This is a genomic window from Schlegelella aquatica (genome assembly GCF_026013905.1).
Taxonomy (GTDB): Bacteria; Pseudomonadota; Gammaproteobacteria; order Burkholderiales; family Burkholderiaceae_C; genus Caldimonas; species Caldimonas aquatica.
The window spans coordinates 847,136-902,976 of the sequence record NZ_CP110257.1 but is presented as its reverse complement, the minus strand read 5'-3'; the positions used below and the strand labels follow the sequence as shown (position 1 = coordinate 902,976).

At 68.6% G+C, this 55,841-nt stretch carries 56 protein-coding genes (2 of these 56 running past the window's edge); 31 read left to right on the top strand and 25 right to left on the bottom strand.

Translation table 11 applies throughout. The features are described 5' to 3' along the window. The 13 genes from OMP39_RS04110 to flgB all read right to left on the bottom strand — a co-directional run. Positions 1-2,229, bottom strand: partial view of a PAS domain S-box protein gene (locus tag OMP39_RS04110; RefSeq protein WP_264893526.1) — the 5' portion only. 1,392 nt of this gene lie to the left of the window's left edge; the window shows 2,229 of its 3,621 coding nt (coding positions 1-2,229); the start codon lies at positions 2,227-2,229; its stop codon lies beyond the left edge, outside the window. Positions 2,230-2,361: 132 nt separating this feature from the next. Then, positions 2,362-3,558, bottom strand: a complete 1,197-nt coding sequence (locus OMP39_RS04105) for an EAL and HDOD domain-containing protein (RefSeq protein ID WP_264893525.1) — start codon at positions 3,556-3,558, stop codon at positions 2,362-2,364. A gap of 131 nt (positions 3,559-3,689) precedes the next feature. Next, a complete protein-coding gene (flgL, locus tag OMP39_RS04100) occupies positions 3,690-4,604 on the bottom strand; it encodes a flagellar hook-associated protein FlgL (RefSeq protein ID WP_264893524.1) in 915 nt (304 codons plus the stop codon). A 33-nt stretch (positions 4,605-4,637) separates the two neighbouring features. Continuing rightward, the gene (gene flgK / locus OMP39_RS04095) at positions 4,638-6,257 is read right to left on the bottom strand and encodes a flagellar hook-associated protein FlgK (RefSeq protein ID WP_264893523.1); all 1,620 of its coding nucleotides are present in this window, start codon (positions 6,255-6,257) and stop codon (positions 4,638-4,640) included. A gap of 12 nt (positions 6,258-6,269) precedes the next feature. After that, complete coding sequence (flgJ, locus tag OMP39_RS04090; RefSeq protein WP_264893522.1) at positions 6,270-7,130, bottom strand: flagellar assembly peptidoglycan hydrolase FlgJ; 861 nt, start codon at positions 7,128-7,130, stop codon at positions 6,270-6,272. Beyond that, on the bottom strand, positions 7,130-8,263 hold the full coding sequence (locus OMP39_RS04085; RefSeq protein ID WP_264893521.1) for a flagellar basal body P-ring protein FlgI: 1,134 nt from the start codon (positions 8,261-8,263) through the stop codon (positions 7,130-7,132). The genes flgJ and OMP39_RS04085 overlap by 1 nt, the downstream gene beginning before the upstream one ends. A 103-nt stretch (positions 8,264-8,366) precedes the next feature. Next, positions 8,367-9,032 carry a flagellar basal body L-ring protein FlgH gene (locus OMP39_RS04080; RefSeq protein WP_264893520.1) on the bottom strand — a complete coding sequence of 222 codons (666 nt, stop codon included), beginning with the start codon at positions 9,030-9,032 and terminating at the stop codon, positions 8,367-8,369. Between the two features lie 14 nt (positions 9,033-9,046). After that, positions 9,047-9,829, bottom strand: coding sequence for a flagellar basal-body rod protein FlgG (gene flgG / locus OMP39_RS04075; protein ID WP_264893519.1), 783 nt, complete (start codon positions 9,827-9,829; stop codon positions 9,047-9,049). A gap of 20 nt (positions 9,830-9,849) precedes the next feature. Then, on the bottom strand, positions 9,850-10,584 hold the full coding sequence (gene flgF, locus OMP39_RS04070) for a flagellar basal-body rod protein FlgF (protein WP_264893518.1): 735 nt from the start codon (positions 10,582-10,584) through the stop codon (positions 9,850-9,852). A 46-nt stretch (positions 10,585-10,630) separates the two neighbouring features. After that, positions 10,631-11,983 (bottom strand): flagellar hook protein FlgE, encoded by a 1,353-nt coding sequence (flgE, locus tag OMP39_RS04065; protein ID WP_264893517.1) that lies wholly within the window; start codon positions 11,981-11,983, stop codon positions 10,631-10,633. Between the two features lie 34 nt (positions 11,984-12,017). Then, positions 12,018-12,677 carry a flagellar hook assembly protein FlgD gene (locus tag OMP39_RS04060; RefSeq protein WP_264893516.1) on the bottom strand — a complete coding sequence of 220 codons (660 nt, stop codon included), beginning with the start codon at positions 12,675-12,677 and terminating at the stop codon, positions 12,018-12,020. Between the two features lie 25 nt (positions 12,678-12,702). Next, the gene (gene flgC, locus OMP39_RS04055; protein ID WP_264893515.1) at positions 12,703-13,107 is read right to left on the bottom strand and encodes a flagellar basal body rod protein FlgC; all 405 of its coding nucleotides are present in this window, start codon (positions 13,105-13,107) and stop codon (positions 12,703-12,705) included. Positions 13,108-13,117: 10 nt separating this feature from the next. Beyond that, positions 13,118-13,537 (bottom strand): flagellar basal body rod protein FlgB, encoded by a 420-nt coding sequence (gene flgB, locus OMP39_RS04050; RefSeq protein ID WP_264893514.1) that lies wholly within the window; start codon positions 13,535-13,537, stop codon positions 13,118-13,120. A 169-nt stretch (positions 13,538-13,706) separates the two neighbouring features. Between flgB and flgA the strand changes: the two genes are divergently transcribed. From flgA to OMP39_RS04030, 4 genes are all read left to right on the top strand, one after another. Beyond that, a complete protein-coding gene (flgA, locus tag OMP39_RS04045) occupies positions 13,707-14,429 on the top strand; it encodes a flagellar basal body P-ring formation chaperone FlgA (RefSeq protein WP_264893513.1) in 723 nt (240 codons plus the stop codon). Positions 14,430-14,541: 112 nt separating this feature from the next. Then, positions 14,542-14,862: a flagellar biosynthesis anti-sigma factor FlgM gene (gene flgM / locus OMP39_RS04040; RefSeq protein ID WP_264893512.1), complete on the top strand. Its 321-nt coding sequence runs from the start codon at positions 14,542-14,544 to the stop codon at positions 14,860-14,862. Between the two features lie 37 nt (positions 14,863-14,899). Continuing rightward, positions 14,900-15,286 (top strand): hypothetical protein, encoded by a 387-nt coding sequence (locus OMP39_RS04035; protein ID WP_264893511.1) that lies wholly within the window; start codon positions 14,900-14,902, stop codon positions 15,284-15,286. Positions 15,287-15,464: 178 nt separating this feature from the next. Next, a complete protein-coding gene (locus OMP39_RS04030; RefSeq protein ID WP_264893510.1) occupies positions 15,465-16,559 on the top strand; it encodes an AI-2E family transporter in 1,095 nt (364 codons plus the stop codon). Here OMP39_RS04030 and OMP39_RS04025 read toward each other — a convergent pair. The 9 genes from OMP39_RS04025 to OMP39_RS03985 form a co-directional block, all read right to left on the bottom strand. Then, positions 16,547-17,896, bottom strand: a complete 1,350-nt coding sequence (locus OMP39_RS04025; protein ID WP_264893509.1) for a methyl-accepting chemotaxis protein — start codon at positions 17,894-17,896, stop codon at positions 16,547-16,549. The two genes, OMP39_RS04030 and OMP39_RS04025, sit on opposite strands and share 13 nt — an antisense overlap. 46 nt (positions 17,897-17,942) lie before the next feature. Next, a complete protein-coding gene (locus OMP39_RS04020; protein ID WP_264893508.1) occupies positions 17,943-18,653 on the bottom strand; it encodes an RNA polymerase sigma factor FliA in 711 nt (236 codons plus the stop codon). Between the two features lie 19 nt (positions 18,654-18,672). After that, positions 18,673-19,488 (bottom strand): hypothetical protein, encoded by an 816-nt coding sequence (locus tag OMP39_RS04015; RefSeq protein ID WP_264893507.1) that lies wholly within the window; start codon positions 19,486-19,488, stop codon positions 18,673-18,675. Further along, positions 19,481-21,043: a flagellar biosynthesis GTPase FlhF gene (gene flhF / locus OMP39_RS04010; protein ID WP_264893506.1), complete on the bottom strand. Its 1,563-nt coding sequence runs from the start codon at positions 21,041-21,043 to the stop codon at positions 19,481-19,483. Before flhF ends, OMP39_RS04015 begins: the two co-directional genes overlap by 8 nt. Beyond that, the gene (flhA, locus tag OMP39_RS04005) at positions 21,040-23,127 is read right to left on the bottom strand and encodes a flagellar biosynthesis protein FlhA (RefSeq protein WP_264893505.1); all 2,088 of its coding nucleotides are present in this window, start codon (positions 23,125-23,127) and stop codon (positions 21,040-21,042) included. The genes flhF and flhA overlap by 4 nt, the downstream gene beginning before the upstream one ends. Beyond that, positions 23,124-24,293: a flagellar biosynthesis protein FlhB gene (flhB, locus tag OMP39_RS04000; protein ID WP_264893504.1), complete on the bottom strand. Its 1,170-nt coding sequence runs from the start codon at positions 24,291-24,293 to the stop codon at positions 23,124-23,126. The genes flhA and flhB overlap by 4 nt, the downstream gene beginning before the upstream one ends. 125 nt (positions 24,294-24,418) lie before the next feature. Further along, positions 24,419-26,650, bottom strand: a complete 2,232-nt coding sequence (locus OMP39_RS03995) for an FkbM family methyltransferase (RefSeq protein WP_264893503.1) — start codon at positions 26,648-26,650, stop codon at positions 24,419-24,421. A 9-nt stretch (positions 26,651-26,659) separates the two neighbouring features. Further along, positions 26,660-27,406: a glycosyltransferase family 2 protein gene (locus OMP39_RS03990; protein ID WP_264893502.1), complete on the bottom strand. Its 747-nt coding sequence runs from the start codon at positions 27,404-27,406 to the stop codon at positions 26,660-26,662. Between the two features lie 48 nt (positions 27,407-27,454). After that, entirely contained in the window at positions 27,455-29,365 is a 1,911-nt protein-coding gene (locus tag OMP39_RS03985) for an O-linked N-acetylglucosamine transferase, SPINDLY family protein (RefSeq protein WP_264893501.1), read from the bottom strand. Positions 29,366-29,742: 377 nt separating this feature from the next. On the opposite strand from OMP39_RS03985, the gene OMP39_RS03980 reads away from it, so the two are divergent. The 10 genes from OMP39_RS03980 (at position 29,743) to OMP39_RS03935 (ending at position 38,043) form a co-directional block, all read left to right on the top strand. Next, positions 29,743-30,606: a flagellin N-terminal helical domain-containing protein gene (locus OMP39_RS03980; protein WP_264893500.1), complete on the top strand. Its 864-nt coding sequence runs from the start codon at positions 29,743-29,745 to the stop codon at positions 30,604-30,606. Between the two features lie 239 nt (positions 30,607-30,845). Next, on the top strand, positions 30,846-31,712 hold the full coding sequence (locus OMP39_RS03975) for a flagellin N-terminal helical domain-containing protein (RefSeq protein ID WP_264893499.1): 867 nt from the start codon (positions 30,846-30,848) through the stop codon (positions 31,710-31,712). 101 nt (positions 31,713-31,813) lie between these two features. Then, positions 31,814-33,262 (top strand): flagellar filament capping protein FliD, encoded by a 1,449-nt coding sequence (gene fliD / locus OMP39_RS03970; RefSeq protein ID WP_264893498.1) that lies wholly within the window; start codon positions 31,814-31,816, stop codon positions 33,260-33,262. 205 nt (positions 33,263-33,467) lie between these two features. Beyond that, a complete protein-coding gene (fliS, locus tag OMP39_RS03965) occupies positions 33,468-33,878 on the top strand; it encodes a flagellar export chaperone FliS (protein WP_264893497.1) in 411 nt (136 codons plus the stop codon). 8 nt (positions 33,879-33,886) lie between these two features. Beyond that, on the top strand, positions 33,887-34,234 hold the full coding sequence (locus OMP39_RS03960) for a flagellar protein FliT (RefSeq protein ID WP_264893496.1): 348 nt from the start codon (positions 33,887-33,889) through the stop codon (positions 34,232-34,234). Between the two features lie 40 nt (positions 34,235-34,274). After that, a complete protein-coding gene (locus OMP39_RS03955) occupies positions 34,275-35,039 on the top strand; it encodes a flagellar brake protein (RefSeq protein ID WP_264893495.1) in 765 nt (254 codons plus the stop codon). 105 nt (positions 35,040-35,144) lie between these two features. After that, positions 35,145-36,008: a flagellar motor stator protein MotA gene (motA, locus tag OMP39_RS03950; protein ID WP_264893494.1), complete on the top strand. Its 864-nt coding sequence runs from the start codon at positions 35,145-35,147 to the stop codon at positions 36,006-36,008. An 18-nt stretch (positions 36,009-36,026) separates the two neighbouring features. Then, a complete protein-coding gene (gene motB, locus OMP39_RS03945; protein ID WP_264893493.1) occupies positions 36,027-36,980 on the top strand; it encodes a flagellar motor protein MotB in 954 nt (317 codons plus the stop codon). A 35-nt stretch (positions 36,981-37,015) separates the two neighbouring features. Continuing rightward, positions 37,016-37,408 (top strand): chemotaxis response regulator CheY, encoded by a 393-nt coding sequence (gene cheY / locus OMP39_RS03940; RefSeq protein ID WP_264893492.1) that lies wholly within the window; start codon positions 37,016-37,018, stop codon positions 37,406-37,408. Positions 37,409-37,419: 11 nt separating this feature from the next. Then, positions 37,420-38,043: a protein phosphatase CheZ gene (locus tag OMP39_RS03935; protein WP_264893491.1), complete on the top strand. Its 624-nt coding sequence runs from the start codon at positions 37,420-37,422 to the stop codon at positions 38,041-38,043. Positions 38,044-38,130: 87 nt separating this feature from the next. Here the strand turns inward: OMP39_RS03935 and fliE are convergent, their stop codons facing one another. Then, positions 38,131-38,460, bottom strand: coding sequence for a flagellar hook-basal body complex protein FliE (gene fliE, locus OMP39_RS03930; RefSeq protein WP_264893490.1), 330 nt, complete (start codon positions 38,458-38,460; stop codon positions 38,131-38,133). 179 nt (positions 38,461-38,639) lie between these two features. Between fliE and fliF the strand changes: the two genes are divergently transcribed. The 13 genes from fliF (at position 38,640) to fliR (ending at position 49,758) form a co-directional block, all read left to right on the top strand. Further along, positions 38,640-40,352 carry a flagellar basal-body MS-ring/collar protein FliF gene (gene fliF, locus OMP39_RS03925; protein ID WP_264893489.1) on the top strand — a complete coding sequence of 571 codons (1,713 nt, stop codon included), beginning with the start codon at positions 38,640-38,642 and terminating at the stop codon, positions 40,350-40,352. A 45-nt stretch (positions 40,353-40,397) separates the two neighbouring features. Further along, entirely contained in the window at positions 40,398-41,393 is a 996-nt protein-coding gene (fliG, locus tag OMP39_RS03920; RefSeq protein WP_264893488.1) for a flagellar motor switch protein FliG, read from the top strand. After that, the gene (locus tag OMP39_RS03915) at positions 41,377-42,099 is read left to right on the top strand and encodes a FliH/SctL family protein (RefSeq protein ID WP_264893487.1); all 723 of its coding nucleotides are present in this window, start codon (positions 41,377-41,379) and stop codon (positions 42,097-42,099) included. The genes fliG and OMP39_RS03915 overlap by 17 nt, the downstream gene beginning before the upstream one ends. Further along, a complete protein-coding gene (gene fliI / locus OMP39_RS03910) occupies positions 42,096-43,499 on the top strand; it encodes a flagellar protein export ATPase FliI (RefSeq protein ID WP_264893486.1) in 1,404 nt (467 codons plus the stop codon). The genes OMP39_RS03915 and fliI overlap by 4 nt, the downstream gene beginning before the upstream one ends. Before the next feature lie 23 nt (positions 43,500-43,522). Next, positions 43,523-44,014: a flagellar export protein FliJ gene (gene fliJ, locus OMP39_RS03905; protein ID WP_264893485.1), complete on the top strand. Its 492-nt coding sequence runs from the start codon at positions 43,523-43,525 to the stop codon at positions 44,012-44,014. A gap of 27 nt (positions 44,015-44,041) precedes the next feature. Then, positions 44,042-45,238, top strand: a complete 1,197-nt coding sequence (locus tag OMP39_RS03900; RefSeq protein WP_264893484.1) for a flagellar hook-length control protein FliK — start codon at positions 44,042-44,044, stop codon at positions 45,236-45,238. A gap of 120 nt (positions 45,239-45,358) precedes the next feature. Beyond that, positions 45,359-45,955, top strand: coding sequence for a flagellar basal body-associated FliL family protein (locus tag OMP39_RS03895; RefSeq protein ID WP_264893483.1), 597 nt, complete (start codon positions 45,359-45,361; stop codon positions 45,953-45,955). Positions 45,956-45,978: 23 nt separating this feature from the next. Continuing rightward, entirely contained in the window at positions 45,979-46,983 is a 1,005-nt protein-coding gene (gene fliM / locus OMP39_RS03890; RefSeq protein WP_264893482.1) for a flagellar motor switch protein FliM, read from the top strand. Next, on the top strand, positions 46,973-47,422 hold the full coding sequence (gene fliN / locus OMP39_RS03885) for a flagellar motor switch protein FliN (protein ID WP_264893481.1): 450 nt from the start codon (positions 46,973-46,975) through the stop codon (positions 47,420-47,422). The genes fliM and fliN overlap by 11 nt, the downstream gene beginning before the upstream one ends. A 139-nt stretch (positions 47,423-47,561) precedes the next feature. Next, the gene (locus OMP39_RS03880; RefSeq protein ID WP_264893480.1) at positions 47,562-47,906 is read left to right on the top strand and encodes a FliO/MopB family protein; all 345 of its coding nucleotides are present in this window, start codon (positions 47,562-47,564) and stop codon (positions 47,904-47,906) included. Between the two features lies 1 nt (position 47,907). After that, a complete protein-coding gene (fliP, locus tag OMP39_RS03875) occupies positions 47,908-48,687 on the top strand; it encodes a flagellar type III secretion system pore protein FliP (RefSeq protein WP_264893479.1) in 780 nt (259 codons plus the stop codon). A gap of 19 nt (positions 48,688-48,706) precedes the next feature. Beyond that, entirely contained in the window at positions 48,707-48,976 is a 270-nt protein-coding gene (gene fliQ / locus OMP39_RS03870; protein WP_264893478.1) for a flagellar biosynthesis protein FliQ, read from the top strand. Positions 48,977-48,996: 20 nt separating this feature from the next. Beyond that, positions 48,997-49,758, top strand: a complete 762-nt coding sequence (gene fliR / locus OMP39_RS03865) for a flagellar biosynthetic protein FliR (protein ID WP_264893477.1) — start codon at positions 48,997-48,999, stop codon at positions 49,756-49,758. Positions 49,759-49,925: 167 nt separating this feature from the next. Here fliR and OMP39_RS03860 read toward each other — a convergent pair whose 3' ends face one another. Then, the gene (locus OMP39_RS03860; RefSeq protein ID WP_264893476.1) at positions 49,926-50,555 is read right to left on the bottom strand and encodes a response regulator; all 630 of its coding nucleotides are present in this window, start codon (positions 50,553-50,555) and stop codon (positions 49,926-49,928) included. Then, entirely contained in the window at positions 50,552-51,715 is a 1,164-nt protein-coding gene (locus OMP39_RS03855) for a hybrid sensor histidine kinase/response regulator (protein ID WP_264893475.1), read from the bottom strand. The genes OMP39_RS03860 and OMP39_RS03855 overlap by 4 nt, the downstream gene beginning before the upstream one ends. 146 nt (positions 51,716-51,861) lie before the next feature. Between OMP39_RS03855 and OMP39_RS03850 the strand changes: the two genes are divergently transcribed. The 4 genes from OMP39_RS03850 to OMP39_RS03835 all read left to right on the top strand — a co-directional run. Next, a complete protein-coding gene (locus tag OMP39_RS03850) occupies positions 51,862-52,314 on the top strand; it encodes a hypothetical protein (RefSeq protein ID WP_264893474.1) in 453 nt (150 codons plus the stop codon). 63 nt (positions 52,315-52,377) lie between these two features. Continuing rightward, on the top strand, positions 52,378-52,740 hold the full coding sequence (locus OMP39_RS03845; RefSeq protein ID WP_264893473.1) for a response regulator: 363 nt from the start codon (positions 52,378-52,380) through the stop codon (positions 52,738-52,740). Positions 52,741-52,768: 28 nt separating this feature from the next. Then, positions 52,769-54,910, top strand: a complete 2,142-nt coding sequence (locus tag OMP39_RS03840; RefSeq protein WP_264893472.1) for a chemotaxis protein CheA — start codon at positions 52,769-52,771, stop codon at positions 54,908-54,910. A 145-nt stretch (positions 54,911-55,055) separates the two neighbouring features. Further along, positions 55,056-55,841, top strand: partial view of a methyl-accepting chemotaxis protein gene (locus OMP39_RS03835; RefSeq protein ID WP_264894433.1) — the 5' portion only. The gene runs 753 nt beyond the window's last position; 786 of the gene's 1,539 nt are visible here — the first part of the coding sequence; its start codon is at positions 55,056-55,058; its stop codon lies beyond the right edge, outside the window.

Sequence of the window (55,841 nt, the reverse complement as noted above, 5' to 3'; positions counted from 1 at the left end):
GCGACGCGCATCGACATTGACATAGGAGGCGATCACGCCGCCATTGACGTCGTCGTCGTGCACGAGGCGCTTGTGCACCTGCACCCAGCACAGCGTGCCGTCCTTGCGACGCAGCAGGCGCTCGCCCGTCCAGCGGGCCTGCATGCCGGCGCCGCCTTCCACGAGCGGCCGGGGCTCGTCCTGGCTCTCGACGAAGAGGCTGTTCTCCTCCAGGCCGACGAGCTCGTCGGCCCTGTAGCCGGTGAGCAGTGTGAAGCCCTCGTTGGCCCGCTGGACCTTGCCGTGCAGCAGGAACACGATGCCGATGTCCGAGAGGCTGAACATCAGTTCGCGGTCGCGGGCGACGGCTTCGAGCTCGGCCTGCTGGAGCTTGAGCCGGGTGACGTCGGACAGCACCACGATGGATTCGACTTCCGGGCCGGCGCTGTCCATCCGGCGCATCGTGAGCTGCAACCAGCGCACCGGCTCGTCCGGCCGGCGCAGTGCCACTTCGGTCTCGAACTGCCCCTGCTCGGCCACCGCCGCCAGCGCTTCGCCCACCCACCCGGCCGCGCCGTCCACCGCCTCGAGCAGTTCGCACAACGGGCGGTCGAGGGCGCTGTCGCCTTCGTCGAGGCCGAGCAGGCGCTCGAACTGCCGGTTGCAGCGCAGCAGCACGGCTCCACGGAAGTAGCCGATGCCGGCCGTCGTGCTTTCGAGGATGGTGGTGAGTTCGCGCAGGATGCGCTCGCTGCGCTGCTGGGTGAGGTGCTGCTCGGTGACGTCGAGCGTGACGATGGAGGTGCCCCGGCGGCCCGAGTGCAGGCGCCGCGGCTCCACCCGCGTGTGGAGCCAGCGCAGCCCGAGCTCGGGATGCTGGATCGCATACCGCGCGTCGGCGCGCTCGCCCTGGCGCAGCGCCTGCTGCACGCGGTCGAACTCGGGCAGCGTGTCGGGGCGCACCAGGTCGCGGCTGATGGCGCGCAGTTCGCTGGACAACAGCTCCTGCCCCTGCGCGGGCCGCCGTGCCGGCGGAAACTGGAACCGGCCGGTGTAGACGTCGAAGGTCGCGAGCCCGGCCTGCGTCGTTTCGGCCAGCGCACCGAGCTGGGATTGAGCGACGTCGAGCGCGTCCTCGGCGGTGCGGTCCTCGATCACCACCATGTAGCGCCGATGACCTTGTCGTTCCTCCAGGCACCGGACCACCGCATAGAGCGAGCGCTCCCCCTCGGCGTGCTCGACCCAACCGTGGCGATGGACCGGCTGGCTGTCGGGATGCAGCGCGGCCAGCGGCCCGCCCGCGTACCATCCCAGCAGCTCCTGCAGGCTCGGGTGGGCCTGCGTCAAGAAGAACGGCACGACGCCGATGAGCTGCTGCAGCGCCGGATTGGAGCGGACCACGAGCCCGTCCTCGTCGAACAGCATCATGCCCACCGGCGAGAGCTCGAACCACTGGTCGAGCTCGTGCACCGAGCGCTCGGCGCGCTCCCTGGCCAGGTGCTCGGCGGTGCAGTCGTACAGCACCGAGAAGCTCAGCCGCCGCCCTTCGGCGTCGCTCACGCGCCGGTGGGCCGCGCGAAACCAGCGCACCTCTCCGTTCGCCGCCACCAGCCTTCGCTCGACCGTGCTCGCCACATCGGGGCGGTCGACCTCCAGGTCGAGTTGCCGCCGTTCGCTGTCGAGGCGGTCCCGGTCCTCGGGGTGGATGAGCGCCAGAGCATCCAGCCCGCTGAGGTACTCCTGCCGGTAGCCGGTGTACTGCAGGAACGCGTCGTTGACCTCGACGAAGCGGTGGTCCTCGTCCTGCAGCGTGGCGGGGAACGGCGAGTCCCAGAACATCGCGCGCAACTCGCGCAAGGCCACGTCGTCCCCCTGCGCGTGACGCCGCGCCGCAGCCCTCGGAGCCTGCTCGAATCGCAGCAGCCACCGTTCGGAGGACTCGCCCGTCATCACCAGCCGCGCGGGACGGCCGCCGGGCAGCATCACACGCGGGCCGGTCTGCGCTGCCGCCCCCGGGGGATGGCGCAACTGGGCCAAGATCCATTGAACCGCCGCGAACCCCAGCACCGACACCCAGCCGGAGACCATGCCGCCGGCAGGCAGCGGCAGCAACGCCTGCGCCTGGGGGTTGGCCGCCTCGATGGCGCCGTTGGTACGCAACACCACGGCAGGGCCCAGCGGCGCGCGCAGGGCATCGCGCCCGTCGGGAGACGATGCCGATTCGTCCACTTCGCTGCCGTTCGAGCTCATGCACTCCTCATCCAACGGCGGTCATCGGCCGCCGCGCGTCTGCACCCCTTCACCCCGCCCGGGCGCCCGTCGTGCACGCGCCCCGACGCCGGGATTCTGCCGCCGGGGTGCGCCGGCGCGCCCGTACGGCCGTCATTCCAGCTGGGATGCCAGCGTGAGCGTTGCCAGGACCGCGCGGTTGACCTCGGCCAGTCCCACCAGCAACTGCTCGGCCAGCTCGTTGATCACCGGCGCGGTTTCGCTTTCGACGGCACGGGCCAGTTCGAGGTAGGGGCTGTAGGGCCCGACGCCCTCGGCCAACGCCTGGTACACCCGCTCTGGCACCGGGATCGTCTTCAGCAGGTCGTCGAACGGCCGGTGGAAGAGCTTGTCGAGCAGCGAGAAGACGCCGCAGATGAACACCTCGCCGCGCATCTCGTCGTCCCCGGCCGGCGCGACCATCTGCTCCATGAAGATGCCGCGTCGCACCGAGGCGTACATCACGGGCCTGAGGTTCGGGTCCTTGCTGGCGGTGGCGAGCAGCAGGGCGAGCCAGCGCTTGAGCCGCTTGTACCCCAGCAGCATGATGGCGTGGCGGAACGAGCTGATCTCGACCGACAGGCCGAAGGCCGGCGAGTTGATGTAGCGCATGAGCTGGAAGGCCAGCGTCGGGTCGCGCTTGAGCACCGCCTCGAGCTTGTCGACGTCGTCGCCGTCGTCGACGCGGCGGATCAGTTCGACGAGCACCCCCATGTCGGGCGCGCCTTTCTTGACGCCGGAGTCCGCGGTCACGTCGTCGATCGGCCAGCCCAGGATGGCCACCGCTCCGCGGCCGAAGCTGTTCTCCATCTCGGCCACGGTGCGCACGCCGCTCTGGATGAAGCCCACCGATCGCGTGACGCCCGGCTCGCCGGGGCCCGTCGTCTCGTTCTTGCGGCGGTCCTCGGCGAGATCGATGATCGAGTACTTGAAGCACGAGAGCAGCTCTCGGGGCAGCAGCATGGTCGGACGCCCATGCAGCAGCAGCGTGTTGCCGTTCGAGTGCAGCTCCTGGATCGCGGCCGTGTTCTGCGGGTCACAGGCGATGAACGAGGGAATCTCGATCATCACGTTGGAAACCGGCTTGGCGCGCAGCAGATCGTTGAGCAGGGTCTCGCTCATGACGTTCAGCGAGACGCGGGTGCCCGCGTGGGGCCACACCTCGGAGATGGCTGCCAGCAGTTGGTCGGCCTGCAGCGGCTGCCCCGACCGCAGGGCCGACACGGTCAGCCGCGTGGCGGCGAAGGACCGCTGGCGGTCCACCATGGGAGAGTAGCTGAGCGCGATGTTGCGCAGGACGTCTTGATCCATCGGCGAATGGCTGGTGTTCTTTGTCGTGTGCGACGCCAGGCGGCACAGCCCCTCCGTCATGCCCTGGTGGCGCCCGACGAGCCCCCCTCATGGGCCCGACGCGGGCGAGCGGGGCCCGGACCTCGCCGCCTTCAGCGCAGGTAGTCGAACAAGGACAGCCGCTGCACCTGCGCGTACGTCTTCAAGGCCGCATCGTAGCCGGTTTGCTTGTTCTGGAAGTCCGAGATGGCGGCCACCATGTCCAAATCTTCCGCATTCGAGCGGTCTGTCTTGGCGTTGAGATCCAGCGCGTCGAGGCGCGCCACGATGGCGTCGATGCGGTTCAGGGTGTCGCCCACCTGGGCGCGAGCGGCCTGCAGACGCTCCATGCCGGCGTCGATGCCGCCGAGCGCCGTCTGCACGGCGCTCGACACGGCCGCGGACGTCATGCCGCCCGTCCTCAGCTGGACGATGAAGTCGTCCAAGGTCTTGAAGATCGGAACCTCTAGCCCCGGCGTCGCATCCCAGGCGTAGGCGCCGTCCACCGCGACGGGCAGGATTTCCTGGTTGTCCACGCCGACGGAACCGGGGGCGGCCCAGAACTCCACCCGCCCCGCGCCGTTAGGCACGAAAGGATCGCCCGTGACTCCGGCGCCCCCGAACAACGGATTGCCAGCTGCGTCCGTGCGATTGGCGATCCCGAGGAGCTGATCCCTGTACTGCTGGATCTGCTGCGCGAGGATGGCGCGCTCCTTGTCGCCGTAGGCGCCGTTGCCGGCCGCTACCGCGGCATCGCGGATGGCCTGCAGGATGTCGTTGGCGCCGCCCAGCGCGCTTTCCGCCAGCGTCATCGCATTCAGACTGGCCTGGGCCGCCCGCTTGGTCGCCTCCACGCGCGCCTCCACCGCGAGCGCGCGCTCGACCCGGCGCGCCGCGACCGGGTCGTCGCTGGGCAGGAGCACCCGTTTGCCGGACGTCAGCCGATTCTGGGACTCCGACAGGTCTTCTTGCCGGCGTTGCAGGTTGGCGATCGCCTGCTGGTAGGAAAAGGCGGTGGCGACACGCATGGTTCATTCCTCATTCGTCAACGAAGTTCCGCCTCACCGCGCCGCCGTTTGCAGCAGCGTGTCGAAGACGGACTGTGCGACCTGCAACACCTTGGCCGCGGCCTGATAGGCCTGCTGGAACTGGATCAGCCGGGCAGCTTCTTCGTCGAGGTTGACGCCTTCGACGTTGTTGCGCCGCACCTCGGCGTCCTTGGCGATCGAAGACGACATCTCGCTGGCGGCCTCCGCGCCCATGACGCGCACCCCGACCGACGCCGTCACGCCGGCATAGGCGTCGGCCAGCGTCATGCCCCGCACCATGCGTTCGTCGCGCAACGCCAACATGGCCTTGGCGTTGCCGTTCGACTCGGTGGCGCTCGTGGCCGCCAGTCTCATCGGATCGTTCAGTACCACGTCCATGCTCGCGGCCACCAGGCGTGAGGGCTCGAGGAGGAACCGGTCCCCCTCCTGGGCGGTGCCGGAGAAGGACAGCTGCAGACCGTGATCCGAGAGAAGCTGCGCGGCAGACAAGGCCGTGAAAGAACCGTCCGGCAACTCGCGCACTTGCCAGGCGCCGCTTCGGAACGTCAGCTCGAGATCCTTCGCCGACAGTAGGGTCGCGTCCTGGATGACGACCCCGACCGCGGCCGTTCCGGTATTCGTCGAGGCGGGAAGCGCTCGCGGCGCGCCGGTCGCGAAGATGGGCGGGCCGGGCGCGACCGGGGGCGGCGTCGTGCCGGCGGCGTGCTGCGCGTTCACCCGGGCGGCGATCACCCCGGCCAGGCGGCCCACTTCGTTGATGGCCACCGGCAGGTCTTCTCTCTGGAACCTCAGCAGCCCCGCGATCGACCCTCCCCCCAGGACGCGGTCGTCCAAGCGTCGATCCACCCCGCCCTCGTGGACGCCCAGCACGACGCGCGAGGAATCGTAGGTATCGGGCAAGGCCCGCAACTCCAATGCGTTGCTGCCGAGGAGGAGCTTCTGCCCGCCGCCGATGAACAGGCCCACCGTGCCGTCGCTCGCCGGGATCTGGGTCACCCCGATGTAGTGGTTCAGCTCGTTGATGAGTTGCTCGCGCTGATCGAGCAGGTCGTTCGGCTCATGGCCGAAGCCCTTGACGCGCGCGATCTGCTGGTTCAGGTCGGCAATGCGCTGGACGAGCTGATTGGCCGCATCCACCGAGGTCTTGATGTCCTCGGTGACGCCGGTCTGGATGCTGTCGAGCTGGGCGGCCACGGAGCGCACCTGCGACGTCAGCGCCTGCGCGCGCGACAGCACCACCTGGCGTGCCGACGGGTCGTTGGGATCGCTGGCCACGTCGACGAAGGCGTTCAGGAACGCCGATACGCGTGCACCGAGCCCGTTCTCGCCCAGGTCGAACACGCGCTCGACCCGCTGCAACTGCTCGAGCCGCGCGGCATCGTGCGCGGCCAGCGCCTGGCTGAGCGTCACTTCGCGGCTGAGGAAGGCATCGTGCGCGCGCGACACCGTCGTGATGTTCACGCCTTTGCCGAAGAAGCCCGCGCCGGTGAACTGCCCCCCGGCTGTCTCGAGTTCGACCGTTTGCCTCGAATAGCCCGGAGTGTTGGCGTTCGAGATGTTCGCCGCGGTGGTGTTGAGTTGCGCCTGCGCGGCGAACATGGCACGCGTTCCGAGGCTGATGATGCCGGGCATGTCGTGCTCCCGTCAGGTGGTCGCGCGCTGCAGTTGCAGCGTGGTGTTGATGATGCGCGTGAGCTTGGCCGCGTACTGCGGGTCGGTCGCGTAGCCCGCCTGCTGCAAGCCCTGCGCGAACCCACGCGCCGTCTTGGCGTTCTCGATCACCTTGGCGTAGCGCTCGTTGTTTTTCAGCAGGCGCGCGTAGTCGCGAAACGCCTCCTCGGCGCTGGCATAGGCCCGGAACTTCGCCCGCACCTTGCGCGGTTGACCGCCGAGGTACTCGGTCGTCGTGACCTCGGCCACGTCGCCCTTCCAGGACGCACCGGCCTTGATGCCGAACACATTGAAGGAGGGGCTGCCGTCGGCGCGGCGGATGTCGCGCCGGCCCCAGCCCGACTCGTGGGCGGCCTGGGCGAGGATGAACTCGGCAGGAATGCCCGTGTCGCGGCTGGCCGCCTGGGCCGCATCCCAGTGCTGGCGCAGGAACTGCGCCTGCTTGCCGCCGCCCTTGGGCGCGGCGATGTCCTGCGGCAGCTTCTTGAAGGCCGGGGGCAACCGCAGGGTGAGGTCCTCCGGCGTCATCGCCTCGGCGCCGCCCATGTGGCGCGACAGCTGCCTGGCGATCAGATCGGCGAGGCCGCCCGGCCGCCCGCTCATCGCCGTCGCATACTGCGAGTCGAGCATCTCAGTCGCCAGGTCGGAGCCCTCGTTGTCGAACAGGTCCGATTTGAGCGAGGCGCTGCGCATGCTCTTCATGAGCTGCTGCATGAAGACGGCCTCGAACTGCTTGGCCGCCTCCTTGACCGCTGCCTTCGGGTCCTGGGCAGCCGCCGAGCGCAAGGCCTCGAGCGAGCGGGCGTCGGTGGCGAGGCCGATGGGCGCGGACATCAGATCACCTCCAGCTCGGCTTGCAGCGCCCCGGCGGCCTTCATGGCCTGCAGGATCGCGAGCAGGTCCTGCGGCGTGGCACCCAGTGCGTTGAGCGCCTTGACCACGTCGGTGAGCTGGGTGCCCGCCGGCATCTGGATGAGGGCGCCGCCGTCCTGACGGATCTGGATGTCGGACTTCTCCGTCACCACCGTCTGGCCGCCCGACAGGGGCCCAGGCTGGCTCACGACGGGGGTGGAGCTGATGCTCACCGAGAGGTTGCCGTGCGCGACGGCGCACGGCCCGAGCGTGACCGACTGGTTCATCACGATGGAGCCGGTGCGGGCGTTGAGCACCACCTTCGCGGCCGGCGTCGCGATGTCGATCGGCAGGTTCTCGATGTCGGCCAGGAAGGCGACGCGCTCGCCCGGCGCGGCCGGGGCCCGCACCCTCACGGCGCGGCCGTCCAGCGCCTCGGCGACCCCGGCTCCCTTGGCGCGGTTGATGGCCTGCGCCACTTGGCGCGCGGTGTTGAAGTCGGCCGCGTTGAGGTCGAGCTGGATGTACTCGGACTGCGCCAGCGGGGTGGGCACGCCGCGCTCGACGGTGGCCCCCGCGGGGATGCGTCCGGCGCTCAAGTGATTGATCTGCACCTTGCTACCGCCTTGCGAGGCGCCCGCCCCGCCGACCACGACATTGCCTTGCGCGAGGGCGTAGATCTGCCCGTCCGCGCCCTTGAGCGGGGTGGCGATGAGCGTGCCGCCGCGCAGCGACTTGGCGTTGCCCATCGACGAGACGTTCACGTCGATGGCCTGACCGGGTTGCGCGAAGGGGGGCAGCTGGGCCGTCACCATCACCGCCGCCACGTTGCGCAGCTGCATGTTCGTGCCGGGCGGGATGCTCACGCCCATCTGCTGCAGCATCGCCGCGATGCTCTGGGTGGTGAAGGGGGTCTGCGTGGTCTGGTCACCCGTGCCATCCAGACCGACGACGAGGCCATAGCCGACCAACTGGTTGGCGCGCACGCCCTGGACGGCAGCCACTTCCTTGATGCGCAGCGCATTCGCCGGCAAGGGCCACCACAGCGCCGCGCTGGCGAGCAACGCCGCCAAGGCGACGGCGGCGCGCAACAGACGTTCGGTCGTGATCTTCATCGGCCCACTCTCTTTCCCTGATGCGGGCCCTGCACCCGATGGTTTCAGAGCCGCGTGAGCGCCGAGACTGCACGACGCTCCTGGGAACGATTGTTGGCCCCGCTCACATCGGAAGAACATTCAAAAAGAACCGGGCCAACCACCCAATTCCCTGGGCTTCGGCCTGCTGCCCCTGCCCCTTGTACTGCAGGCGCACGTCGGCGATCTGGCTGGAGGCGACGATATTGCCGGGTTGGATGGAGCGAGGATCGACGCGGCCCGAGAAGCGCATCACCTCGACGTTCTTGTTGAGGCCGATCTGCTTCTCGCCGGCGATCACGAGGTGCCCGTTGGGCAGCACCTCGATGACGGTGGCGGTGATGGTGCCGGTGAAGTTGTTGGTGCTCTCGGTCCCGCCCTTGCCGGAGAAGGTGTTGGACGAGGAACCGGAGACGCTGGCGCGATCGAACGAGTTGCTGCTCAGAAACGGCAGTGCCTTCACCCCGGCCTCGACCTTGCCCGTGCGATCCACCGTGGTGGTGGACTTCTGGCTGGCCTGGACACGCTCGACGATGTTGACCGTCAGCGTGTCGCCCGGCAGGCGCGCGCGATGGTCCTCGAAGAGCGGGCGATAGGCCGCTGCCTGGAAGATCGCGCCATTGGAGACCTGGGGCTGCGGCTGGGGCTGCGGGTACATCGACGTGGGCCCCGCCACCTCGACCTTGGGGTCCATCGTCGAGCAGCCCGTCAGGGCCGCGCTGAGCGCCACGAGCAGCGTCATCGGCTTCATCGCGGTCCCTTTCGTCACAGCTGCGCCAGACGTTGCAGCATCTGGTCGGACGTCTGGATGGCCTTGGAGTTGAGCTCGTAGGCCCGCTGCGTCTGGATCATCGCCACCAACTCCTCGACCACGTTGACGTTGGACGTCTCCAGGTAGCCTTGTTGCAGCGTGCCCAGGCCGTCGCTGCCCGGGGCGTTGGTCGTCGGCGTGCCGGAGGCGGCGGTCTCGACGAAGAGGTTCTGCCCCCGCGGCTCCAGGCCGCCCGGGTTGACGAAGCTGGCCAACTGTAGGTTGCCGAGCACGACGGGCTGGGCCGAGCCCTGCACGGTCGCGCTCACGGTGCCGTCGGGCGCCACGGTCAGGCTCTGGGTGTTGGGCGGCACGGTCAGGCCGGGCGCCACGAGGTAGCCGTTGTTGGTGACGAGCTGGCCGTTGGCGTCGGTCTTGAAGGAGCCGTCGCGGGTGTAGGCCACGGTGCCGTCAGGCATCTGGATCTGGAAGAACCCGTTGCCGTTGATCGCCACGTCGAGCGAGTTGCCCGTCTGCTGCAGGTTGCCTTGCGTGAACGCTCGCTGCGTGGCGACCGAGCGCACGCCCAGGCCGACCTGCAAGCCGGTGGGCAGCGTGCTCTGTTCGCTGGACGCCGCGCCGCTTTGACGCAGGTTCTGGTACATCAAGTCCTCGAACTGCGCGCTGGCTCGCTTGTAGCCAGTGGTGGCCACGTTGGCGAGGTTGTGCGAGACGTGGTCCAGTTGCACCTGCTGGGCTTCCATGCCCGTTTTGGAGATCCACAGGGAGCGCATCATCGCGATGCTCCTTTCTTGCGTTAAGCGCCGTTGGGCGCCAGCAGCTTGCCGGCCGTCTGTTCGTTGCGTTCGGCCGTCTGCAAGAGCTTCATCTGCGCCTCGAACTGGCGCGCGGCGGCGATCATCTGCACCATCGTCTCGACGGCGCTCACGTTCGAGCCTTCCAGGGCGCCGTCCTGCAAGCGGGCGTTGGGGTCGGCGGGCAGGTCCTCGGCCCCCGGAGCGCGGAAGAGCCCGTCGGCCCCGCGCTGCAACGGTGCCTCCGGCGTGACGAGTTTCAGCCGGCCGACCGGCGTAGACGTGCCGTTGCCCTGACGGGCGGAGACCGTGCCGTCCGGGGCGATCGACAGGGTTGCATTGGGCGGCGCTTGGAGGGGGCCGCCGTCGCCCAGCACCACGAGGCCGCCCTGAGTCATCAGGGTGCCGTCGGCCGATACCGTCAGTGCCCCGTTGCGCGTGTAGGCCTCGGTGCCGTCCAGACCCTGCACGGCGAGCCAGGCATTGCCCTGCATCGCGACGTCCAGCGGGCGGCCGGTGGCGTGCACCACGCCGGGTGTGGCGTCGTAGCCGGTGGTCGTTTCCAGCGCGTACACCCGGGTGCTCGCACCTTCGCCGCGCACCGGCACGGCGCGAAAGGCCTGCAGCTCGGCACGGAACCCCGTGGTCGAGGCGTTGGCGAGATTGTTGGCCAGCGTCTCCTGGCGCTGCATCATCGCCTTGGCCCCGGCCATCGAGAGATAGATCATGCGGTCCATCGGGCGGCTCCGGTCTCAGTGGGGCAGGCTGGCATGGGGGCGCGGGTCACCGCAGGTTCACCAGCGTCTGCATCACCTGGTCCTGCGTCTTGATGGTCTGCGCGTTGGCCTGGTAGTTGCGCTGTGCCGTGATCATGTTGACCAGCTCGGCGGTGAGGTCGATGTTGGACTCTTCCAGCGCGCCGGCCTGCAACACGCCCATGTTCCCCGAGCCGGGGGTGGACAGCGTCGGGTCACCCGACGCGTAGGTGGCCGCCCACGCGTTGCCGCCCAGCGGCTGCAGCCCCTGCGGGTTGCGGAAGGTCGCCAGCTCGATCTGCGCGGCCGGCTTGGACTGGCCGTTGGAAAAGCGCGCCATGATGACGCCGCTGTCATCGATCGACACGCCCACCAGCTGGCCGGGGGCGTAGCCGTTCTGCGTGAGGTTGGTGACGCCGAACACCGTGCCGTACTGCGTGGCACCGCCCATGTTCAGCTCGATACCCGCGATGGGCAAGGTGGTCGAGCCGTCGGCCTTGGTCGTGGCCGGGATGTCGATCGGCACGCGCCCGTCGGTGGAGGTGCCGCCCCCGCCCATGAAGTACTGGATCGAGCCCCCTCCAGCGGCTGTCGGATTGCCTCCCGAGGTCGGCGGGAAGTTGACGGTGGCGATCGGAGCCGGATTGCCGCCGCTCGTGAGCAAAGAGGCCCCGTTGGCTGTCGCGTACACGTTCCAGGTGTTCGGGGCGGTCTTCTGGAAGTAGTACGTGACCGCGACATCCTGCCCCATGCGGTCGTACACCGTCACCGAGGTGGCGTTGTTGTACGTCGTGGGGTCGTTGAAGTTGATGTTGGTGGCCGACGGGCCGGTGACCGCCGAGCGCGAGTCCACGTTGAACTCGAGCTTGATGGCGCTGGTCATCTGCGGCGCGATGCCGGCGGTGGGCAACTGAATCGGGCGCGCCTGCTGCGGGGCGATCTGCCCGTTCGCATCGGCCATGTAACCCAGCAACACCTGCTGCTGGTTGTTGACGATGTAGCCGTTGCGGTCCACCTTGAACTGCCCGTTGCGCGTGTAAAGCGGCGGGCTGGCGAGGGTGGGCGGCGTGTCGGGCGCGGCGTTGGGGTCGCGCGCGACGTTGGCGACTTGGAAGAAGCCCGCGCCGTTGATGGCCAGATCCAGCGGGTTCTCGGTAGTGGTGATGTTGCCCTGGCTGAACTGCTGCGCCACCGCGGCCAGGTTCACGCCGATGCCGATGTTGTTGGCGCCGGTGCCGTTCATCGCGGTCGCGTACATGTCGGCGAACTCGGCCCTCGCGCCCTTGGCCCCGAAGGTGTTGGCGTTGGCGACGTTATTGCCGATGACGTCGAGGCTCTTGCTCGAGGCGTTCAAGCCGGACAGACCTTGCTGGAAACTCATGGGAAGACCTTTCCTGAGGGGGAGGCGGTTCGCGTCAGATGACGGCCTTGACCTGGTTGTAGGCGACGGTGCCGCCGCCGGCGAGATCGAGCTCGAGGCTGCCGCGGCTGGTGCTCACGGCCCCCACGGTGTCGCGTGCGTAGGTGGTGGCGGCCACCGCCGAGGCGCCGGCCTTGGCCGTGATGCGGAAGCGCACCTCGTCGCCCGCCTCGTCGGCGTCCTCGGCTTTCCAGCCCAGGTAGTGCCGCCCGGCATCCAGGGCGCCGAGTTCGAAGCGGTCGAGCACCGCGCCGCTCTGGTCGAGCACCTCGACCGTGACCTTGTCGGCCTTGGACGCCAGATCGAAGCCGGCACGGCCCTCGCCCTTGTCGTTCAGCCGCATGGTGTCGCCAGGCACCAGCACGTCGCGCCCGACCAGCGAGGCCCCTTGCAGCGCCTGCGCCTGGGTGAGCTGCAGCAGCATCGCGTTGATGCCGCCGTTGAGCTTTTCGATGCCCGTGACGGTGTTGATCTGCGCCATCTGGCTGGTCACCTGTGCGTTGTCCAGAGGGTTGAGCGGGTCCTGGTTCTGCATCTGCGCCACCAGCATCTTGAGGAACCGGTCCTGCGCGTTCAGTTCGTTCTTGGTGGAGGCGGTCGCGCCGGCCGGGGCATTCGAGCCGGCGGCAGTGCTGGAGATTGCGGCGGTGCTCATGGTCCGACCCTCCGGTGGGTGCCCGTCACTGGCCGAGCTGCAGCGTCTTCTGCAGCAAGGCTTTGGCGGTGTTCATGACTTCGACGTTGTTCTGGTAGGAGCGCGAGGCCGAGATCATGTTGACCATCTCCTCGACCGCGTTCACGTTGCTGTAGGTCACATACCCCTGCGCGTCGGCTTGCGGGTGGCTCGGTGCGTACACGCGCCGGCCCGGCGCGTTGTCCTCGACCACCTGGTCGACCCTGACGCCGGCCGAGCCCTGCTCGCCCATCAGCACCGTCTGGAACACGACCTGACGCGCTTTGTAGGGTTGGCCGTCCGGGCCGGCCACCGTGTCGGCATTGGCCAGGTTGCTGGCGACGACGTTGAGCCGCTGGGACTGCGCGCTGACCGCGCTGCCGGCGATATTGAAGATCTTGAACATCGACATCGCGCGCTCCTCACTGACCGGTGATCGCCGTCAGCATGGTCTTGACCGAGCCGTTGAGAAAGCGCAGCGTCGCCTCGTACTTGACGGCGTTGTCGGCGAAGGCCGCACGCTCGCGATCCATGTCCACCGAGTTGCCGTCTAGGTTGGTCTGCGCGGGACGCGCGTACTGCAACTCCACGGTGGCGCGGGTGCCCGGGGGCGGGGCGATGTGCCCGGGCGCGGAGGCGCGCAGGACCACCGGCGCACCGGTGCCGCCCGAGCCCGCTGCGGCTGCCGCCCGGCGCAGCGCCTGGGCGAAGTCGAAGTCCCGCGCGACGTAGCCCGGGGTGTCGGCATTGGCGATGTTGCCGGCCAGCACCCGCTGCCGCTCGGCACGCAGCGCCAGCGCCTCCGATTGGAAGTCGAGCGTGGAAGTGAGGCGATCGAGCATGGGTTCCTCTGCGAGCCCGGCGTGCCTGGTCGGGCGATGGTGGCATTGTGGGAACGAGGGCCGCAGAACATGAGCCCGAATAGCAGGCCAAAACGCGGCCATTTCGCAGCCCCGGGGCAGCCGCCGCCTGCGTACAGTGCGGCCTACGATGCAATGCCTCGCCTTCGTCATGCCTCGCCTTCGCCTGCGTGACCTCGCCGCCAGCGCTCTCGCGCTCGGGGGCTGGACGTACGCGGCCGCGGCGGCCGACGCCCCGCTGGCTCAGGTGGAAAAGGTGCTGCACCAGGAGGCTCAGGCCCGCCTGCCTCGCCAGGCGGATGTAGGCGCCTCCACCCCTCGCATCGAGGTGAGCGTGGGCGAGTTGGACTCTCGTGTGCGCCTGGCGCCCTGCGCGCGCATCGAGCCCTATGTGCCCGCCGGCTTCAAGCCGTGGGGCCGCACGCGCGTGGGGGTACGGTGCACCGAGGGGCCGACACGCTGGAACGTCTTCCTGCCGGTCACCGTGCGCGTCTACGCGCAGGCCTGGGTCGCGCGCACGGCGCTGCCCGCAGGCGCCGTGGTGAGCGAGGCCGACCTCGTGCGCGCGGAGGTGGACCTGGCGGCCTCGCCCGACCCGGTGATCGAGGACGCAGGTCGAGCCGTCGGTCGCACCCTGGCCCGCGCGGTGGCCCCGGGCGAGCCCTTCAGAACCACCCACATGCGGCCGATACAGTGGTTCTCCGCGGGCGAGACGGTCAAGGTCGTGGCGGTGGGCAAAGGCTTCACCGTCGTGGGTGAAGCCCGCGCCCTCGGCCCGGGGCTGGATGGTCAGAAGGTGCGCGTGCGCACCGACAGCGGCCGGGTAGTGGTCGGCGTGGCGAGCGCCGCCCAGACGGTGGAGGTGCGCCTGTGACCCCGCGGATTGCAAAAATTTACACGGTCGGCCCCTCAAGTTTCCCCATCGGGCGTCGATATAGACCGTACATCGGGCAAGCCCTGCCCGCTCCCCGGTCAAGGAGAAGGTCATGAAGATCGGCAATTCCGTCGAGACACCCGCGGTCGCGGGCCATGGTGCTGCGCCCGCCCGCCCCGCTGCGGGCGAGTCCGCCGCCGCGGGCCGCAGCGCCGCTGCCGCGGAGACGGGCGGCGCCGCCGCCGGAAGCGTGACGGTGAAGCTGTCCAGCACCGCGACCGCCTTGCTGGCGAGCAATGCGGAGTTCGACGCGCAGAAGGTCGAAGCGATCCGCCAGGCGATCGCCGACGGCACCTACCGCGTCAACCCCGAAGCGATTGCCGACAAGCTGATCGCGAACGCCCGCGAACTGCTCGACCGCCGCTCGCACTGACCGAGGCGGGCGCGCACCTCACCTTCTCGACCGACCGATGTTGACCACTCCTGCCCCCGCCGCGGACGGCGACCTCGAACCCGCCGTGCAGGCGGTCGAAACCCGGCTGCATGCACTCGGACAAGCGCTGCTCGCGCGCGATGCGGCGGGCGTCGAGCAGTGCGCCTCCGAGCTCCACCGGGCGCTCACCGAGGCGGTGGACGCATTCTCCCGCGCGGCGCGACGCGGCGACGTACCCCACGAGCTGCGCCGGCGGCTGGCGAGCGCCACCGGTCAGGTGGCCGCCCAGCGCGAGAGCCTCGCGCGAGCGACCGCCGCCCTCGACCGGGCGATGGACGTGCTGATGCCGCGCCCGGAAGACCCGGTGTACAGCGCACCGGGATACGGTGGCGGTGCGCGCCCGGGGCGATCCATCACCGCCTGAGGCTCGCTACACGCAGACGGGGCGGCCGCGGGAACGCCGTTTGCTCTCGGCTACGATGCCGTGAAGTGCATCCCCCGTCGAGCCCCGCTTGAAGTCCGACCCGCCCATCTCGCCGACGCCGCCCTCCCGCCCCAACGGCCCCGGACGTGAGCAATGGCTCACCCTCCGTAGAGCGCAGATGCTCGCGCTCTTGGCGCTCACGCTGCTGGTGGTGTATCTGTGCTGGCGGCTCGTGGAGCCGTTCGTGCCCGCGCTCACCTGGGCCTTGGTGCTCGCCGTGGTGTTCAATCCGCTGCACGAGCGCATCCGGGCGCGGGTGCCGGGCAAGTCCGTGGTCGCCGCACTCGCCGTGCTGCTCGTCACGGTGGCAGTGGCCGTGCCTTCGGTGCTGGTGGCGCAGAAGGTGGCCGAGGAGGCGCTCACCCACGTCGAGAAGCTCAAGGGCGACCCGGCCAAGGCCCTGATGGACCAAGCCATCAAGCGCTACCCCGAGCTCGCCCCGACCCTGCGCTGGCTCAAGCGCGAGATGGACGGCTCGGGACAGGTGGACAAGATGGCCACTTTCGTCGTGGACGGCACCCGCCGGTTCGTCTCGGGCTCCGTCTACTTCGTGGTCGGCGCGCTGGTGACGCTGTACCTGTTGTTCTATTTCTTCCGCGACAAGGACAAGACGCTGCGGGCGCTCAGAAGGTTCGCGCCGCTGTCGGACGACGAGAGCGAGAAGGTCTTCGCCGACGTGCGCGACACGATCTACGCCATCGTCTACGGCACGTTGGCCGTCTCGCTCGTGCAGGGCGTGCTCGGCGGCCTGATCTTCTGGTGGCTGAAACTGCCCTCGCCGCTGTTGTGGGGCGCGGTGATGGCGGTGCTGGCGATCCTGCCCGTGCTGGGGGCCAGCATCGTCTGGGCGCCGGCGGCGGTGGCGCTCGCGCTGGGCGGCGAGTGGGACAAGGCGCTCATCCTCGCCTTCTGGGGCAGCGTCGTGATCGGTCTGATCGACAACCTGCTCTATCCGCTGCTCGTCAAGGGCCGCATGCGGTTGCACACGGTGCCGGTGTTCATCGCCGTGATCGGCGGGCTGCTGGTCTTCGGCACCGCGGGCGTCGTGCTGGGGCCGGTGGTGCTGGCGATGGCCAAGGCGCTCGTCGAGGTGTGGCGCCACCGGCTGCAACCCGCCCCGCCCGTCTTGATGGAGGACGGCAGCACTGCGGTGAGCGCGGCGGTCGCGGCCCCTGACCGCGCCCCCGCAGACACGGCGCCTCAGAACTGGTAGGCGAGCCGGATCGCACCCCAGTGTCGGCCCTCCACCACGATCGGCGCCGACACTTCCTTCATCAGCACGTGGCGCCCGCCGCCCATGTCGCGGCGGTACGTCTGCAGCAGGAACGGCTTGCGGTTGCGCGCGGAAGCCAAGCCCGTGCGGTCGTTGAAGATGCGCCGGTAGCGGCTGTTGGCGGTGTTCCACACCACGTCCCCGGGGCGCTGGGGCTGACAGTAGCGGCGGTTGTGCGTGGGCACGTAGCCGTTGCGGTCCACCGCGATGCAATAGACCACCTTCGGCGAGAAGGCCAGCATGCGTTCTTGCACCTGCGGAAACAGCCGGTCTGACATCTCGACGAAGCGCGTGGTGTGCTGCTGCGGGTTGGTACCCGGGATCGGTCGGTACTGCTCGTCGAAGAGGTCCGCGAGCGTCAACATGCCGGTGCGCACCGCGTTCTCGAGGAGCTGGGAGATCTGCGCCGCAGCCTCCTGCGCCGCCGCGATGTACGGGCTGTCCTCGGTCTCGATGCCGCACGCCGCGATGGCCTCCATCAGATGCTCGCTGACGCGCAGGAAGGATTCGCTGCGCTGTAGCGCGGTCTGCAGGGCCTGCGTGGCCTGACGGGCCTCGGCCTCGATCACCGCCATCTGCTGGTTCATGCCGTCGCTGGCATGGCGGCTTTCCGCGGCGGCCCGCATGATGCTGTCCACTCCGGCCTCGACCTCGGCCAGTGCCTTGTGGAACGCGCTGGCCTGAGCGCCGCTCGTCGTATCGCTGCGGATCTCGCGCGCCAGGGCGCCCACCCGGGCGTCGAGGTCGCCGACCGTGCCCATGATCTGCTTGGAGGACGCCTCGACCTTCGCCGCCAGGTCCTTGACGGCATCGGCAACGACGCCGAAACCGCGCCCGGCCTCGCCCGCACGTTTGGCCTCCACCGAGGCGTTGAATGCGACCAGCCGGGTCTGCATGGCGATTCGGGTGATCTCACGCGCAGCCTCGGCCACCTCGCGCAAGGTGTCGACGATGCCGCCCACCTCGCGCCCCACGTCCTCCACCGCCTGCCGGGCTTTGCCCACCGAGCCCCGGCTTTGCTCGGTGACGCTGCCGATCGTCGCCTGGGCCTGCTGGATGCCGCGGGCCTGCTCGGCCAGCGAGGCCAGCGCCTCGGTCTGGCGCGACGAGGTCTGGATCGTGTCCTCGATGACGCCGCGCACCTCGGCCGCCTCCCGGCCGAGCCCGGAGGCTTCCTTTTGCAGCGACTGGATGAGTGCGCGTGCATCGACCTGGGAGCCCGAGGGCTGCTGTGTCACCTCGTGCTCCGCGGACTTCTTTTGAAACAGGGTGAGCATGGCTCGTCTCCTCATTTGTATGGGCGGCTCTGTCGGCCGCCCTCGATCACCAGCCGCGCAGCTTGACTCGCAGGCGCGCGATGGACTGGCTGTGCAACTGGCAGACGCGGGACTCGGTGACGCCGAGTACGGCCGCGATTTCCTTCAGGTTCATGTCCTGCTCGTAATACATGCTCATCACGTATTGCTCCCGCTCGGGCAGCGTCTTGATGGCTTCCACCAAGGCGCGGCGCAGCCGCTGGTCGTTGAGTATCCGCAGCGGGTCGGCCTCGGTGTCGGCCACGTGGCGGTCGAGGTAATCGTCCTTGTCGCTGCCGCCGATGTCCTCGATGTACACGAGCTGCGTGCCTCGCACCTTGTTGAGCAGGTCCTGGTACTCGGCCAGCGTGATCCCCATCTCGCGGGCGATCTCGCTTTCCTGCGGGGGTCGGCCGAGCCTTTGCTCCAGCTTGTGGACGGCGGCCTCGATCATGCGTTGCTGCTTGCGCGTGCCGCGGCTCATCCAGTCGGCGCCACGCAGTTCATCGAGCATCGCTCCTCGGATGCGCTGGGTCGCGAACGTCTCGAACTGCACGCCATGCGCGGCGTCGTACCGGCTCAGTGCGTCGTTGAGGCCGATCATGCCGACCTGGATCAGGTCGTCGATCTCCACGTTGGCCGGCAGCTTGGCGATCATCTGATGCGCGAGGCGGCGCACCAGCGGGCTGTACTGCTGCAGCATCGCGTTGTGGTCGAGGCGGCCTTTGGCGGTGTACATGCGCTACTCGCTTGGAGGATCAGTTGAACGCCCGAGGGGCATCGGCGGGCCGGCCCGAGGCGCCGGCCATCGGCCCCCACAGGCTGGCCTCGCCGTCCTGCACCGAGAACGGCAAGGCGTAGTGCAACAAGTTCATGGCCAACTGGTGCAACGTCTGGGCGAGCACGTGCTCGCCGTCGTGCACGGTGCTTGCGACGGCGGCCAGGTGCGCCTGCGCAGCGAGGAAGTCGGCCGCGCAGCGCAGCAACCTCAGCGCCGCGGGCGGCACGCCGATAGCCTGCTGCGCGCAGTCCATGACCACGGCATGGTCGAGCAGGCCGGCGTAGTGCACCAGCACCTTGATCGAGGCATAGGCGTGCTTCAGGCTTTCGGCATCGTCCCCGCTGAAGACCAGCGGGCGCACGCGCCGGCCCGCGAACAGCCCCGACAGCACCGAGGCGTCGGCGTGAAAGAGCACCACGTCGGCCGAAGGAGCTGCCTCGCGCAGGGCTTCGAAGAGGAGCGAGGCCGACCCTTGCGCCTCACCGAAACAGGCGAGCGACCCGGGCGCGGCGGCCAGCACCGAGGTGTGCGCGTCGAATTCGTCGATCCACTGGCCCAGGTCCAGATCGCGCGCCAGCGCGCCGGCCACGTCCACCCCGGTCGTGTAGACGCTGGGTGCCGCGTCCACCACCAGCGTGTGCAGATCCTGAGCGGCCAGGCCGTGGCACAGGCCTTCGAGCAGCAGGTGGCTGCCCGGCGTGTGCGGGTTGGCCGCCACCGGCAGCAGGTGCACGGTGTGATGAGCGAACAGCCGGCGCAAGCCGTGCGCCTGATCGACGCCCCGATCAAGCATGCAGACCTCCCGCTGCCATGCCGGTCCACGCGGGCCGCCGAGGCGGCGCGGTGAAGACGAGATTCACGTCGTCGGCATCGAGCCGGTAGGCACTGCTGCCGCCGCCGCGCATCGCGCGATGCACGAGCGCCTGCGAGGTCATGCGGTGCCAGTCCTCCGGCACGCGCTGCCCGTTGGCCACCCCCACGATCTTGAGCTTGTGGCGGATCATCGCGTCCAGGGCCGGTCCGAGCTTGACGGCTTCGTCCAGCTTGGACAGCACCACCCCCTTGCACTGGTGGGCACGGTAGGCGATGAGCACGTCTTCGATCGTCTCGCCTTGCGAGGCTGCGTTGACGACCAGCAGCCGCTGGATGCTGCGGTGACCGACCATCTCCAACAGCTCCTGCGTGCGGCTGTCGCGCTGGCCGATGCCGGCGGTGTCGATGAGCACCATCTTCTTGGCCGACAGCAGGTCGAGCAGGTCCTCCAGCGCCGAGCGGTCGTGCGCGGTGTGGACGGCGCAGCCGATGATGCGGCCGTAGGCGCGCAGCTGCTCATGGGCGCCCACGCGGTAGGCGTCCAGCGTGATCAGACCCAGATTCGAGGCACCGTACTTCGCTGCGAAGGCCGCGGCCAGCTTGGCGGTGCTCGTCGTCTTGCCCACCCCGGTGGAGCCGACGAGCGCGTACACCCCGCCCTGGTCCTCCAGCGCCGGCTCGGCCTCGCCGGTGAGCAGGTTGCGTTGCAGCACGCCGCCCACCCAGGCCTCCAGGTCGCCGACATCGTTCGGCGCGGCGGCCGCGAGCTTGCGGATGAGCACCGGCGAGAAGCCGCAGTCCAGCAGCTTCTGGGTGAGCTTGGCCTGCTGGGGGTTGCGCTGCAGCTTCTCCATGAACGCGAGCGCGCCGAAGCGTTCCTCGATCAGGCCTTTCATCTCGCGCAGCTCGTGCAGCATGGCGCGCTGCTCCTGCTCGACCTGCAGCGACAGCGCGGCGGCGGGGGCGGCGTTCCATGCCGGCTCGGCGGGCGGGGGCACCACGGGCACCTCCGCCACGCTGCGCGGGCCCAGGCCGGGCGTGCCCGGATCGGGCAACGGGGCGGCGGCGCCCAGGCCGCCCTCCACGCTCGGTGCAGCCGCCGCCACGGCAGCAGCCGGTGCCGCCGGCCCGACAGGAGCGCAGGCCGCGGGCAGCGGCGCGGCCGCCCGCGCAGCGCTTTGCATCGCGGCCTGGCGGCGCTTGAGCATGCGCTCGCGCACATAGTCCTGGAACGAGAGCGTGCTCATCGCCAGGCGCTCGACGTCCTGCTCGACCGCTGCGGCCGCCGGGGCGGCGGGCTTGGCGGCCGGCTTGATGGCCGGCATGCGGGGCGCCGGGGCACGGGGCGCGGCAGGAGCGGCCGCATGGGCCTCGAATTTCTCGATCTGGGCAACGCTCTCGGGCGCCATCGCCAGCACCTCCACGCCTTCCTTGCAGGGGCGGGTGGACAGGATCACCGCGTCTTCGCCGAAGGCCTGCCGCACCAGCACGAGGGCCTCGCGGGAGGTGGCCGCAACGAATCGTTTGACGTTCATGAGTGCGCTCCGATGATCGAGCCGATCCGGATCGAATGGGTGTCAGGAATCTCGCTGTGCCCGAGCACGGCCAGCCGGGGCGCGGCCCGCTTGAGCAGGCGGGCGATGGGCGCGCGCACGGCGTCGGGCACGAGCAGGCAGGCGGGCACGCCGAGGTCTTCCTGCTTCTTGGCCGCTTGCGCAGCCGACTGCGTCAGCGTCTCGGCCACGCCGGGGTCCAGGGCGGCGCCGTGGGGCGACGTCAGGGCCTGGGTCACCAGGCGTTCGAGCTCCGGCTCGATCGCGATGACGTCCAGCTCCTTCACGGGGCCGTAGATCTGCTGCACGATGGCCGGCGCCAGGGCGATGCGCACGCGGCGCGCCAGCTCGGCCGGGTCGGTCACGTTGTTGCCGGCATGCTCGGCCAGCGTCTCGACGATGGTGCGCATGTCGCGGATGTGCACCGACTCTTCCAGCAGGAGCTGGAGCACCTTCTGGAGCGTGGCCAGGCTCACCAGCTTGGGCACCACGTCTTCCATCAGTTTCGGCGCGAGCTTCGTCACGTGTTCCACCAGTTGCTGCGTCTCGGTGCGGCCCAACAGCTTGGCCGCGTGGACTTGCATCAAGTGTGAGAGATGGGTCGCCACCACGGTCGAGGAATCAACGACCGTATAGCCCGCCATTTGCGCGCTTTCGCGCTGGCGCTCGTCGATCCACACGGCCGGCAGCCCGAAGGCCGGGTCGGTGGTGGCGGTGCCGAGCAGCGGCGTGGTGGCGTGCCCGGGGTTGATCGCCAGGAACATGCCCGGGAAGCACTCGCCCTCGCCCACCACCGCCCCGCGCAGCGTGATGCGGTAGACGCTGGGCTTGAGTTCGAGGTTGTCCCGGATGTGCACCGCCGGCGGCAGGAAACCCACCTCCTGCGCGAACTTGCGGCGCACCCCCTTGATGCGCGCGAGCAGGTCGCCCTGGCGGTCCTTGTCCACCAGTTGGATCAGGCGGTAGCCCACTTCCAGCCCGAGGATGTCCACCGGCTGCAGGTCCTCCCAGCTCGCCTCGGCGTTCGGGTTGGGCGCCGGCGTGGGCGGCGCCACCTGCTCGGCCCGACGGGCCTGCTCCTCGCGGCGTTTGAGCCACCACGCCGCATAGCCCAGGCCCGAGGCGATGGCCAGGAACGTGAGGTGCGGCATGCCAGGCACGACGCCCAGCAGGCCGATCACGCCGGCCGTGATCCCGAAGGCGCGCGGCGAGTTGAACACCTGCTTCAGGATCTGGCTGCCGACGTCCTGCTCCTTGCCGACGCGCGAGACGACCATCGCCGCCGCGATCGAGATCAGCAGCGCGGGGATCTGCGCGACCAGCGCATCGCCCACCGCGAGCAGCACGTAGGTGTTGGCGGCCTGTCCGATCGGCACGCCGTGCTGCGCGACGCCGATGATCAGGCCGCCGATGATGTTGATGAAGAGGATGAGGATACCGGCGATCGCATCGCCGCGCACGAACTTGCTCGCACCGTCCATCGAGCCGAAGAACTCGGCCTCGTCGCCCACCTCCTGACGACGGCGTTTGGCCTCCTTCTCGTCGATCAGGCCCGCGTTGAGGTCGGCATCGATCGCCATTTGCTTGCCGGGCATGGCGTCGAGAGTGAAGCGCGCGCTCACCTCGGCGATCCGCTCGGCCCCCTTGGTCACCACGATGAAGTTGATGACGACCAGGATGGCGAAGACGATGAGGCCGACGGCGAAGTTGCCGCCGATGAGGAAGTGCCCGAACGACTCGATCACCTGACCGGCGGCGCCCGTGCCGGTGTGCCCGTTGAGCAGCACGACCCGGGTCGACGCCACGTTGAGCGACAGGCGCAGCATGGTGGTGAGCAGCAGCACCGCCGGGAAAGCCGCGAAGTCCAGCGGCCGCACCATGTACGCCGAGACCATCATCACCATCAGCGCCGTGGCGATGTTGAAGGTGAACAGCACATCCAGCATGAAGGGCGGCAGCGGCAGCACCATCATCGTGAGGATCATCACCACGACGAGCGGCGCGGCCAGCGCCTTCAGTGGCAGGCCGCCCACGAGCGGCTGCAGGCGTTGCAGTGCGGCATTCATTGGTCAGACTCCTGCGCGGCGTCGGCGGTCGCGGCGCGCTGGTGGGGGTCGAGTTCGGGCGGCACGTCCAGCGGCGGCAGCTCGCCCGGCATCGGCGCCTCGCCGCGCATCGCGGCGCGCAGCTGGTACACATAGGCCAGCACCTGCGCCACCGCGCCATAGAGCGCGACGGGGATCTCGCGGTCGAGCTCGGCGTGCGCGTAGAGCGCGCGCGCCAGCATGGGCGCCTGCAGCACGGGCACCTTGTGCTCGCGTGCCAGGTCGCGGATCTGCATCGCGATCAGGTCGGCCCCCTTGGCCACCACCCGGGGCGCGGCCATCTTCGCCTCGTCGTACTTGAGCGCCACCGCGTAGTGCGTGGGGTTCATCACCACCAGGTCGGCCTTGGGCACGGCGGCCATCATGCGGCGCTGCACCATCTCGCGCATGCGCGCCTTCATCTTGACCTTGACCTCCTGGTTGCCCTCCAGCTCCTTGTGCTCCTGCTTGGCCTCTTGGTGGCTCATCTTCAGGCGCGAGAGGTACAGGTGGCGCTGCAAAGGCACGTCGATCGCAGCCATGAGCGCCAGCGCGATCAGCAGCAGCCCGAGGCCGCCCAGCATCAGCCGGCTGGCATCGGCCAGCGCGGCCGGCAGCGCGACCGCGAGCGTGCCGTGGAACTCGCCGAGGTGGCGGTGCAGGTAGAAGGCGCCGATGGCGCCCAGCACGAGCGCCAGCACGCTGGCCTTGAGGGCTTCGACGAGGTTGTGCTTGGAAAAGAGACGCCCGAGCCCTCCGATCGGGTCGAGCTTGGAGAACTGCGGCCGCAGCGGCTTGAGCGTCCAGTTCCAGCCGCCGAGCGCCAGGTTCGCCCCCAAAGCCGCGGCTGCCATGAGCCCCCCGAACGGCACCGCCACGAGCAGCAGATTGAGCGCGGCCGCGGCCAGCCGCTCGCCCATCGAGGCCGGCGCCGCGACGTCAGCCCAACCGAACCGAAGCGCCTGGGCGACGAAGTCTTGCAGCCAACCGGCCAGCGCCGGCGCCACCACCCCGAGCGCCAAGAGTCCGCTGCCCACCACGGCGAAATGCGCGAGGTCCCGCGAACGGGGAACCTGGCCCTCCTCGCGCGACTTCTGGATCTTGCGCGCGGAGGCGGGTAAGTGGCGGTCTTGCTGGTCGTCGGCCATGGCGGTGGGAGTTCACCGCCATTCTCAAAGTCTGCACCGCGTACTTAAGGGCGAAAAGGCGGGTGGATTCCGCCTTGTTTCGCCGCACGCGAATGACGTCGGCGGCCGACTGCTCCGACCCACTTCTAGCGGCGGCCGCCCGCCAGTTCTTGCAGCACCGTGACTTCGTTGCTCCGGTGCGCAGCGAGCATCCGCGCGAAGAGGGTCTCGGTGTCGGCGCGCAACAAGGCTGCGGCATCGTGCAGCGCCGACAGGAGTTGAGCCCCTTGGGTCGATATTTCCTCCAGCACGGCCGGACAGGCGGTGGCCTCCAGATGCCCTGTGAACTGCGTCACATACCGGCTCTGCGCCCGCACCCACTGCGCCGCCTCGGCGTCGAACTCCCAGTCATCGCGCAACGGAACGATGCGGCCTGCGACCTGCGTCACGCCCCGCACCATCCCTTCGGGGGTCGCGTTCAGCAGCTCCAGCACCTCGTTGTTCACGAAACTGCGGGTGGACAACAGGCTCATCACCTGCAGCGCATCGTCCTCCCGCAGACCGTAGGCCTTGCGCAGCGCCGACTCCTGCTGGTCGTCCTCGACGAACTCGCACAAGTACACGAGGGGTCGATCCTCAGAGCCGAGGCGCAGATCCGCAAAAAGCTTGGCGATCGACGATCCGGTTCCGCATAGATCGACGATGACCGGGCTTGCCTCGAAGAGGCGACGGCAGTACTCGAGATAGAGAGGATCACCCGAGGTGCGCGCGACGCGTGAGGTGTACCAGTAGCGGCTGACCGGTTCGGCGCGTCCGGCCGCCGTCCGCAGCGCATCAAAGGCCATCTTCAGATGCCGTCCGTCCCGGGAGGCGAACAGGGCCTGGGTGCCGCCACCCTGCGCCATGTGGACCAGAAGCATGGCCGAGGCCGCTACCAGCACCGGCAGATTGAGCTGCGTCTGCAGCCTCAGCAGCCAGTCGGGCATGTCGCGGGCCGACGTCATCAGCCGCGCCGACCTCAGCGCCTGGGCGAACTTGGGGAAGCCGTTCGCGTACAGGTGCTTCTCGACGGGGGTGGGCTGAGCGAGCGAGGTCAGCGTCGCGCGAGCGCCATGTCGGGCAGCGGTCTGGACGTCCGAATGATGGTTGTCCCCCAGATGGACGGCACGCCATCCGGCGCGGTCGAATTCCTGCCAGACCCGCCCCGTGCGCTTGCCATGGCTCGTGCGCACGATGGGGACGTCCAGGCGCAGACCGGCCTTCTCGAGCAGCAGGCGAATCGCGTCCTCCGGGAGGTACATGTCCGTCACCAGCACGCTGTCGCCGTCGACCAGGTCCAGCTGGTCACGCACGGGCACCACGTTCTCCAGCTCGAGCTGCAATTCCATCGACGCGATCTCTTGCGCCTGCTCGGGTGAGAGGTCGAGCGCGCGGGCGAGCTCCGCGTAGATGTCGCTCAGCTCGTACTCGCCTTGCTCCACCCGCCGCTCCGCGTCGAACCGGGCCTGCGCCAGGCCCGCAATTCCGCTGCGGCGCTCCAGCTCGACGAAAAGGGGCTCGGGCCGGATGCAATGCCGGGCGATGAGCGTGTCGAAGATGTCGAACGTGCGCACGCCGCGCCGGGCCGCGGCAGGCGGCGTGTGGCCCATGCCGCGCTCCAACGCTGCCGCGTCGCCAAAAATGAGGTTGTAGTCGGTGCGCGCCAACTCGATGTAGCCCTTGGCGCGCATCGCTTCGGCAAACCCGCGCTCCGCATCATGATGATAGTGACGCGAAGGTTCGGTGACGATGAACACCGGCCTGCGCGGCAGCACAGAGGCGCGAATCACCTCCAGATCCAGTCCCTCGATGTCGATGGACAAGAGATGAAGTCCCTCGGGGAAGCAATGCTGGAGCAGTTCGTCCAAGGTGACGGTCGACACCTCCACCGTTCGCTCGACCTGGCCGATCGCACCGAACGAGCGCACGTGCTGCGCATCGATCGACGACAGCTCGGAGTTCGTCGCGATGTTGATCGAGACCTTCTCGGGGTACCCAGGGGGCACTACCGCGTAGTGCAGCACCTGGTCGGTGGGCCGCACCCGTTGCAGATCGGGCACGAGGGCCGGGTTCGCTTCGACCAACACCCCGCGCCCGCCCCACTTGTGCTGGAACAGGTACGTATTGCTCGTCTGGATCGGGTGGTTCGCCCCCACTTCCAGATAACGAACCGACGTCAAAGGCAGTCCCTGCCGCGCGAAGTACGACTTGAGCGTGGCCTCCAGGATGAGATCCTCGCCAAGCTGCCCGTACTGCTCCTGCAGGAAAGTGGGCAGACGGTTGGGCGATACGTCGTGTTCCCTGCACTTCGCCGCGATCCACGGGTTCTCTAGCTTCATTCCAGTTCCTTACCGCGTGCGTCCGAGCCGCACGCCGCTCAGACGCCGCACGATCTCGACCTCTTCAACGCTCAACCTCCGCATCCAATCCGCCGTCGGCAGGGCCGAGATCGCGGGCTTGGCATAGGCGGGAGGCTCCTCTCCGACGAGCCGGAAATAGTCGGCCCAGGTACATAAGTAGTTCACGGTCTTACGTCCGGTGGTCGCCGCCTTCAATCCATCGGCACGCAAGGATTGCAAGAAGAACCGGTCACCCAGCGGCGCCATGGGCCGCGGCATGAGCGCCCACCGCGACAGGGTGTGGAACGCACCCCGACAGAAGAAGTAGCAGTTGGTGTCCACGTGTCCGCCGGACACGTCCTCTGCAATGCCCAGCGGCAGGACGCTGCCGTCGTCTCTTACCAGATAGCGCAGCGTCACCACGTAGTCTGGCTTCTGTTCGTCCGCCACCTTCACGCAACTGCTCACGTGCTCGGGGTGATACCAGTTGTCGGCATCGAGGAAGCACACCGCATCGCAACCCTCGCTGGCTGCCAGCAGTGCGCCCAGCGCGCGAGGAGTGTTGCCATAGTCGCCGTGCTCCCTATCCAGCCGCAGGTGGCGGACCGGCTCATCGTCGATCCACGCCTGCGGATGCCCATCGGCCACGACGAAGTGTTCGATGCTCGCGTAGGTTTGATCCTTCACGCTGCCCAGACAACGCCGCAGATAGCTCTCGGGTTCCTTGTAATAGGGCGTGATGACGGCAACTCGCATGAGGGACTCGACAGAAATCGTGGAGACTTCCTTCCACCGCCCGTCGCCCTACGCCACGGCGGGTAGATGGTCCGGCGCAAGACCTCGGACGCTGCGGTCGGCCATGGCCTCGTACAGCCTTTCGATGTCCCGGGCGAAACGGGAGCTGTCGAAGAGCCGCCCCTGGCGCGCGCCCGCCAAGGCGTCGCGCAGCGATCGGCGACGCTCGAAATCACGAGCCAGCGCGACTGCGCGCTCGACGAAGCCGGCAGGATCGTCGGCCACCAGTTCCTGCAATCCGACCGCGCAGTTCAGGCTCGCCGCCACGCGGGACGCGAAGCTGCGCCCCTTCTTCGTGACGACCGGCACGCCCGCCCACAGCGCGTCACTGGCGGTGGTGTGGGCGTTGTAAGGCCAGGTGTCCAGAAAGACATCGGCGTTCTGCAACCGCGCGATGTGCTGCTCGTAGCGAAGCAACGGAGCCCAGACCAACCGCTCGGGCTCGATGCCTCGTGCTTGCGCGTGGCCGATCAGGTTCTTGCGCACCTGCTCGTTCCACTCCAGCAGCCACAGCACGGACCGGGGAACCCGGTGCATGACCTCGCACCAGGCGTCGAAGACCTCCGGCGAGATCTTGTACGGCTGGTTGAACGCGCACAGCACGACGGCGTCCTCGGGCAGGCCCGCCTGCTCGCGTGTCATGGGCGGTGGCAACGCCCGTTGACTGTCGTTCGGCTGATAGCACAGCGGCATCTGCGCAATCTTCTCGGTATAGAAGGGGGCGTCCTCCAAAGGGGTGACTACGGGGTCGCCGATGACGTAATCCATCCACGGCGCCCCCGTCGTGCCGGGATAGCCGAGGAACGACACCTGCACTGGCGCGGCGCGGTAAGCGAAGATCTCCGGGCGCGATTCCTTCGTGTAGCCCTTGAGGTCCACGAGGATGTCGATGCCGTCTGCCCGGATGCGCCGGGCCGCCTCGTCGGCGCGCAAGTCGCTGATGTCCACGAACCTCTCCGAGCCCTGCCGCACACGTTGGGCGAGCTCCGAGCCGTCGTCGCGGCTGTGCGAGTACAGCGTCACTTCGAACCGCGTGCGGTCATGGGCTTCCAGGGACCCCGCGAAGAGCAGCGTCGTCGCGTGGTGGAAGAAGTCGCTCGAGACGTACCCGATACGCAGGCGCCGACCCCGCACGGCAGGCATCGATGGCGATTCCAGCGGCGCGACCCCCCGTGCGGCATAACGGGCGGTCACCTGGGCCGCACGCAGATGAAGTGCGGGGTCGTCGAACAGCGCCAGGTTAGGAAAGGCGGCAAGCGGTCGGTCCTCCTCCCCCAGCGCCTCGATGGCATCTCGCAAGGCCCTGGCGTCTTGCGCGCCGTCAACCCACCGGCACACCTCTCGCTCGCGGTGTGCGAGCAGGCCCAGCAGGTTCAGATCATGCTCGCCGCAACCCAGCGTGAGGGCCGTGCGAAAGCACTGGGCCGCCTCTTCCTTCATGTCGACGACGTTGAAGCAGTATCCGAGGTGGGCGTGCGCAGGCGCCAGGTCGATCTTGCGAGCCAGCGCCTCCATGTAGGCTTGGATCGCCTCGCGCGGCCTTCCTGCCGCTTCGAGCGCCCTGCCCAACTGGAAATGGAACGCCGCGTCGGCGCGCACGCGCTCGGGCGCACGCTGCATCAGTTCCGCAGCCTCCAGGGGGCGCTTGAGTTCCATCAAGCAGTGCACGGCCAGCGCCTGAGCGACCTCGTGGTCCGGCTCGATGCGAAGTGCCTGCTGCACGGTCTCCAAGGTGTCGGCATGGCGGCCTTGCCCCAGCTGGGCCCGCGCGAGGTTCAACAAGTAGACGACCTGTTTCGGTTGCAGTCGCACGGCCTGCCGGAACGCGCGCTCGGCTTCGGCCCACTGGCCGCGGGCCGCGCAGCTCTTGCCGCGCTCCCAGCTGCGGTGGGCTTCTGAGGCGGTTTGCGCGTGGGCCATCGGCGTTCCTCCTGGAATGACAGGTGCACTGTAGGACGCCCGCCCCCCTGGGTAAGGCCCGAAGAACGCCGCAAGGACGGTGCATTTCCCCGCCCGCGACCGGTCGGATCTCACACTCGCGGACTTGACATTGGCGATTCGGGGTTGCATGGGCCCTAAAGTTCTTGGTCGTTGGTTCGATAACCCCCACAACGGATCCCCAACGGGGCCCGTGGTCCGGTTAGGCGGCTCAGCCGTGCACCCCTTTGGGGGCAACGGTGCCGGCTAGCGTCGGGCGGTGGCCGTGGTGCTTGCACCGCGGCAGGAATAGGGACGGGAAACCGTCTTGATTCGGCACCGGCGCATGCCGGGTTTACTGAAAGTGATAGGAGCAGACCATGCCCGCTACCATCAATACCAACATCGTCTCGCTGAACGCGCAGCGCAGTCTCACCAACTCTCAGTCGTCGCTGGCCACGTCGATGGCTCGCCTGTCTTCGGGCCTGCGCGTCAACTCCGCCAAGGACGACGCAGCCGGCCTGGCCATCGCCGAGCGCATGAACGCGCAGGTGCGGGGCATGAACGTCGCCATCCGCAATGCCAACGACGGCATTTCGTACGCGCAAACTGCCGAAGGCGCGCTCTCCAAGGTGGGTGATGCGCTGCAGCGCATGCGTGAGCTGGCCGTGCAGGCCCGCAACGCGACCAACACCGAGAAGGACCAGGACTCTCTGCAGAACGAGTTCAAGGAACTGCAAAGCGAGATCTCGCGCGTGCTGGGCGGCACAACCTTCAACGGCACGACGATCTTCACCCAGACCGGCAGCCTGGAATTCCAGGTGGGCGCGGGCACGACCAGCAACGACCGCGTCAGTGTCTCTCTCGGCTCGACCGCGCTGAACGCGGACAGCAGCATCACCAACGTGACCACCAGCACGGCCATCATCGGCGACACGAGCTCGACCACCGCCGTGGCGGGCACCGCGATCGATGCAGTGATCGCGAACATCGATGCGGCCATCGACACGATCAACTCGCAGCGCTCGATCTGGGGTGCGACGCAGAACCGCTTCGAGGCCGTCATCGCCAACCTGCAGACCAGCGTCGAGAACCAGGCCGCCGCGCGTGGTCGCATCATGGACGCCGATTTCGCCGCGGAGACCGCCAACCTGTCGCGCGCCCAAATCCTGCAACAGGCCGGCACCGCGATGATCGCGCAGGCGAACCAGCTGCCCCAGCAAGTGCTCAGCCTGCTGCGCTGATGCCGCACACCGCCTCCCAGCCGGGGCTCACCCCAGCTGGGAGGTGCACTCGACACACCCCCGAGCGCCCGGCCCCGGCCGGGCGTCGTGCTTGGCGGCAGGGGAAAACTACCGCCCGTTTCCCTGCTTATTCACGGCTTCGCCGGGCGCGCGCAGCTTCCAGAATCGGCCTACCGTCCAGGTAGAGCCGGCTCTCATGCCGGAGTCAGTCCTTTGATGCTTCGACAAGGAGAGCGCGTATGCCGCAGACCATCAACACCAACATCGTGTCGCTGAATGCCCAGCGCAGCCTCGACAGCTCCCAGAACTCGCTCAAGACGTCGATGGCGCGCCTGTCTTCCGGCCTGCGCGTGAACTCGGCCAAGGACGATGCGGCCGGCCTGGCCATCGCCGAGCGCATGAACGCGCAGGTGCGGGGCATGAACGTCGCCATCCGCAACGCCAACGACGGGATCTCGTACGCGCAGGTGGCCGAAGGCGCTCTGTCCAAGATCGGCGACGCGCTCCAGCGCATGCGCGAACTGGCGATCCAGGCGCGCAATGCGACCAACACCGAGAAGGACCAGGACTCGCTGCAGAACGAATTCAAGGAGCTCCAGAACGAGATCTCCCGCGTTCTGGGCGGCACGACCTTCAACGGGCAGACGATCTTCACCCAGACCGGGACGCTCGAGTTCCAGGTAGGTGCGGGCACGACCACCAACGACCGGGTGACCGTCACCCTCGGCTCGACCGCGCTCAATGTGGATCCGGCCATCACCGACGTGACGACCAGCACCGCCATCATCGGCGACACCAGCTCCACCACGCCGGTGGCCGGCACCGCGATCGACGCGGTCATCGCCGACATCGACACCGCGCTGGACGCCATCAACTCCCAGCGCTCGATCTGGGGTGCGACGCAGAACCGCTTCGAGGCCGTGATCGCCAACCTGCAGGTCAGCGTCGAGAACCAGGCCGCCGCCCGCGGCCGCATCATGGACGCCGACTTCGCGGCCGAAACCGCCAACCTCTCGCGCGCCCAGATCCTGCAGCAGGCCGGCACCGCGATGGTCGCGCAGGCCAACCAGTTGCCGCAGCAAGTGCTGAAGCTCCTGCAGGGCTGAGCGACGTGCCCGCCACGGCGGCGCGGACCCCGGCGGGAGGGGCTCAAGTTCCCTTCCGCCCAGCCGATATCTCGATCTCAACTCCGGGGTGACACCACGCCATGGCCACCATCTCCTCTCCCGGACTCGGCTCCGGGCTGGACGTCAACGCGATCGTCAGCAAGCTGGTGGCGCTGGAGCGCAAGCCGATCGAGTTGCTCCAGTCGCAGGCCAGCAAGCTGCAGACGCAGCTGTCCTCGTTCGGGTTGCTGCAGAGCTACCTGTCGAACCTCCAATCGGCGGCTGCCAGGCTCGCGCAGTCGAGCTTCTGGAAAGAGAGCTCCGCCTCCTCGTCCGACGCCGCTTCGGTGTCGGCCTCGGCCTCGTCCAGCGCCGCGGCCGGCAGCTATGCGATCCAGGTGACGCAGTTGGCGCAAGCGCATTCGCTTGCGTCCAAGGCGTACCTGGATTCGACGACCTCCGTCGGCACAGGCACCCTGCGCATCGAGCTCGGGGGCTGGAACGCCGACCAGACCGTTTTCACTCCGAAGTCCGGCTCCACCCCGGTGGACGTCACGATCGGCCCCGGCGAGGATTCGCTGGAGAGCATCCGAGCCAAGATCAATGCGGCCAACGCAGGCGTGACCGCCACGATCGTGAAGGACGCGTCGGGAGCCCGGCTCGTCGTACGCTCCAACCTCACCGGTGAGCAAAGCTCCGTGCGCCTCACGGTCACGGACGACGACGGCAACTCCGCCGACGCCAACGGCTTGTCCGCGCTGGCGTACGACCCGGCCACCGCGACGGGCCAGATGACGCAGACGCTGGCGGGCCGCGATGCCATCGCGATCGTGAACGGTCTGCAGGTTCAATCGTCCTCGAACGTCCTCGATGGCGTGGTCGAGGGACTGAAACTCACGTTGTCGAAGACCACCGCCTCGACGGTGGAGGTCAAGGTCGCACCGGACACCGAGGCGCAGAAGAAAGCCATCGACAGCTTCGTCAGCGCCTACAACGACATCGCCAAGTACCTGGCGGATCAGACCAAGTACGACGCCACGACGAAGAAGGGCGGCGCTCTGCAGGGCGACCGCAGCGCGGTGATGCTGCAGAATCAGCTTCGCAGCCTGCTGCGCGAGACGAGCGGGGCCTCCGCGACGTATCCTCGGCTGTCCAACCTCGGCCTCGAAGTTCAGAGCGACGGCACGCTCAAGGTCAACAGCACCAAGCTCGACGCCGCGCTCGCCGACCCGAGCGAGGTGGCCAAGGCGTTCTCGGCCGTCGACGAGGCCAACCCCTCGAACGAGGGCTTCGCCGTCAAGTTCCGCAAGTTCACCGCTCTGGCCACCGGCTCCGAAGGGATGGTGACCACGCGCACCCAGGGCTTGCGCGACGCGATCAAGCGCAACAACGACCAGCAAGAGCGCTACGAGGATCGCGTGGCGCTCATCGAAAAGCGCCTGCTGCGCCAGTACACGGCGCTCGACAGCAGCGTCGGCCAGCTCAATGGCCTGGCCAGCTACGTGCAGCAGCAGATGGCCGCGCTCGCCAAGGCATCGGGCAGCAAGTAGCGTCTTCGGGTTGCCCGTTCGCCCTCATTTCGGGACTTCCGGGCGCCCCCTCGCGTTTCGCCCTCAGGCGCGCGCCCCGGCCCGCGGGCGGGGCGCAGCTCGCGCTCGGGGGTCTGCTGGACGGAACCTCACCGCCCTCCAAATTGCCCTCAAGCCGGGCAGGTGAGTGGCCGATAACCAGGGTGCCGGTTGAACAACGAGTGACATGACCATGTTCGCACCCTTCAAGAGCAACGCTTCCGTCTACGGCTCGGTCCAAGTGGAAACCGGGGTGGCTACGAACGACCCGCACCGTCTCGTGCTGATGCTGCTGGATGGCGCGCTGGAGGCGATCGTCACGGCTCGCGGTGCCCTGCAGCGCGGCGACGTGGCGGCCAAGGGCAAAGCCATCGGCAAGGCTACGCGCATCGTGGAGGAAGGACTGCGCGCGGCCCTCAACCAGCAGGCCGGCGGCGAACTGGCGGCCAACCTGAATACCTTGTACACCTACATCAACGCGCGCCTGACGCACGCCAACCTGCGCAACGACGACCGGACTCTCCAGGAGTGCCACCAACTCCTCGGCAACGTGCGCGACGCCTGGCTTGCCATCCAACCGGCCGCCGGCCGCAAGTGAGGAGCGCCATGACCGCCATTGCCCGCCACCCCGGGGACACCCTGGAGAACGTCATGGACGACAAGGCCCTGCTCGACTACTACGAAGCCATCGAGCGCGCCAGCGAGCAGATGCTGCAAGCCGCGCGCGACGGCGATTGGGACAGTGTCGTCCGGCTGGAGGGGGCGTGTGCGGTGCTGATCTCCCAGCTCAAGCATGCCGCCTCGCAGCGCGCCCTGCGCCCGGAGGAGACCCGTCTCAAGACGCGCATCATGAAGCGCATCCTCGAGAACGACGCCAAGATCCGCAACCTGGCCGAGCCGTGGCTCGAAGATCTGGATCGCCTGCTGGCCGGATCGCCCCGCCAGTTGCATTGACGCCTTAGCACCGGGCGCAGCCCGGTGCACGGAGCCCGAGATGGAGACGATGCCGATGCCGCTGCCGGACGAGCCGCAGCAGCGGTCGAGCCTCGACGACTTCCGTATCGCCGACCCGTTCGAGATCCTGGCCCTGCTGCGGCAGATGGTGGAGGCACGTGTGCTCCTGACCATCGCCACCCCGCGCGGGGCCTCGTACACGACGACCTTGTGGGAGGTGGACCGCTCCCGTAAGGTGCTCCGCTTCTCGGCCGACCGCCTCGACAACCAGCTCGAGCAGGTGCTCGACGCCGACGACGCGGTCGCGGTGGGCTACCTCGACAGCGTGAAGGTTCAGTTCGACGTCGAGGGCCTCGTCCATGTGCACGGCGCGGGCGGCCAGAGCGCGCTCAACTGCACGTTGCCTCAGGAGCTGTTCCGCTTCCAGAGGCGCGGCAGCTACCGGGTGCGGCCCCTGCTCGGTGCACCGCCCACCGCGAAGCTGAGCCATCCCGAGGCAGGCGCCTTGCTGGAGCTTCGCGTGCTCGACGTGAGCGTCGCAGGCCTGGCCCTGCTGTTGCCGCACGACGTCCCGCCCCTGCACCCCGGCACCCTCCTCCATGACGTGCTGATCGACCTGGATGCCGACACCCGTTTCACCGCCTCGGTGCGCGTGGTGCATGTGACCGCCATCAACCAAGACGCCCAAGGCGTGCGACTGGGGTGCGAGATCGAGCGCCTGTCGGGGGAGGCGCTGCGTGCCCTGCAACGCTACGTGGACCTCACCCAACGCCGTCGCCGCCTGATGGCGCAGGACAAGCCCTGAAGCGTGCGTTGATGCCTCAAGCGCCCGGCGTTCACGCCGATATAGCCCGGTAGGAACCTGCCGCGGCGGCGTCTGCGGCCCCATCGAACAGCAGAAGAACCTCACATGTTCGTCATCATCGGCTACATCGTGGCGCTGGGGAGCATCTTCGGCGGCTTCATCATCCACGGCGGAAATATGGCCGTGATCCTGCAGGCCCTGCCGACGGAGCTGATGGTGATCGGCGGAGGCGCCTTCGGTGCTTTCGTCGTCAACAACCAGCCGAAGGTGCTCAAGGCCACGTTCAGGGCGCTGCCCAAGCTGCTCAAGGGCTCCAAATACACGAAGGCCCGGTACATGGAGCTGATGGCCCTGCTCTACGACATCCTGCAGAAGGCTCGCAAGGAAGGGCTGATGGCCATCGAGAAGGACGTCGATGCGCCTCACGAGTCGCCGCTGTTCCAGAAGTACGCCACCGTCGGCAACGACCACCACGTGGTCGAGTTCATCACCGACTACCTGCGCATGATGGTCTCGGGCAACCTCAACGCCCATGAGATCGAGACGCTCATGGACAGCGAGATCGAGACGCACCACCACGAGGCGCACGCACCGGCGGCCGCCCTGCAGCGCGTCGCGGGCGGGTTGCCCGCCTTCGGCATCGTGGCCGCCGTGCTGGGCGTGGTCAACACCATGGGCTCGGTCGGCCAGCCGCCGGCCGTCCTGGGGGCCATGATCGGCTCCGCCCTGGTCGGCACTTTCCTGGGCATTCTGCTCGCGTATGCCATCGTCGAGCCCCTGGCGGGCCTGCTCGAGCAGAGGAACGACGAGTCCACCAAGGAGCTGCAGTGCATCAAGACCACGCTGCTCGCCAGCATGCAGGGCTACGCGCCCCAGGTCGCGGTCGAGTTCGGCCGCAAAGTGCTCTACTCCACTGAGCGCCCGACCTTCTCGGAGCTCGAGGGACACGTGAAGGGCAAGAAGGCCTGACGGGGCCGGGACACGCACATGGCCGGCGACTCGAAGAAGCTCCAGCCCATCATCGTCAAGCGGGTCAAGAAGGCCGCGCACGGTCACCATGGGGGTGCGTGGAAGATCGCCTATGCCGACTTCGTGACGGCCATGATGGCGTTCTTCCTGCTGATGTGGCTGCTGGGCTCCACCAGCGAGGGCGACCGCAAGGGGATCGCCGACTACTTCAACTCGCCGCTGAAGGTCTCCCTGCTCGGCGGCGGAAGCGGCACGGGCGATTCCTCGCACGTGATCAAGGGCGGTGGCCTGGACTTGAGCCGCACCAACGGCCAGGTGAAGAAGGGCGACATCGAGGCCGAGCGCAAGACGATCAACCTGCAGGCGCTCAAGGACGCGGCGCGCCGCGCCGAGGCCGAGCGGCTGGAGGGCCTGCGGCGCCGGCTCGACTCGGCGCTCACCAACCACCCGCGCCTGCAGCAGTACAAGTCGCAGATTCGCATCGACATCACGGCCGACGGCCTGCGCATCCAGATCGTGGACGAGCACAACCGCCCGATGTTCGACACCGGCAGCGCCCTGGTGAAAGACTACATGCGCGACATCCTGCGCGAGATCGGCAAGGTGCTCGGTGAAACGAACAACAAGATCACCCTGGCCGGCCACACCGATGCCGCCCCCTACAGCAGCGGCGAGCGCGGCTACAGCAACTGGGAGCTCTCGGCCGACCGCGCCAATGCCTCGCGGCGCGAGCTGATCGCGGGCGGCCTGCGTGAGGGGCAGGTGGTGCGCGTGGTGGGGCTCGCCTCCAGCTCGCTGCTGGACGCCGAGAACCCGCTGAACCCCGTCAACCGCCGCATCAGCATCATCGTTATGAACCGCGACGCCGAGGAGCGCTTCGAACGCGGCGGCGACGTCGAAGCGGGCAGCGGCCCGTCCGTGGAGCGAGCACTCGACGTCGGGGCCTCAAGTCCGGGCGCGAACCGCCGATAACAGCCACGATTGCACATTCTCCCGAGGATGCCTTCATGAGCACCGCAGCCGACACGAAGTTCCTGGTCGTCGACGATTTCTCCACCATGCGCCGCATCGTGCGCGGTCTCTTGAAAGAGATCGGCTACAACAACGTGGAGGAGGCCGAAGACGGGGCGGTGGCATTGCAGATGCTGAAAAGCGCCAAGTTCGACTTCGTCGTCAGCGACATCAACATGCCCAACATGAACGGCTTCGAGCTGTTGAGCGCGATCAAGGCGGACGAGGGCCTCAAGCACCTCCCGGTGCTGATGGTGACGGCCGAAGCCCGCAAGGAAGACATCATCCGTGCCGCCCAGGACGGCGCCGCCGGCTACATCGTGAAGCCTTTCACGAAAGCCACCCTCGAAGAGAAGGTCCAGAAGATCATGCAGAAGCTGGGCAAGTGAGCGGGGGCAGCATGAGCACGCACGACACACAACAACAAGGCGGCGCGAGCGCCAGCCCCGAGGTCTATCAGCAGATCGGCGAGATGGCTCGCCAACTGCACGACACGCTGCAGCAGCTGGGCTTCGCCCCCAAGCTCGGGCAGATCGCCGACAAGCTGCCCGACGCGCGCAGCCGGCTGAACTACATCGCGCAGAAGACGGGCGAGGCGGCCGAAAAGGTCCTGAACCTGGTGGACCAGGCCAAGGCGGAGCACGACCACATCACGCAGGAGACGCGGCGCATCGCCCGGGCCATCGTGGCCGACCCCGTGCGCGCGGTGGCCTCGGGCGCGGTCATGAACTTCGTCGGCGACGTCGAGGCGAGCACGGCCCGCATGGACCGGCACCTCACCGAGATCATGATGGCGCAGGATTTCCACGACCTCACCGGCCAGGTGGTCGCGAAGGTGGTGACGCTCGCCGCCGACATCGAGGACCAGCTCGTCAAGCTCCTGCTCAAGACGGCGCCGCCCGACCAGGTGCACAAGGTCGAGCAGACCTTCCTGAACGGCCCGGTGGTCAACCCCGAAGGCCGCACCGACGTGGTGGCGAACCAGGAGCAGGTGGACGAGCTGCTGGCGAGCCTGGGGTTCTAGACTCCGGATGCCTGTGTGAGGGGCGTGCCGCCCGGCACGTCCCCGCCGCCCCTCCCCGCCGCGCGGCGACGGCGAAGATGGCGTCGATCAGACATTCATGTTCATGATGTCGCTATATGCCTGCACGAGGCGATTGCGCACGTGCACGGCGGCCTGGAAGCCGATCTGCGCCTTCTGCATCGCCACCATCGTCTCTTCCAAGGACACGGTCGGGTCGTCGAGCTGGACCTGACGCTGCATCTGCGCCGCCTGCGCCTGTGCCTGGCTCACCGATTTGAGCGCCTGGGTGAGCGCCTGCGAGAAGCCCACCTGCGTGGCGCCCGCGTCCACCTTGGCGGCGCGCGCCTGGCCCGGCAGAACGACTCCACTGCGGGCGACGGCCTGTTCGAAGTTGAAGGGCTTGAATCGAACGTCCATGGCTTTCGGGCCGGGTGAAAGGCGGATGACCGGGAGTACCGGGATGCGGTGATCGTACGGCCGGCCGACGGCCTCGATGCACCGAAGTGGGGGCGGATTGCCCGCTTCTTCGCGCCCTCGTGCAGCGGTGGGGTCCGAATAATCCACCGCTATACGCCGCAAGGTCCCCACCCCATCCCATGGACAACGCCGTCGCCCTGTCTCCGAACCTGACGCCCGCCGCCGCGCCCGAGGCACGCGGCCTGCTGGTCCAGCTCGGCACGATGCCCATGCAACGCAAGCTCGCGCTCGGCGCCGGCGTGGCCACGCTGGTGGCCGTCCTCGTCGCGCTGTCGCTGTGGTCGGCCCGGCCCGACTACAAAGTGCTCTACGCCAACCTGTCCGACAAGGACGGCGGGGCGATCATCGCGTCCCTCTCGCAAATGAACGTGCCGTACAAGCACGCCGACGGCGGCACGGCCATCCTGGTGCCGGCCGACAAGGTGCACGACGCCCGGCTCAAGCTCGCCTCGCAGGGGTTGCCCAAGGGCTCGACGGTGGGCTTCGAGCTCATGGACAACGCGCGCTTCGGCATCACGCAGTTCCAGGAACGGCTGACGTTCCAGCGAGGACTGGAAGGCGAGTTGACCCGCTCGATCGAAGCGCTGGCTGCCGTGCAGAGCGCCCGCGTTCACTTGGCCCTGCCCAACCAGAACGGCTTCTTCCGGGAGCAGCAGAAGCCCTCGGCCTCGGTGCTCGTGCATCTGCACGCGGGCCGCACGCTCGACCGCGCGCAGATCGCCGGCATCGTCCACCTGGTGTCGTCCAGCGTGCCGGACCTCTCTCCCAAGGCCGTGAGCGTCGTGGATCAGACCGGCGCACTGCTGACCGAATCGGCCGACGGCAGCCACAAGGGTGCGGGGCTGGACGCCCAGCAACTGCAGTACGTGGCCCAGATCGAGAGCACCTACGCCCGCCGCATCGCGGACATCCTCGAGCCGGTGGTGGGCCGCGACAATCTGCGCGCGCAGGTGACGGCCGACGTCGACTTCTCGCAGAGCGAATCGACCTCCGAGCAGTTCAGGCCGAACCAGGGGGGCGAACCCGCGGCCGTGCGCAGCATGCAGACCTCGGAGTCGGCCCAGCCCGGCAGCGCCCAGCCGAGCGGCGTGCCCGGGGCCCTCTCGAACCAGCCGCCCGCGCCCCCGAGCGCCCCCATCAACGGGCCGGCCCAAGCCCTGCAGGCGGCCAACGCCGGCGGCGGCGCGGCGGCGACGATCAAGCGCGACGCCGTCACGAACTACGAGGTGGACAAGACCGTGCGCGTGACGCGCAACGCCACGGGCACGATCAAGCGCATCGCTGCCGCGGTGGTGGTCAACCATCGGGTCACGACCGCTGCCAACGGCAAGACCACCTCCACGCCGCTCACGCAGGAGGAACTGGACAAGCTCACCGCGCTGGTGCGCGAGAGCATCGGCTACAACGCCGAGCGCGGCGATACCGTGCAGGTGATCAACGCCCCCTTCCGCGTGCACAAGGTCGACGAGGCCCCCGAGGACCTGCCGCTGTGGAAGCAGCGCGAGACCTTGGACCTGCTGCGCAACCTCGCGCTGCCCGTGGCGCTCGTGCTGCTCGGCCTCGTCGTGGTGTTCGCGGTGATCCGCCCCGCCCTGCGAGCCAGCGCGCAACCGGCGCAAGCCCGCGGGGGACAAGCGCTCGACGCGGTGGTCGCCGACCCCGAGACGCTGCCCGCACTCGATGCTGCCGGGACCGGCTCAGCAGGCGTTCCGCTGCTCGCTGCGCCGATGTCGGGAGACAAGCTCGATGCGGCCCGGCAACTGGCCCGCGACAACCCGGCCGCGGTCGCCAACATCGTACGCAACTGGGTGAACAAGGAGGCGGCGGCCTGACCGGCCGGCCCCTCGCCCCGCACGAGCACCAACGGACGAGCCACCATGGACGAAGCCGGACTGCACGACTCGGCGATCCTCCTGATGTCACTGGGCGAGGAGGAAGCCGCCGAAGTCTTCAAGCATCTCACGCCCAAGGAGGTTCAGCGCCTGGGCGAGACGATCGCCAAGATGAAGGTGATCCCGCGCGAGCGGGTGGAGGAAGTGCTCGATCGCTTTGCCGCCGATGCCTCCGAGCAGAGCATGCTCGTCAGCGACACCGACGAGTACGTGAAGTCGGTGCTGCGCAAGGCTCTGGGCGAGGACAAGGCCAACCTGCTCATCGACCGCATCCTGCAGGGCAGCGACGTCACCGGCATCGAGAGCCTGAAGTGGATGGACCCGAGCTCGGTGGCCGAGCTGCTGCGCAACGAGCATCCGCAGATCGTCGCGGCCATCCTCGTGCACCTGGACTACGACCAGACGTCGCAGGTGCTCAAGCACTTCACCGAGCGCCAGCGCAACGAAGTGATGATCCGCATCGCCACCCTCGACGGCATCCAGCCTTCGGCGCTCAAGGATCTCAACGACGTGCTGTCCAAGGTGCTGGCCGGCGGCGACAAGCTGCGCAAGGCCTCGCTCGGCGGCGCCAAGACGGCGGCCGAGATCATCAACATGATGGGCTCCGCCGTCGAGAGCTCGGTGCTCGACTACATCCGCCAGAGCGACCCCGATCTCGCGCAGAAGATCATGGACAACATGTTCGTGTTCGACGATCTGCTCAAGATCGACGATCGCGGCATCCAGATGCTGCTCAAGGAAGTGCAGACCGAATCGCTGGTCATTGCGCTCAAGGGGGCCTCGCCCGAGCTGCGCGAGAAGATCTTCTCGAACATGTCGAGCCGCGCTGCCGAGGCGCTGCGCGAGGATCTCGAGTCCCGCGGTCCGGTGCGTCTGTCCGAAGTCGAGGCCGAGCAGAAGGAAATGCTGAAGGTGGTTCGCCGTCTGGCCGACGAAGGCCAGATCGTGCTGGGAATGGGCGGCGATGACAGCTTCGTCTAAGAACACCGCGGCCCGCACGCTGTACAGCCGCTTCATCCCGCGCGAGGAGCTGCACTCGTTCTCGGCGTGGACGCCCGGCTCCCTCGACGGCGCGGACAGCGCCGCGCAGGCCCGCCCCGAGGAGGCCGCTCCCACCCCGGAGGCCGCAGCCGCGCTGCTGACCGAACAGCTGCGCGAGGCCCGGCAGGCCGGCTACAAGGACGGGTACCGCGACGGTCTTGCAGCGCTGGACAACTTCAAGCAGAGCTACGCGGCGCAGGTGACGGCCCAGGTGGGCCAGGTCGTCGCGAGCTTCCAGGCCCAGCTCGACGCCCTGCAGCAGGACCTGGCCTCCTCGCTCGCACAAGTGGCGGCCGACATCGCCCGCCAGGTGGTGCGCACCGAGCTCACCACCCAGCCGCAACTGATCGAGCAGGTGGCCCACGAGGCGCTCGGTCTGCTCGTGCACTCGGCGCGCCACATCCGCATCCGCGTCCATCCGGACGACCATCAGCTGCTCGTCGAGCAGGGCCAGCTCGACATCGAGGCCCGCCATGCCCGCCTGCTGCCCGACCCGGGCGTCCACCGCGGCGGGTGCATCGTCGAATCCGACATCGGTCTGATCGATGCCTCGATCGAGACGCGTTGGCGCCATACCGTGGCCGCACTCGGACAAACGTCCTCCTGGGCCGGCGAGCCGCCTTCCACCCCCGAGGAGCAGGCATGAGGGACTCCGGCCTGCAAGCCTGGCAGCAGTACTTCGACGACCTGCGCGCCTTCGCCCGCTCGCCGCAAACGATGGAAGTGCAAGGCACGCTCGTCAAGGTCGCGGGGCTCGTGCTGGAGGCCGCGGGTGTGCGCGTGCCCGTGGGCTCGGTGTGCGAGGTGCGCATGGACGGGCAGCCCCCGGTGCAGGCCGAAGTGGTGGGCTTTGCCGGCGATCGCGCCTACCTGATGCCCACCGGCGAGGTGCACGGCCTCGCCAGCGGCGCGCGGGTCGTGCCTCTGGCCGGTCCCATGGTGCCGCCGCGGCTCGGCCAGCCGACGCACCCCTGGCGGCGCAGCGAGGACCGCAGCTTGCACCTGCCGATGGGTGACGGCCTGCTCGGTCGGGTGGTCGACTCGCACGGCCGCCCGATGGACCGCAAGGGGCCTCTGGAGGCCGTGCACAACGAACCGCTCGTGCGGCGCCCGATCAACGCGATGGACCGCGACCCCGTGCGCACGGCACTGGATACCGGGGTGCGCGCGATCAACTCGATGCTCACTGTCGGACGGGGGCAGCGCATCGGCCTGTTCGCAGGCTCGGGCGTTGGCAAGTCGGTGCTGCTCGGGATGATGGCGCGCTACACACAGGCTGACGTCATCGTCGTCGGCCTCATCGGCGAGCGCGGCCGCGAGGTCAAGGAGTTCATCGAGGACATCCTCGGCGAAGAAGGCCTGGCGCGCTCGGTCGTGGTGGCCGCGCCCGCCGATGCGCCGCCGCTCATGCGCATGCAGGGCGCGAGCTATGCCACCGCCATCGCCGAGCACTTCCGCGACCGCGGCGCCCACGTGCTGCTGCTGATGGACTCGCTCACCCGCTACGCCATGGCCCAACGCGAGATCGCCCTGGCCATCGGCGAGCCGCCGGCGACCAAGGGCTACCCGCCCAGCTGTTTCGCCAAGCTGCCGCAGCTGGTCGAACGCAGCGGCAACGGCCTCAACGGCGTGGGCTCGATCACCGCGTTCTACACCGTGCTCAGCGAAGGCGACGACCAGCAAGACCCGATCGCCGACGCGGCGCGGGCCATCCTGGACGGGCACATCGTCCTGACCCGGGAGCTCGCCGAGAGCGGGCACTACCCCGCGATCGACGTCGAGAAGTCGGCCTCGCGCGTGATGCACAACGTCGCCTCGCCGGAGCACCTGGAGGCGGCTCGACGCTTCCGGCAGATGTACGCCCGCTACAACCGCAGCCGGGACCTGATCGCACTGGGCGCCTACGTGCCGGGACAAGACGCCGAGTTGGACGCGGCCGTGCGGGCCTTCCCCGCGATGCGGTCGCTGCTGCAGCAGGACATGCGCGAGCGCGCGACCCTCGCCGAGAGCATCGCCCGCATGCGCGCCGTCGTCGGTGACGGCTGATCGATTGCCCAAAGGACAGCACCATGAAGGACAACCGCTCCCTCCACGTCGCCCTCGAACTGGCCGACAAGGACCGCGACGCCGCGCTCGCACGGTGCCAACAAGCCGCCCAGGCCCTCGAACGCCACCGCCTGCAGGCGCAACAGTTGCGGGACTACCGCGCCGACTACCTCGCGCGCTGGAACGGGCAGTTCCAGCAACGCGGCACCGTCGAGATCATGCGCTGCTACCGGGACTTCATGGCGAGGCTCGACCAGGCGATCGCGCAGCAGGCGCTGGTCGTGCAGCAGGCCGAGTGGCAGCTCGAGCATGCGCGCCTGCACCTGCTGGAGCAGGAACGCCGCGCCGCCGCCATTCACAAGCTGTTGGAAAAGCGCGCCGCCGAGCAGGCCCTGGCCGCCCAGCGCCGCGAGCAGAAGCACACCGACGAACAGGCCAGCCGCCTGGCGTGGAACCAGCGTCTGGAGTCGACCGGCATTTTCGCCGCGGCCGACATCGCCCCGCTGGCCGCCTGAGCTCGCACACTCGACGACGCGACACCCATGACCCTCGCCGCTTCGATCTGCGCACTGTTCACCCCCGTGGGCACCCCCGCGGCCCCTTCGCCTGCGGCGCCCGCGACCGCCAGCCCCGGCCGCGGGCCCTCGCCCTTTGCCGAGCACATGCACCGCGCAGCGGCACGAGCCGCGGACCCGGCTCCCGCGCGTGCAGCCGCCCCGGCGCCCGAGGCCGCGCGCACCCCTGCAACACCCGCGCCGCAGCCCCCGCGCGATGCACCCGAGACGCCGCACGCCGGCGCGTCGCCGCAAGACCAGCCCCGTGCCACCGAGCAAGAGGGCCCCGGCACGCCCGAGACCGCCGGCGCCGCGCAGAGGGAGCCGGAGAGCAGCCTTGCCGAGCCCGCGGCCACCGAACCGCCCGCGTGGTTCCTCGCATGGCTCACGGCACCGCCGCACGCTGCGCCGCCCGCCCCCCCCTCGCCTGCATCTGCTGAGGCAGCGACCGAGGCCCCGAGCATCGAGCTGCCGCCCGACGGGCGGACCGCCCGCGACCCGCGTGAGTTGCCCGACGTCGGCGCCGGACGCGGGGCGCCCGCGGGCTCCGGCACGGCACCGGCCTTCGTCGAGCAGGTGAGCGCCGCAGAGGATGCAGGCCGGCTCGCCGTGGAGGCGCTGGCCGGTGCGGAGCAGCCGCCCGAGCACGGCCCTCTGCCCCACGCCGAAGCGCCCTCGGGCGTGCCCTCGCAGGCGGCGCCCACCGCGGGCCCGGCACACGGCGCCGCGGCCGCGCGTGCACTGCCCTCGTCGGCCGAAGCGGTCGTGCCCGCCGCGGTGCAGTCGCCCGAGTTCGGCGAGGCGCTCGCCTCGCAGGTGGCCTACCTGGTCCGCGACGGCGTGCAGCAGGCGCGGCTGCAACTGCACCCCGCGGAACTCGGGCCGCTGCAGGTACAGATCGCCCTGCAAGGCCAACAGGCGCAGATCGATTTCGTCGCCGCTTCGGCGGTCACCCGCGCGGCGATCGAGTCGAGCCTTTCCAGCCTCGCCGCGACCTTGCAGCAAGCCGGCTTCACCCTGGCAGGCGGCGGCGTCTTCCAGGGCAGCTCCGGCAGCCCGCACGACCGTGACGACCGGGGCCCGGGCTCCTCGGCACCGCGCGAAGTCGCCGCGGTCGAGGCGGGCCCGGCCCCCGCCCCGCGCCCGGTCGGTTGGCGCGCCGGGGGAGTGGACTTCTATGCCTGAACGGGAAGCAGCCACAGCGGCAGGCCCGCGGCGACGAATACGCCCTCAACGGCCTGCTTATCGGCGTTTCTGCGACCCCGTGACTTCCCATAATCGGCTCAACCAGATCGGACCCACACCATGAGCGCTGCCGCGGCCACCGCAGAAGCCCCCAAGACAGGCAAGAAGAAACTCATCCTCATCGCCGCCGTCGTGGCGCTGCTGCTTGCCGCCGCGGCCGTCGCCGGTGTGCTGTGGATGCGCAAGAACGCCCAGATCGACGAGGAGATCGACACCGAGGAAGAGGTCGTCGAAGCCCCGGCCAAGAGCAAGAAGGACAAGAGCGCACCGCCGGTCTTCCTCTCACTGGAGCCGTTCACCGTCAACCTGGCCGACAAGAACGCCGAGCGCTACGCGCAGATCGGCGTGACGCTGGAGGTGGACAGCCCCGAGATGGCCGACAAGCTCAAGAGCTACATGCCCGCCATCCGCAACAACGTGCTGATGGTGCTCGCGCACAAGACGTCCGACGAGCTGCTCGAGCGTGCCGGCAAGGAAAAGCTCGCCCGCGAGATCATGCGCGCCTCGGTGCGCCCGCTCGGCATCGAGCTCGAAGACGAGCAAGACCAGGAAGCCGCCTCCGACGACGAGAATCCCCAGCCCAAGAAGCGCAAGAAGAAGAAAGAGGAGTACAACCCCGTGCGCCAGGTGCTCTTCTCGAGTTTCATCATCCAGTAGGCCTCGACCTCCAGAGGACGACGATGAACCAGCAGATCCTCTCGCAGGACGAAGTCGACGCCCTCCTGCAAGGCATCACCGGCGAAAGCCAGAAGCTCGAGCAGGAAGAGGCCCCGGTCGGCGGTATCCGCGACTACGACATCGCCAGCCAAGAGCGCATCGTGCGTGGGCGCATGCCCACGATGGAGATCATCAACGAGCGCTTCGCACGCAACATCCGCATCGGGCTGTTCAACTTCATCCGCAAGAGCCCCGAGATCTCCGTCGGCGCCATCAAGGTGCAGAAGTACAGCGCCTTCCTGCGCGAGATCGTCGTGCCGACCAACTTCAACATCGTCTCGGTCAAGCCGCTGCGGGGCTCCGGTCTCATCGTGTGCGACCCGACGCTGGTGTTCGCAGTGATCGACTCCCTCTTCGGCGGCAACGGCAAGTTCCACACGCGTATCGAGGGCCGGGACTTCTCGCCTACCGAGCAGCGCATCATCAACCGCCTGGTGGACGTCATCCGCGAGGAATACAAGAAGGCCTGGCACGGCATCTACCCGGTGGAGTTGGAATACCAGCGCTCCGAGATGCAGCCGCAGTTCGCCAACGTCGCCACGCCCAGCGAGATCATCGTCGCCACCTCCTTCACCCTCGAGATCGGCGACACGGCCGGCACGATCCACTTCTGCATCCCTTATGCCACGCTGGAGCCGATCCGCGACGTGCTCTACTCCACCGTGCAGGGGGACTCCGTCGGCACCGACCGCCGGTGGGTGAAGCTGCTGACGCATCAGATCCAGGCCGCGGAAGTCGACCTGGTGGTCGAGCTCGGCAAGGCACCGGCGAACGTCGAGCAGTTGCTGGCTCTGAAGCCGGGAGACTTCATCGAGCTCGACCTGGCGCCGCTGGTGCAAGCCAAGGTCGACGGCGTGCCCGTCTTCGAATGCCAGTACGGCACCTCCAACGGCAAGTACGCGATCAAGATCGAGAACATACTGACCGGCCAGGACATGAGCTGGTTGGGAGAGTCCCATGTCGCCTGACACCCAAGAGCCGATGAACGAAGAAGACGCCATGGCGGCCGAGTGGGAGGCCGCGCTCGCCCAGCAGCAAGCGAGCTCCGCGACGGCCTCCGAAGTGATCGACGCGCGAGCCGAGCCGGTCGCGCCCGCCACGTTCACGAACTTCACGCCCACGGGGGCGACGAGCGCCGGCAACGACATCAACATGATCCTGGACATCCCCGTCCAGCTGACCGTCGAGCTCGGCCGCACCCGCATCCCGATCAAGCACATCCTCCAGCTGGCCCAGGGCTCCGTCATCGAGCTCGATGCGCTGGCCGGCGAGCCGATGGACGTGCTCGTCAACGGGTATCTCATCGCGCAAGGCGAGGTCGTCGTGGTCAACGACAAGTTCGGCATCCGCCTCACCGACATCGTGACGCCGTCCGAGCGCATGCGGCGGCTGAGCCGCGGCAGCTGAGTCGCGCGAGCAGCTCGCCCACCCGCACGGCGAGGAACCGCATCCCACCACGAAAGCAGGGGGCCTTTGGCCCCCTTCTTCATGGCATCGCCCCCGCAGGCGGCGGCCCAGAATGCCGACAGCAGGTCGAAGCGTTCCCATGCCCTCCACCCTCAACTTCCTCTTCTGGTTCCTCATCGTCCTCGCGCTGATTCCGCTCGCGCTGTGGATGCTCAAGCGCTCTCAGCTCGTGGTCGCCGCCGGCGTGGCGCCACCGGCCCGCGTGGTCGCCAGCGCCGGGCTCGGCCCCCAGCAACGGCTGGTCACCATCGAGGTCGGTCAGGGCGAGGCCAGGCAGTGGCTCGTGCTCGGTGTCACGCCGCACACCATCACCGTCTTGCACAGCCTGCCCCCGCAGGAGCTTCCCGGCGGGGACGGCGCTGCCTCCGCCGGCCTTCCGGCCACGTTCGCCACCCTGCTCAAACAGGCCCGCAGGAAGCCGTGAGATGAGCCGCCTGCACCTCTCGACACTGGCCGCCCGCACACTCGCAGCAGCGCTGCCGCTGGCCGCCCTGGCCGAGCCGGCCCTGGCCCAATCGCCCTCCGCCGGCGGGCCGGCGCTGCCCCTCATGGTCGCCCAAAGCGGCAGCGGCACCAGCTACTCGGTGCCCATCCAGACGCTGCTGTTCTTCACGGCGCTCAGCTTCATTCCGGCCATCGTGCTGCTGATGACGGGCTTCACCCGCATCGTCATCGTCCTCAGCCTGATGCGCCAGGCGCTCGGCACGCAGGCCGCACCGCCCAACCAGGTCATCATCGGCTTGTCGCTGTTCCTCACCTTCTTCGTGATGGGGCCCACCATCGACAAGGTGTACAGCCAGGCCTGGCAGCCCTATACCGCGCAGCAGATCGGCTTCGACGAGGCGCTCGAGCGCGCCGAGGCGCCGATGCGCGAGTTCATGCTCAAGCAGACACGCGAATCGGATTTCGCGCTCTTTGCGAAGCTGGCCAAGCTCGATGCGTCGGTCAAGGCGGACACCGCTCCCCTGCGCGTCGTCGTGCCGGCGTTCGTGACCAGCGAGCTCAAGAGCGCCTTCCAGATCGGCTTCATGATCTTCATCCCGTTCCTCGTGATCGACATGATCGTCGCCAGCGTGCTGATGAGCCTCGGGATGATGATGCTGTCGCCGGTGCTCGTGGCCCTGCCTTTCAAGCTGATGCTGTTCGTGCTGGCCGACGGCTGGAACTTGCTGCTCGGATCGCTGGCCGCCAGCTTCGCCACCTGACTTCCCGACGGAAACCGCCATGGATGCGCAACAAGTCTTCACGCTCGGCCAGCAGGGCCTGCATCTGCTGCTGATGGTCTCGGCACCGGTGCTGCTCACCGTGCTCGCCGTGGGCTTGGTGGTGAGCCTGCTTCAGGCCGCCACCCAGCTGCACGAGGCCACCCTGTCCTTCGTGCCCAAGGTGCTGGCCGCCGTGGCGGTGCTGGCACTGGCCGGCCCGTGGATGATGACGACGCTCGTCGAGTACATCCAGCGCACCCTCCTGGCCATCCCCGGCGCGGTCGGCTGAGGCGAGGCGAGGCGAGGGCCATGATCGGATTCACCGATCAGCAGCTGATGGCGTGGCTCTCGCCCGTCCTGTGGCCCTTCCTGCGCGTGCTGGCGCTGTTCACCAGCGCGCCGGTGCTCTCGATGCGAGCCATCCCCGTGCGCGTGAAGATCGCGCTGGCGTTCTTCGTCGCGCTCGCGTCGCAGGTTTCGATGCCCGCCATGCCGGTCATCGCGCTGGATTCGGCCACGGCCTGGGCCACCGTGGTGCAGCAGGTGGTGATCGGTCTGGCGATCGGCTTTGCAGTGCGGCTCGTGTTCGCCGCGGTCGAGTTCGCGGGCGAACTGGTGGGGCTGCAGATGGGCCTGGGGTTCGCCGCGTTCTTCGACCCCACCACGGGCGGCCAGACGAACGCGGTCAGCCGCTTCTTCGGCGCCACGGTCACGCTGCTGTTCGTCGTGATCAACGGCCACCTGGTGCTCATCGCCGCGACCATCCAGAGTTTCCATGCCTTCCCGGTCGGCCCCGATCCGCTCGCCTTCCTGGCGGCCGTGCCGCTGCACACCTTCGGCGCCGAGATCTTCAAGCTGGGGCTGTGGATCGCGCTGCCGATCCTTGCGATGCTCCTGTTCGTCAACCTGGTGCTGGGCGTCGTCTCTCGCGTGGCTCAGCAGTTCAACGTCTTTGCGGTGGGGTTCCCCATCACGATCGGGGTCGGGCTGGTGGGCATCGTGCTGACGCTGCCTTTGCTCGAGCCACCGTTCACGATGGCGCTGGAGCAGATGCTGGCCCGCTTCCAGTAGCGCCGGGCTGAATGTGTTCGCCCCCGGGGCGTGCGCCCCACCCCCCGCGGGGGTCGCGGCCCGGCTTCGGGCGGCCGGGCGCCGGTCCGAATATGTTCACCCCCGGGGCGTGCGCCCCACCCCCCGCGGGGGTCGCGGCCCGGCTTCGGGCGGCCGGGCGCCGGTCCTCAGACGAGGCCGTTGCGGATGGCGTACACCGTGAGCTCGGAGTTGTTCGACAAGCCGAGCTTCTCGAGCACCCGCGCCCGGTAGACGCTGACGGTCTTGGGGCTGAGCATCAGCTCCTCGGCGATGTCCGAGAGCCGCTTGCCCGAGGCGATCATCACCAGGGTCTGCAACTCCCGGTCCGACAGGCGTTCGTGCGCCGCCTCGCTGGACGGGGTGGTGAGGCTTTCGACCAGCATCTGGGCCATCTCGGGCGTGACGTACTTGCGCCCCTGCGCCACCATGCGGATCGCCGCGACGAGCTGCGCGGGGTCGCCGCCCTTGTTGACGTAGCCGTAGGCACCCGCCTTCAGCGCGCGGATCGCGTACTGGTCCTCCGGGTACATCGACACCACCAGCACCTTCACGGGAGAGCCCTCGTCCTTGAGCGCGTGCAGCACGTCCAGCCCGCTTCGACCGGGCAGGTTGATGTCGAGCACCAGCACATCGCAAGGGGTGGTGCGCAGCAGACTGCGCAGCTCGCCGTAGTCGCCGGCTTCGCCCACCACCTCCAGGTCGTGCGCGTCGGCGAGGGTGTCGCGTATGCCTCGCCGGATCAGGGCATGGTCATCGCACAGGATGACTTTGATCATAGGTCTCCCCAGAACGTCGGATCGTCGTTCGAGTAGGCCGAGGGCTTGTTCTCATCTTCGTCGGCCGCGCCCGATTCGGTCAATGGGACCATGAGGATCAAGGTCGTGCCGCTGGCACTGCTCGTCAACTCTACCCAGCCTCCGACGGTGCTCGCGCGCTCGTGCAGGCCCCGGATGCCGAAGGAGCGCGCCTTGGCGAGATCCGCCGGGCTGAGCCCGCGGCCATTGTCGTTGACCTCCAGCGTCAGCACGCCGCCGGCGAGAGTGAGGTCCACGCGCACCCGGGTGGCCTGGGCATGCTTGGAGACGTTGGTGAGCGCTTCCTGCGCGGTGCGATACGCCACGAGCGGCACGCCGGCCGGCAGCTGCATCTGGTCGTGGCTGGAATGGAAGGTGGTGGCGATGCCGGTGCGCTTTTCGAACGTGCTGGTCATCCACTGCAGCGCGGCCACGAGCCCCTGCTCGAGGATGGCGGGCCGCAGGTTGTGCATGATGCGCTTGCTGGCGTCCAGCGCGTGGTTCAGCGTCTCGAGCGCCGAGGCGGCGCGCTGCCGCACGGCCTCGTCCCTGGCATGGCGGGCGATCCAGGCGATGTCGAACTTCAGCGCCGTCAGCGACCCGCCGACGTCGTCGTGCACTTCGCGCGCGATCGCGGCACGCTCGGCCTCCACGCTGTTCTGCAGATGCTGGGCGAGCTCGCGCAGCCGCTCCTTCGACTGCGCGAGTGCCGCATCGGTGGCCTGCTTGGCCCGCACGGCCTCCACGGCCTCGATCGCGTGGATCGTGGCCGGAGCCAGGCGCGCCAGGTTGTTCTTCAGCAGGTAGTCGCTCGCCCCGTTGCGCATCGCCTCCACCGCCACGTCCTCACCGATTTCGCCGGACACGATGATGAAGGGGATCAGCAATCCGCTGGCCCGCAGGATGTCCAGCGCCATCAGCCCTGAGAAACCTGGCAGGTTGTAGTCGGACAGGATGACGTCCCACGGCAGTCCGTGATGTCCGTCACGGAGCGCGCGCTCGAACTCGGTGCGCGTCTCGACCCGAACGGCGTCCACGTCCAGTCCGCCGCGACGAAGCTGGGTCATCGTGAGCTCGTGGTCGAGCTCCGAATCCTCGATGTGCAGCACACGCAGTGTCCGCGCGGCGGGGGTGTCTGTCACGGTGTGCCCAGAAAAAATTCCTACAGAACCGGCCCGGAGTGCCGAATACCCATGCCAACCGCCCTGCGAGCGGTCGGACGAGCGCCGCGGGCATGCGAAAAATTCTACCCACCCGCCCGTCGTCACGAGAACGTGGAGAACTGCCGATGATCGACGATTCCAGTCCTCTGGGCGAGCACGCCATTCCCCTGCTGGTCGCGGCCGAGTTGCAGGATCACCTCATGACGGCCACCAACGACCTGGACCGGCTGCAAACGCTGCTGGCCGATGCGTGCGACACGCTCATGCTGCGGTTCTCTTCGGCCGTCGAGCAGATGCAAGCGCTCATGGGCGCGGCCAGCGACCACCGCATCCAGGCCGACGAGCTGCTGCCGGTGATGAGGAGTCTGGGCGCCGCGGTGACGGCGCTGCAGTTCCAGGACATGGCCTCGCAGCTCATCAACCACACCCACCGCCGGCTGCGCAGCTGTGCCGACCAGCTCGCCCGCGAGGCGATGGGCGACGACGAGGAGGGCCTGGCGGTCGTCGAGGACGCGCCGCTGCGCCCCAACCCCGTGACCCAGGCCGAGATGGACGCGGGCTCCGTCGAGCTGTTCTAGGGACGCACGCCCTAAAGATCGACCGCCCCCGACCGATATCCACGCGAGATTCCGGAGAGAGCCATGCATTCCATCCTTGCCGTTGACGATTCGGCCTCGATGCGTCAGATGGTGTCATTCACGCTCAAGAGCGCGGGCTACAACGTCGTCGAGGCCATCGACGGGCAGGACGCCTTCGAGAAGGCCGCGAGCCGCTCGTTCGATCTCGTCCTGACCGACCAGAACATGCCGCGCATGGACGGCATCACCCTGGTCAAGCGGCTGCGCGAAACGCCCCAGTTCAAGAGCACCCCCATTCTCATCCTGACCACCGAGTCGAGCGACCAGATGAAGCAGGCCGGCCGCGCCGCGGGCGCGACGGGCTGGCTGGTCAAGCCGTTCGATCCGAACAAGCTGCTGGAAGTGATCCAGAAAGTCATTCGCTGAACGCCTGCGCACAGCAAGAGGAGTACCCATGGGAGAAATGACCACCGAAGGCTCGCAGCTGAGCGCCGGCATCGATCTCAGCCAGTTCTACCAGGTCTTCTTCGAAGAGGCGGGCGAGAACCTCGACCGCATGGAGCAGTTGCTGCTCGAGCTCGACATCGAGGCGGCCGACGACGAGGAACTGAACGCGATCTTCCGCTGCGCGCACTCCATCAAGGGCGGGGCGGCCACCTTCGGGTTTGCCGATGTGGCCGAACTGACGCACCAGATGGAGACGCTGCTCGACAAGCTGCGCCGCCACGAGCTGTCGCCCACGCCTGCGATGGTGGACGTGCTGTTGGCCTCCGGCGATGCGCTGCGGGCGCAGTTGGCGCGCCACCAGACGGGCCAGGGCGACGAGGTGGACACGGGCGACCTGCTGTTCAACATCCGCGCCATGGTGGCCGGCGAGGCCGCTGCCGCACCGCTGCCGACGCAGGCGACCCGCACGAGCGCAACGTCGGTGGAGGAGCCGCCCCAGGAGGCGGCTGGCCCCGCCGAGGCCGCTGCGGTGGAGCAGGCACCTGCGGCCTCGCAGCCGGCCCCCGGCGGCGAGCGCACGCTCGAACTGGAAGTGGGCCCCCTCGCCGACCCCTCGCAAGCCGACAACCTGCAGGAGCTCTTCAAGGAGATCGTCGGGCTGGGCACCATCGAGCCGCTGGACGGCGGGCAGGCGCACAACGGCATCCGGCGCTTCCGCGTCGTGACGACAAGCAGCGAATCCGAGCTGCTGGATCTGTTCACCTTCCACGTCTCGCGCGAGCAGGTGAAGTTCAAGCCGGCGCCAGAGTCGGCCCCGGCAGACGGCGCTCGCCCGGCTCCGCCCTCGGCCGCGGACCCCGGCTACGGGTTCTTCGAGAACGCCCCGGGCGCCCCGCAGCCGCAGGCCGCCGCGGCCCCTGCGGCCTCCGCCAAGCCGGCGGCACGGTCGGCCCCCAAGGCCGAGTCCAAGCAGGGCGGCGCGCTCGACTCCACCACCATCCGCGTGTCGGTCGAAAAGGTCGACCAGCTCATCAACCTGGTCGGCGAGCTGGTGATCACCCAGGCCATGCTCGCGCAGAACAGTCGGCAGCTCGATCCGGTGCTGCACCAGCAACTGCTCGCCGGGCTGACGGACCTGGACCGCAACACCCGCGACTTGCAAGAAGCGGTGATGTCGATCCGCATGATCCCGATGTCCACCGTGTTCAGCCGCTTCCCGCGCATGTTGCGCGACCTGGCCGGCAAGCTGGGCAAGAAGGTCGAGTTGATCACCCATGGCGAGGCGACCGAGCTGGACAAGGGCCTGATCGAGAAGATCACCGACCCCCTCACGCATCTGGTGCGCAATGCGTGCGACCATGGCATCGAGCCCCCGGAGGAACGCCTCGCCAAGGGCAAGCCCGAGCACGGCACCATCACCCTGTCGGCCTCCCATCAGGGCGGCTCGATCGTGATCGAGGTGCGCGACGACGGCCGGGGCCTTTCCCGCGAGAAGCTGCTCAAGAAGGCTCGCGAGCGGGGGCTGCACGCCCCCGACACCCTGACCGACCCGGAGGTGTGGGGCCTGATCTTCGAGCCGGGCTTCTCCACGGCAGAGGTCGTCACCGACGTTTCGGGCCGCGGCGTGGGCATGGACGTCGTCAAGAAGAACATCACCGCGTTGAACGGCACGGTCGAGATCGATTCGGCCGAAGGCTACGGCATGCGCGTGTCGGTGCGTCTGCCGCTCACGCTGGCCATCATGGACGGCATGAGCGTGGGCGTGGGCGACGAGTGCTACATCCTGCCGCTGTCGTCGGTGGTCGAGAGCTTCCAGGTCGAGCCGGGCATGATCAAGACGGTGGGCACCAGCGGCCGCGTGGTCGAGGTGCGCTCCGAGTACATGCCGGTGATCGAGCTCGAGCAGGTGTTCCAGGTGCCGCGCTTCGACTTCGAGCGCGCGAGCTCCATCATGGTGGTGGTGGAGGCCGAGGGCGGCCGCGTCGCGCTGCTGGTCGACGAACTGCTCGGCCAGCAGCAAGTCGTGGTGAAGAACCTCGAAGCCAACTACCGCAAGGTGCCCGACGTCTCGGGCGCGACCATCCTCGGTGACGGCCGCGTCGCGCTCATCCTCGACGTGGGCAGCCTGGTGCGGCGCTCCCGCCACTGAAGTCCCCTCCCTCCTCCCGGGCGTCCATTGCGGCCGCCCGGGCAGCGCTTTTCTCCCTCACACCCACACAACACCGTCACGGAGGACGTTCTTGAGATTCCACCATCGCCTCATCTTGTGCTCCGCCGTCCCGGCGCTGCTCTTCATGGCCGCGCTCGGCGTGTCTGTCTGGGGACTGCTGCGCACGCAGGAAGACTTCGACCGGTACATCGGCACCGAGCAGGCTCTGGCGGCCGATCTGTCGGGCATGTACGCGCAGGGCCTCCAGATGGGCCAGGCGCTGCGCAACATCGTGCTCGATCCGCAAAACCCGCGTGCCTACGAGAACCTCGAGAACGCGAGGAAGGCGTACGAGCAGCTGTACGACTCCGCCCTGCAGGTCGCGGCGCGCACGCCCTTCCGTGAAGACGTGGCCCGGCTGGCCCGACTGCGCCAGGCACAGGCCCGGGCGCAAGAGGAAGTGCTCTCGCTCGTCAAGACCGACAGCGCGGCCGCCACGGCGCGCCTCAACGCGGCCGAGACGCCCGCGTGGCGGCAGTTGCGCGGCGAGTTGCTGCGGCTCGTGGATGCCACCAAGGCGAACTCGGCGGCCGCCCACGCCACCACGCAGGCGCGCGTCAACGACAGCCGCAACGCGGCCCTCACGCTTGCCGTCGTCGCCATCGGCGTGTGCGCGGTGTTCCTGGTCCTGATGCAGCGCACCATCCGCCGCGAGCTCGGCGGCGACCCGGCCGACGCGCGCCTCGGGCTGAGGGCCATCGCCGCAGGCGATCTCACGCACCCGTTGCGCATCGAGGGAGCCGAGGACAGCCTCATGGGTGAGCTCGTGCAGATGCAGCGCAGCCTGCAGGAGCTCGTCGCGCAGCTCGGCCGCTCGGTCGAGTGCATCACCACCGCCTCGGGCGAGATCGCCGCCGGCAGCCAGGACCTG

Bases quoted from the DNA above. Each gene is read 5' to 3' on its own strand.
- fliF (WP_264893489.1), top strand. From the start codon at position 38,640: ATGGACAACGCCGTCGCCCTGTCTCCGAACCTGACGCCCGCCGCCGCG.
- OMP39_RS04035 (WP_264893511.1), top strand. From the start codon at position 14,900: ATGTTGACCACTCCTGCCCCCGCCGCGGACGGCGACCTCGAACCCGCC.
- motB (WP_264893493.1), top strand. From the start codon at position 36,027: ATGGCCGGCGACTCGAAGAAGCTCCAGCCCATCATCGTCAAGCGGGTC.
- OMP39_RS04025 (WP_264893509.1), bottom strand. From the start codon at position 17,896: ATGCTCACCCTGTTTCAAAAGAAGTCCGCGGAGCACGAGGTGACACAG.
- OMP39_RS03975 (WP_264893499.1), top strand. From the start codon at position 30,846: ATGCCGCAGACCATCAACACCAACATCGTGTCGCTGAATGCCCAGCGC.
- OMP39_RS04020 (WP_264893508.1), bottom strand. From the start codon at position 18,653: ATGTACACCGCCAAAGGCCGCCTCGACCACAACGCGATGCTGCAGCAG.
- fliQ (WP_264893478.1), top strand. From the start codon at position 48,707: ATGGATGCGCAACAAGTCTTCACGCTCGGCCAGCAGGGCCTGCATCTG.
- OMP39_RS03845 (WP_264893473.1), top strand. From the start codon at position 52,378: ATGCATTCCATCCTTGCCGTTGACGATTCGGCCTCGATGCGTCAGATG.
- OMP39_RS03860 (WP_264893476.1), bottom strand. From the start codon at position 50,555: ATGATCAAAGTCATCCTGTGCGATGACCATGCCCTGATCCGGCGAGGC.
- flgM (WP_264893512.1), top strand. From the start codon at position 14,542: ATGAAGATCGGCAATTCCGTCGAGACACCCGCGGTCGCGGGCCATGGT.
- OMP39_RS04015 (WP_264893507.1), bottom strand. From the start codon at position 19,488: ATGCTTGATCGGGGCGTCGATCAGGCGCACGGCTTGCGCCGGCTGTTC.
- OMP39_RS04105 (WP_264893525.1), bottom strand. From the start codon at position 3,558: ATGGATCAAGACGTCCTGCGCAACATCGCGCTCAGCTACTCTCCCATG.
- motA (WP_264893494.1), top strand. From the start codon at position 35,145: ATGTTCGTCATCATCGGCTACATCGTGGCGCTGGGGAGCATCTTCGGC.
- flhF (WP_264893506.1), bottom strand. From the start codon at position 21,043: ATGAACGTCAAACGATTCGTTGCGGCCACCTCCCGCGAGGCCCTCGTG.
- OMP39_RS03995 (WP_264893503.1), bottom strand. From the start codon at position 26,650: ATGAAGCTAGAGAACCCGTGGATCGCGGCGAAGTGCAGGGAACACGAC.
- OMP39_RS03850 (WP_264893474.1), top strand. From the start codon at position 51,862: ATGATCGACGATTCCAGTCCTCTGGGCGAGCACGCCATTCCCCTGCTG.
- flhA (WP_264893505.1), bottom strand. From the start codon at position 23,127: ATGAATGCCGCACTGCAACGCCTGCAGCCGCTCGTGGGCGGCCTGCCA.
- fliS (WP_264893497.1), top strand. From the start codon at position 33,468: ATGACCATGTTCGCACCCTTCAAGAGCAACGCTTCCGTCTACGGCTCG.
- OMP39_RS03960 (WP_264893496.1), top strand. From the start codon at position 33,887: ATGACCGCCATTGCCCGCCACCCCGGGGACACCCTGGAGAACGTCATG.
- fliP (WP_264893479.1), top strand. From the start codon at position 47,908: ATGAGCCGCCTGCACCTCTCGACACTGGCCGCCCGCACACTCGCAGCA.
- OMP39_RS03895 (WP_264893483.1), top strand. From the start codon at position 45,359: ATGAGCGCTGCCGCGGCCACCGCAGAAGCCCCCAAGACAGGCAAGAAG.
- OMP39_RS03880 (WP_264893480.1), top strand. From the start codon at position 47,562: ATGCCCTCCACCCTCAACTTCCTCTTCTGGTTCCTCATCGTCCTCGCG.
- flgA (WP_264893513.1), top strand. From the start codon at position 13,707: ATGCCTCGCCTTCGCCTGCGTGACCTCGCCGCCAGCGCTCTCGCGCTC.
- flhB (WP_264893504.1), bottom strand. From the start codon at position 24,293: ATGGCCGACGACCAGCAAGACCGCCACTTACCCGCCTCCGCGCGCAAG.
- cheY (WP_264893492.1), top strand. From the start codon at position 37,016: ATGAGCACCGCAGCCGACACGAAGTTCCTGGTCGTCGACGATTTCTCC.
- OMP39_RS03955 (WP_264893495.1), top strand. From the start codon at position 34,275: ATGGAGACGATGCCGATGCCGCTGCCGGACGAGCCGCAGCAGCGGTCG.
- OMP39_RS03900 (WP_264893484.1), top strand. From the start codon at position 44,042: ATGACCCTCGCCGCTTCGATCTGCGCACTGTTCACCCCCGTGGGCACC.
- OMP39_RS04085 (WP_264893521.1), bottom strand. From the start codon at position 8,263: ATGAAGATCACGACCGAACGTCTGTTGCGCGCCGCCGTCGCCTTGGCG.
- OMP39_RS04080 (WP_264893520.1), bottom strand. From the start codon at position 9,032: ATGAAGCCGATGACGCTGCTCGTGGCGCTCAGCGCGGCCCTGACGGGC.
- fliG (WP_264893488.1), top strand. From the start codon at position 40,398: ATGGACGAAGCCGGACTGCACGACTCGGCGATCCTCCTGATGTCACTG.
- OMP39_RS03985 (WP_264893501.1), bottom strand. From the start codon at position 29,365: ATGGCCCACGCGCAAACCGCCTCAGAAGCCCACCGCAGCTGGGAGCGC.
- fliR (WP_264893477.1), top strand. From the start codon at position 48,997: ATGATCGGATTCACCGATCAGCAGCTGATGGCGTGGCTCTCGCCCGTC.
- flgB (WP_264893514.1), bottom strand. From the start codon at position 13,537: ATGCTCGATCGCCTCACTTCCACGCTCGACTTCCAATCGGAGGCGCTG.
- OMP39_RS03840 (WP_264893472.1), top strand. From the start codon at position 52,769: ATGGGAGAAATGACCACCGAAGGCTCGCAGCTGAGCGCCGGCATCGAT.
- fliE (WP_264893490.1), bottom strand. From the start codon at position 38,460: ATGGACGTTCGATTCAAGCCCTTCAACTTCGAACAGGCCGTCGCCCGC.
- fliN (WP_264893481.1), top strand. From the start codon at position 46,973: ATGTCGCCTGACACCCAAGAGCCGATGAACGAAGAAGACGCCATGGCG.
- flgC (WP_264893515.1), bottom strand. From the start codon at position 13,107: ATGTCGATGTTCAAGATCTTCAATATCGCCGGCAGCGCGGTCAGCGCG.
- OMP39_RS03980 (WP_264893500.1), top strand. From the start codon at position 29,743: ATGCCCGCTACCATCAATACCAACATCGTCTCGCTGAACGCGCAGCGC.
- fliD (WP_264893498.1), top strand. From the start codon at position 31,814: ATGGCCACCATCTCCTCTCCCGGACTCGGCTCCGGGCTGGACGTCAAC.
- fliJ (WP_264893485.1), top strand. From the start codon at position 43,523: ATGAAGGACAACCGCTCCCTCCACGTCGCCCTCGAACTGGCCGACAAG.
- fliM (WP_264893482.1), top strand. From the start codon at position 45,979: ATGAACCAGCAGATCCTCTCGCAGGACGAAGTCGACGCCCTCCTGCAA.
- OMP39_RS03990 (WP_264893502.1), bottom strand. From the start codon at position 27,406: ATGCGAGTTGCCGTCATCACGCCCTATTACAAGGAACCCGAGAGCTAT.
- OMP39_RS04030 (WP_264893510.1), top strand. From the start codon at position 15,465: ATGCTCGCGCTCTTGGCGCTCACGCTGCTGGTGGTGTATCTGTGCTGG.
- OMP39_RS03935 (WP_264893491.1), top strand. From the start codon at position 37,420: ATGAGCACGCACGACACACAACAACAAGGCGGCGCGAGCGCCAGCCCC.
- flgK (WP_264893523.1), bottom strand. From the start codon at position 6,257: ATGCCCGGCATCATCAGCCTCGGAACGCGTGCCATGTTCGCCGCGCAG.
- flgE (WP_264893517.1), bottom strand. From the start codon at position 11,983: ATGAGTTTCCAGCAAGGTCTGTCCGGCTTGAACGCCTCGAGCAAGAGC.
- flgL (WP_264893524.1), bottom strand. From the start codon at position 4,604: ATGCGTGTCGCCACCGCCTTTTCCTACCAGCAGGCGATCGCCAACCTG.
- flgF (WP_264893518.1), bottom strand. From the start codon at position 10,584: ATGGACCGCATGATCTATCTCTCGATGGCCGGGGCCAAGGCGATGATG.
- fliI (WP_264893486.1), top strand. From the start codon at position 42,096: ATGAGGGACTCCGGCCTGCAAGCCTGGCAGCAGTACTTCGACGACCTG.
- flgJ (WP_264893522.1), bottom strand. From the start codon at position 7,130: ATGTCCGCGCCCATCGGCCTCGCCACCGACGCCCGCTCGCTCGAGGCC.
- OMP39_RS03915 (WP_264893487.1), top strand. From the start codon at position 41,377: ATGACAGCTTCGTCTAAGAACACCGCGGCCCGCACGCTGTACAGCCGC.
- OMP39_RS04060 (WP_264893516.1), bottom strand. From the start codon at position 12,677: ATGAGCACCGCCGCAATCTCCAGCACTGCCGCCGGCTCGAATGCCCCG.
- flgG (WP_264893519.1), bottom strand. From the start codon at position 9,829: ATGATGCGCTCCCTGTGGATCTCCAAAACGGGCATGGAAGCCCAGCAG.